40 protein-coding genes and 1 riboswitch are annotated in these 44,263 nt (G+C 72.9%); of the genes, 20 read left to right on the top strand and 20 right to left on the bottom strand.

All coding sequences use genetic code 11. From position 1 onward, the window contains the following. Positions 1-113: 113 nt before the first annotated feature. On the bottom strand, positions 114-1,562 hold the full coding sequence (locus NMK44_RS38760) for an FG-GAP-like repeat-containing protein (protein WP_254752355.1): 1,449 nt from the start codon (positions 1,560-1,562) through the stop codon (positions 114-116). Between the two features lie 61 nt (positions 1,563-1,623). Between NMK44_RS38760 and NMK44_RS38755 the strand changes: the two genes are divergently transcribed. Then, the gene (locus tag NMK44_RS38755; protein WP_254752353.1) at positions 1,624-2,070 is read left to right on the top strand and encodes a hypothetical protein; all 447 of its coding nucleotides are present in this window, start codon (positions 1,624-1,626) and stop codon (positions 2,068-2,070) included. A 93-nt stretch (positions 2,071-2,163) separates the two neighbouring features. Then, positions 2,164-2,835: a hypothetical protein gene (locus tag NMK44_RS38750; RefSeq protein WP_254752351.1), complete on the top strand. Its 672-nt coding sequence runs from the start codon at positions 2,164-2,166 to the stop codon at positions 2,833-2,835. Positions 2,836-2,877: 42 nt separating this feature from the next. Here the strand turns inward: NMK44_RS38750 and NMK44_RS38745 are convergent, their stop codons facing one another. Beyond that, entirely contained in the window at positions 2,878-3,336 is a 459-nt protein-coding gene (locus tag NMK44_RS38745; protein WP_254752349.1) for a VOC family protein, read from the bottom strand. Positions 3,337-3,413: 77 nt separating this feature from the next. Then, positions 3,414-4,994 (bottom strand): PepSY-associated TM helix domain-containing protein, encoded by a 1,581-nt coding sequence (locus NMK44_RS38740; RefSeq protein ID WP_254752347.1) that lies wholly within the window; start codon positions 4,992-4,994, stop codon positions 3,414-3,416. A 214-nt stretch (positions 4,995-5,208) separates the two neighbouring features. Here NMK44_RS38740 and NMK44_RS38735 point away from each other — a divergent pair, with 214 nt between their 5' ends. The 5 genes from NMK44_RS38735 (at position 5,209) to NMK44_RS38715 (ending at position 9,709) form a co-directional block, all read left to right on the top strand. Then, positions 5,209-5,862: a hypothetical protein gene (locus NMK44_RS38735; RefSeq protein WP_254752345.1), complete on the top strand. Its 654-nt coding sequence runs from the start codon at positions 5,209-5,211 to the stop codon at positions 5,860-5,862. A gap of 243 nt (positions 5,863-6,105) precedes the next feature. After that, the gene (locus tag NMK44_RS38730) at positions 6,106-6,708 is read left to right on the top strand and encodes a sigma-70 family RNA polymerase sigma factor (RefSeq protein WP_254752343.1); all 603 of its coding nucleotides are present in this window, start codon (positions 6,106-6,108) and stop codon (positions 6,706-6,708) included. Positions 6,709-6,787: 79 nt separating this feature from the next. Further along, positions 6,788-7,444: a response regulator gene (locus NMK44_RS38725; RefSeq protein WP_254752373.1), complete on the top strand. Its 657-nt coding sequence runs from the start codon at positions 6,788-6,790 to the stop codon at positions 7,442-7,444. 81 nt (positions 7,445-7,525) lie between these two features. Beyond that, entirely contained in the window at positions 7,526-9,118 is a 1,593-nt protein-coding gene (locus tag NMK44_RS38720) for a sensor histidine kinase (RefSeq protein WP_254752341.1), read from the top strand. Positions 9,119-9,241: 123 nt separating this feature from the next. Further along, a complete protein-coding gene (locus NMK44_RS38715) occupies positions 9,242-9,709 on the top strand; it encodes an NUDIX hydrolase (RefSeq protein ID WP_254752339.1) in 468 nt (155 codons plus the stop codon). 38 nt (positions 9,710-9,747) lie between these two features. Here the strand turns inward: NMK44_RS38715 and NMK44_RS38710 are convergent, their stop codons facing one another. Next, the gene (locus tag NMK44_RS38710; protein WP_254752337.1) at positions 9,748-10,647 is read right to left on the bottom strand and encodes a LysR family transcriptional regulator; all 900 of its coding nucleotides are present in this window, start codon (positions 10,645-10,647) and stop codon (positions 9,748-9,750) included. 84 nt (positions 10,648-10,731) lie between these two features. Here NMK44_RS38710 and NMK44_RS38705 point away from each other — a divergent pair, with 84 nt between their 5' ends. Further along, positions 10,732-11,628: a PhzF family phenazine biosynthesis isomerase gene (locus tag NMK44_RS38705; protein WP_374215404.1), complete on the top strand. Its 897-nt coding sequence runs from the start codon at positions 10,732-10,734 to the stop codon at positions 11,626-11,628. A gap of 107 nt (positions 11,629-11,735) precedes the next feature. Here the strand turns inward: NMK44_RS38705 and NMK44_RS38700 are convergent, their stop codons facing one another. Next, positions 11,736-12,299, bottom strand: a complete 564-nt coding sequence (locus NMK44_RS38700) for a hypothetical protein (protein WP_254752333.1) — start codon at positions 12,297-12,299, stop codon at positions 11,736-11,738. 220 nt (positions 12,300-12,519) lie between these two features. On the opposite strand from NMK44_RS38700, the gene asnB reads away from it, so the two are divergent. The 3 genes from asnB to NMK44_RS38685 all read left to right on the top strand — a co-directional run bounded on the left by asnB (position 12,520) and on the right by NMK44_RS38685 (position 16,905). Then, the gene (gene asnB, locus NMK44_RS38695; protein WP_254752331.1) at positions 12,520-14,370 is read left to right on the top strand and encodes an asparagine synthase (glutamine-hydrolyzing); all 1,851 of its coding nucleotides are present in this window, start codon (positions 12,520-12,522) and stop codon (positions 14,368-14,370) included. Between the two features lie 425 nt (positions 14,371-14,795). Continuing rightward, entirely contained in the window at positions 14,796-16,394 is a 1,599-nt protein-coding gene (locus NMK44_RS42535) for a cellulose binding domain-containing protein (protein WP_254752329.1), read from the top strand. Positions 16,395-16,503: 109 nt separating this feature from the next. Then, positions 16,504-16,905, top strand: coding sequence for a YbaY family lipoprotein (locus NMK44_RS38685; protein ID WP_254752328.1), 402 nt, complete (start codon positions 16,504-16,506; stop codon positions 16,903-16,905). Between the two features lie 89 nt (positions 16,906-16,994). Here the strand turns inward: NMK44_RS38685 and NMK44_RS38680 are convergent, their stop codons facing one another. From NMK44_RS38680 to NMK44_RS38660, 5 genes are read right to left on the bottom strand one after another with little or no spacing between them, the layout of a single operon-like run. Then, positions 16,995-17,234: a hypothetical protein gene (locus NMK44_RS38680; protein WP_254752326.1), complete on the bottom strand. Its 240-nt coding sequence runs from the start codon at positions 17,232-17,234 to the stop codon at positions 16,995-16,997. Then, positions 17,231-17,707, bottom strand: coding sequence for a hypothetical protein (locus NMK44_RS38675; RefSeq protein WP_254752324.1), 477 nt, complete (start codon positions 17,705-17,707; stop codon positions 17,231-17,233). Before NMK44_RS38675 ends, NMK44_RS38680 begins: the two co-directional genes overlap by 4 nt. Positions 17,708-17,751: 44 nt before the next feature. Next, positions 17,752-19,287: a sensor histidine kinase gene (locus tag NMK44_RS38670; RefSeq protein ID WP_254752322.1), complete on the bottom strand. Its 1,536-nt coding sequence runs from the start codon at positions 19,285-19,287 to the stop codon at positions 17,752-17,754. After that, positions 19,284-20,024 carry a response regulator transcription factor gene (locus tag NMK44_RS38665; RefSeq protein ID WP_254752320.1) on the bottom strand — a complete coding sequence of 247 codons (741 nt, stop codon included), beginning with the start codon at positions 20,022-20,024 and terminating at the stop codon, positions 19,284-19,286. The genes NMK44_RS38670 and NMK44_RS38665 overlap by 4 nt, the downstream gene beginning before the upstream one ends. Positions 20,025-20,075: 51 nt before the next feature. Further along, positions 20,076-21,173 (bottom strand): cation diffusion facilitator family transporter, encoded by a 1,098-nt coding sequence (locus NMK44_RS38660; protein ID WP_254752318.1) that lies wholly within the window; start codon positions 21,171-21,173, stop codon positions 20,076-20,078. 87 nt (positions 21,174-21,260) lie between these two features. Here NMK44_RS38660 and NMK44_RS38655 point away from each other — a divergent pair, with 87 nt between their 5' ends. The 4 genes from NMK44_RS38655 (at position 21,261) to NMK44_RS38640 (ending at position 23,620) form a co-directional block, all read left to right on the top strand. Continuing rightward, positions 21,261-21,620 (top strand): ArsR/SmtB family transcription factor, encoded by a 360-nt coding sequence (locus NMK44_RS38655; protein ID WP_254752316.1) that lies wholly within the window; start codon positions 21,261-21,263, stop codon positions 21,618-21,620. 94 nt (positions 21,621-21,714) lie between these two features. Beyond that, positions 21,715-22,164 carry a hypothetical protein gene (locus tag NMK44_RS38650; protein WP_254752314.1) on the top strand — a complete coding sequence of 150 codons (450 nt, stop codon included), beginning with the start codon at positions 21,715-21,717 and terminating at the stop codon, positions 22,162-22,164. 68 nt (positions 22,165-22,232) lie between these two features. After that, the gene (locus tag NMK44_RS38645; protein ID WP_254752312.1) at positions 22,233-22,901 is read left to right on the top strand and encodes a thioredoxin-like domain-containing protein; all 669 of its coding nucleotides are present in this window, start codon (positions 22,233-22,235) and stop codon (positions 22,899-22,901) included. After that, complete coding sequence (locus NMK44_RS38640; RefSeq protein ID WP_254752310.1) at positions 22,898-23,620, top strand: DUF305 domain-containing protein; 723 nt, start codon at positions 22,898-22,900, stop codon at positions 23,618-23,620. The genes NMK44_RS38645 and NMK44_RS38640 overlap by 4 nt, the downstream gene beginning before the upstream one ends. Positions 23,621-23,701: 81 nt before the next feature. On the opposite strand, the gene NMK44_RS38635 is transcribed toward NMK44_RS38640, so the two are convergent. The 6 genes from NMK44_RS38635 to NMK44_RS38610 all read right to left on the bottom strand — a co-directional run bounded on the left by NMK44_RS38635 (position 23,702) and on the right by NMK44_RS38610 (position 31,088). After that, positions 23,702-24,958, bottom strand: a complete 1,257-nt coding sequence (locus NMK44_RS38635) for a cytochrome P450 (protein ID WP_254752371.1) — start codon at positions 24,956-24,958, stop codon at positions 23,702-23,704. 56 nt (positions 24,959-25,014) lie between these two features. Continuing rightward, on the bottom strand, positions 25,015-25,629 hold the full coding sequence (locus NMK44_RS38630) for a GTP-binding protein (RefSeq protein ID WP_254752308.1): 615 nt from the start codon (positions 25,627-25,629) through the stop codon (positions 25,015-25,017). Beyond that, positions 25,610-25,969, bottom strand: a complete 360-nt coding sequence (locus NMK44_RS38625; RefSeq protein WP_254752306.1) for a DUF742 domain-containing protein — start codon at positions 25,967-25,969, stop codon at positions 25,610-25,612. The genes NMK44_RS38630 and NMK44_RS38625 overlap by 20 nt, the downstream gene beginning before the upstream one ends. Further along, a complete protein-coding gene (locus NMK44_RS38620; protein WP_254752304.1) occupies positions 25,966-26,391 on the bottom strand; it encodes a roadblock/LC7 domain-containing protein in 426 nt (141 codons plus the stop codon). Before NMK44_RS38620 ends, NMK44_RS38625 begins: the two co-directional genes overlap by 4 nt. Positions 26,392-26,405: 14 nt before the next feature. Further along, entirely contained in the window at positions 26,406-27,980 is a 1,575-nt protein-coding gene (locus NMK44_RS38615; RefSeq protein ID WP_254752302.1) for a sensor histidine kinase, read from the bottom strand. Positions 27,981-28,334: 354 nt separating this feature from the next. Next, positions 28,335-31,088 (bottom strand): SpoIIE family protein phosphatase, encoded by a 2,754-nt coding sequence (locus NMK44_RS38610; protein WP_374215403.1) that lies wholly within the window; start codon positions 31,086-31,088, stop codon positions 28,335-28,337. Positions 31,089-31,318: 230 nt separating this feature from the next. Here NMK44_RS38610 and NMK44_RS38605 point away from each other — a divergent pair, with 230 nt between their 5' ends. Then, a complete protein-coding gene (locus NMK44_RS38605; protein ID WP_254752298.1) occupies positions 31,319-31,747 on the top strand; it encodes a DUF7144 family membrane protein in 429 nt (142 codons plus the stop codon). Positions 31,748-31,775: 28 nt separating this feature from the next. Here the strand turns inward: NMK44_RS38605 and NMK44_RS38600 are convergent, their stop codons facing one another. Continuing rightward, positions 31,776-33,062 (bottom strand): PP2C family protein-serine/threonine phosphatase, encoded by a 1,287-nt coding sequence (locus NMK44_RS38600; protein ID WP_254752296.1) that lies wholly within the window; start codon positions 33,060-33,062, stop codon positions 31,776-31,778. Positions 33,063-33,147: 85 nt separating this feature from the next. Between NMK44_RS38600 and NMK44_RS38595 the strand changes: the two genes are divergently transcribed. Further along, positions 33,148-34,695 (top strand): ATP-dependent DNA ligase, encoded by a 1,548-nt coding sequence (locus NMK44_RS38595; RefSeq protein WP_254752294.1) that lies wholly within the window; start codon positions 33,148-33,150, stop codon positions 34,693-34,695. Between the two features lie 28 nt (positions 34,696-34,723). Here the strand turns inward: NMK44_RS38595 and NMK44_RS38590 are convergent, their stop codons facing one another. Next, positions 34,724-35,377, bottom strand: coding sequence for a 3,4-dihydroxy-2-butanone-4-phosphate synthase (locus NMK44_RS38590; protein WP_254752292.1), 654 nt, complete (start codon positions 35,375-35,377; stop codon positions 34,724-34,726). 120 nt (positions 35,378-35,497) lie between these two features. Next, positions 35,498-35,628, bottom strand: a riboswitch (FMN riboswitch). Positions 35,629-35,783: 155 nt separating this feature from the next. Here NMK44_RS38590 and NMK44_RS38585 point away from each other — a divergent pair. Then, positions 35,784-36,854 carry an endonuclease/exonuclease/phosphatase family protein gene (locus NMK44_RS38585; protein ID WP_254752290.1) on the top strand — a complete coding sequence of 357 codons (1,071 nt, stop codon included), beginning with the start codon at positions 35,784-35,786 and terminating at the stop codon, positions 36,852-36,854. Here the strand turns inward: NMK44_RS38585 and NMK44_RS38580 are convergent. Continuing rightward, a complete protein-coding gene (locus NMK44_RS38580) occupies positions 36,833-37,870 on the bottom strand; it encodes a LysR family transcriptional regulator (RefSeq protein ID WP_254752369.1) in 1,038 nt (345 codons plus the stop codon). The two genes, NMK44_RS38585 and NMK44_RS38580, sit on opposite strands and share 22 nt — an antisense overlap. Positions 37,871-38,163: 293 nt before the next feature. Then, positions 38,164-40,245, bottom strand: coding sequence for a PhoX family protein (locus tag NMK44_RS38575; RefSeq protein ID WP_254752288.1), 2,082 nt, complete (start codon positions 40,243-40,245; stop codon positions 38,164-38,166). Between the two features lie 258 nt (positions 40,246-40,503). Here NMK44_RS38575 and NMK44_RS38570 point away from each other — a divergent pair, with 258 nt between their 5' ends. Then, a complete protein-coding gene (locus tag NMK44_RS38570) occupies positions 40,504-42,309 on the top strand; it encodes a VWA domain-containing protein (protein ID WP_254752286.1) in 1,806 nt (601 codons plus the stop codon). A 138-nt stretch (positions 42,310-42,447) separates the two neighbouring features. After that, a complete protein-coding gene (gene metG, locus NMK44_RS38565) occupies positions 42,448-44,172 on the top strand; it encodes a methionine--tRNA ligase (protein WP_254752284.1) in 1,725 nt (574 codons plus the stop codon). Positions 44,173-44,263: the final 91 nt, after the last annotated feature.

Below are 44,263 nucleotides of genomic sequence, written 5' to 3'. Positions count from 1 at the left end.
CCCGCATTGGCGGGTGGTGGCGGATCCCCGGCCCCCGGTTGCGGGGGGGGGGGGGGGCGGGGGGGCCCCCCCCCCCCCCCCCGCCGCACGGCACCTCCGGCCGCGCGCTGTCGTCAGCCCGCCGGAGGGGTGGAGAGGGCCGCGCCGAAGCCCGCCTTCTCCGCCGCGTAACCGAAGGAGTCGGGGCCGAAGAGGATCGAGCCCTGGCCGGTGAGCCCGCCGGCGCTGCCGTAGGTCATGCTCACCGCACCCGTGCCCCGCCACTTGCCGCGCGCGCCGGTGGCCAGGTCGGCCTTGCCGTCGCCGTTGTAGTCGGCGGAGGCGAGCGTGGAGCCGAAGAAGTCGCCGGTCTCGGCGACACCGACCACGCCCTTGCTGTCCAGCGAGAGGGTCTGGGCACCCTCGGCGGTCAGCCAGTTCTTGCTGCCGCGCAGCACGGTGAGGGCACCCGCGTTCTGGAAGCCGTCACCGTCCACCGCCTCGGGATCGGCGACGAACAGGTCCTCGTAGCCGTCGCCGTCGACATCGGCGAGCTGTGCCGCGGTACCGCCCTGCTTCTCACCGGACCAGGCCACGGCTCCGGCCGCGTCCAGTCCGCTCACGCTGCCGGGGAAGGTGCGCAGCTTGTAGCCGTCGGGCCCGTCCTCGAAGCCGGTGTCGATGACCACGTCGTCCTTGCCGTCGCCGTTCACATCACCGGCCACGACGCGGTAACCGGCGAACGGCAGACCGACGTTCCGGCCCAGCGGGGTGGCCGAGAGACCGGAGCGGGAGCCCGGCAGCACACCGAGGGTGCCCTCGTCGGCCGGGTCGTCGAAGTACGCCACGGTGGCCAGGTCGGCGTAGCCGTCACCGTTGACGTCACCGCCGGCGATGCCCTGGGTGCCCGCGCCGCCTCCGGGCGGGGTGATCAGCCGGACCGCCGGTGCGGGTGTGGAGCGCAGGTTCTTCGCACCCTTCACCACGGCCACCTTGGTGCCGTCGACGGTGGCCACGTCCTGGAGGCCGTCGTGGTCGAAGTCCCCCATGGCCAGCCGTCCGCCGAAGCCGCGGCCCGCGGTGACGGTCGGCGCGTGGTAGGCGATGGCCTTGTCGGACAGCCCGGTCGGGGAACCGAAGACGATCGTCACCGAACCGGCGCCCTTCACGTCCCCGATGGCCTCGCCGCTGGCTCCGACGACCAGATCGGCGTGACCGTCGCCGTCCATGTCACCCATCGCCAGCGCCGAGCCGAACCTGTCCCCGGCCTCGGGCGTCCCCGGCACACCGGTGTGGGACTGGGTGAGCCCTTGGTGGCGCGCGACGGAGATACCGGAGGCGGAGCCGAAGGTCAGCGCCACGTATCCGGCCTTCGCATGGCCCTTGACAGCCCCGCCGGGGGCACCGGAGGCGAGGTCGTCGAAACCGTCGCCGTCCATGTCGGCGGGGGTGGCCTTCCCGGCGGCCGGTGCGGCGGGAGCCTTGGCGGGGGCGCCGGGCGCGGCGTACGAGGGGGTGGTGGCGAGAGCGACTCCCGTCACCACGGCCACGACGCCACCGATCGGCAGGATGTGTCTCGGCATATGTGTCCTTTCCGCGCTGTGTCGCACGGTGGGACACACCAGGAACGCGAAGGGTTGTGGCATGAACAGGGACGACGGGCTGGTGGGCCACTGGCACAGCACGCCCTTCGACATCGGCGTGATGGAGACCAGCGAACTGGCCTTCCTGCCGGACGGCCGGGGCTGGAGTGTCTGGGCCGGGATGAGCAACGGTCTGTGCGTGACCCGGTTCCGGTGGCACTGCCCGGCCCCGGGGCGGCTCGTGCTGAGGGAGGAGTGGCAGACCAGTGGCACGTGGGCGGAGGGCGGGGACTGGAGCTTCGCCTCGGTGGACTCCAGCGGCCCCGTGGACGCCACGACGGTCACGGGGTACACCCTGGGGCCCGAGGTGCCGCCCGGGGGCCGGGAGGAGCCGCTGTGGGCCGTACGGTTCGACGAGGCCGTGGAGTTCAGCCATTTCTTCGCGCGCGAAGAGGGTCCGGTGCGTGCGGACCAGGACCCGTCCCGTCACCACTTCCCGCAGCCGTGAACCCGCTCTGACCTGGGCCGCGAAACGGCCGAACACGGAACGGCGGGGGAACGGCCTGTCGCCCGCATAGGTTCATCGGGAATACTGCCCGCCGTGGAGCAGAGCACAGGACCGATCATCCCGCCCATGCACACCGCCGCCGGGACGGACCCGGGGTACATCCCCGGGCTCACGTCGCCGCGCCCTGTCGACGGGGAGGAGGAGACCCCGAAGGACACGGCGGAGCGGCCACCCGCGGACACCGCCCCGGAGGACACCGGGCCGGACACCGGGGACGAGGACACCGCCGCCGGGGCCGACGACGAGGCTGACGACGACGCGGCCGACGACGAGGCCACGGCGGAGGACGAGACGGCCGACGACACCGACGAGTCCGACGAGGAGGACGCGGAGGACGAGCCGGACGGTGACGGGCCCGTCTTCGAGGTGTCCGACCACCGCGCCGGTATCGTCGCGCGCCGCGCCGGGATCACCCTGCGCATGGACGGCGAGGAGGCCCAGTTCGGCTGGGACGAGATCGGGGCGGTCGAGGTCGACACCCCCCGGTTCAAGAAGCGGTTCTCCGTCACCGTCTACGCGACCAACCGCCGCTGGTACGAGGCCGAGGTCCAGCCGTCCTCCCGCGGACTGCTGAAGACGTGGACCGACGAGCTCGACGCGGTCCTCGACGCCTACTTCGACGACGCCGGGCCGAAGGACACCGGGCCGGAGGACGCCGGGCCGGAGAAGGAGAAGCAGACGGCAGCGGACGACGACGACGCGTGACGGGCGGGGCCGCACCGGCCCCGCCCGCTCCGCCCGCCCGGCTCAGTGCAGGCAGAACTCATTGCCCTCGGGGTCGGCCATGACGACGTGGCTGCTGCCGGGCTCCTCCACGGCCCGCAGGACGGTGGCGCCGAGCCCCTGCAGCCGCGCCATCTCCGTCTCCCGGCTGGCGGTTTCCGGGTGCACATCGATGTGCACCCGGTTCTTGCCCCGCTTCCCCTCCGCGGCCTCCGGGACGGCCTGGAACAGCAGCCGTCTGCCGAGGCCCGTACCGGTCTCGGTCTGCACCGGGTCGTCGGGGTGGCGGACGGCGGCCGCGTGCCGCCACACCTTGCGGCCGTCGGCCACCGCGTAGTGGTCCTCACCGATCACACCCTGGGCGAGCAGCCGCTCGATGAGGGCGCTGTGGTCCTCCTTGATGTAATCGAGCGTCTGCGCCCAGAAGTCGGCGAGCCGCTGCGGGTCGGCGCAGTCGATGACGAGTTTCCAGTGCACGGCCATGGGTTCTTCGGTCCTCCGCGTCCAGGGGGCTGGGGAACGCGGTCAGTCCATCACCCCGGCGGGCCCGGCGCACCCGTTCAGCCGCCCGCTGACGCGCTCCCCGCGCGGCGCCGGCCGGCGATCCGGCCCAGGACGGCGTCGAGCACCAGGAACGCGGCCAGCGGGATCCCCAGCAGCGGCAGGTAGTAGCCGAGCACCGCGACCGCGGCGGCCAGCGGGAGCAGGACGTACGGTGACACCTCGCGCCACGCCCCGCGCGGGACGGGACGGCCGAAGGCGGAGCCGCGGCCGCGCTGCCACCACATCCGGTAGCCCCACACGATCAGCAGGACCAGCGCCAGCGCGAGCACGGCCAGGGCGATCTGGTTGGCCAGGCCGAAGAGGTTCCCGGTGTGCAGGTCGATGCCCCAGCGGGTGAGTTTGGCGAGCACCGGGTAGTCGGCGAACCGCTGGACATCGGTCACCTCGCCGGTCGCCGGGTCGACGGCCGCCGCGTCCTGCTTCTCCGGCCAGCTTCGCTGGATCTGGCTGACCACGTACGCCTGGTCCGGTCCGGAGGGCGGCGAGATCTCCACCGGGTTGCCGAGCCCTTCGGCGCGGGCGGCCTTCAGCACGGTATCGAGACCCACATCACCGCTGTGTCGCGCACCGCCGGAACCTCCGTGGTCCATCCCCGGCATGGAGTCCGATCCGGCGCCGTGGCCCGCGTGTTCACCGCCACCGGCGGAGCGGTCGCCGTCCAGCGTGGCCGAGACGGCGGGGGTGGTCTGGCCGAGCGCCGAACGGAGGTCGGCGACACCGGCACCGGCGTAGGTGGACCAGGTGAGCCCGGTCGCGGACAGGAAGAACAGCCCGAGCGCCACCCACACCCCGACGGAGCCGTGGAGGGACAGGGTGCGCCGGCGTCCGGTGGCCGAGCGGTCGGGGAGGACGGCGGAACGCATCGCGCGGCGCGTGGCGCCACCGCGGAAGCGGCGCGCCAGCCACAGCACCAGACCCGCGCCACTGATCACCCACAGCCAGCTTGCGGCGAGTTCGCTGTAGAGCCGTCCGGTCTCGCCGAGGTGCAGATCGCGGTGGAGCTCGTCGATCCAGGTGCGCAGCGGGAGGGCACCGGAGGAGCCGTAACTCTCCAGCGCGCCGCGTACCTCCCCGGTGTACGGGTTCACGAACACGGCCAGGGTGTGGCCGGCGTCGACGCCCTTGACGCCGGACAGCAGCACCCGGGTGGTGGCGCCGTCCTCGGGCGACGGCCGTACGGCGCTGATCTCGCCCTCGGGGTGGGCCTTGCGGGCGGCGGCCACCTGGCGGGAGAGGGGCAGCTCGATGTCTCCGGTGGGGACGCGCAGTTCATGGTCGTAGACGATCTTCTCGGCCTGGAAGGACCCCGCGTAGAGGAGTCCGCTGACCGCGGCGACCAGCAGGAACGGCGCGATCAGCACCCCGGCGTAGAAGTGCAGCCGCAGGACGAGGGGGCGCAGCGCCGCCCAGGAGGAGCGGCGGGTGGTTCCGGGAGCCTCCGGTCTCGCGGCGTCCGCGTCCGCGTCTGCGTTTGCGTCTGCCTCTGCGTCTGCGTCGGTGTCCGGGGTGTCGGGGGTGTCCGGTGGTGTGGTGTCCGGGGCATCGTCCGCGGCGGCGGAGAGGGGTTCAGCGGTCATGGACGGCTCCCGGATCGAGGGGGATGTCGGTCGTGCCGCACGGGGGCGGTCCGCACGACGGCACAGGAGTGCCGGTTGAGTGGTCGGCCAAGCGGACGCGCAAGTTCCGGAGTCCCGGGTGTGAGCTGGCACACATCGGTGCCCGTTTGTCATGCGGGGACGAAGATTCGCCGGGCCGCCGTCCCCGGCGACGCGCGCTGGCACGATGACGGCCATGGCCACCGGGTCGATCTTCCGCCTCGCGCGAGCCGCCGTGTTCGCGGCGGTGTGCGTCGTGGTCACGGCCCTCGGACACGCGCTCATCTCCGGCGGCACCCTGCCGCCGTGGTCGGTGGGCTGCGCCTTCGCCGGAACGACGGCGATTGCGTGGTGGCCCGCCGGACGGGAGCGCGGAGCGCTGGCCGTGACCGGTGCGACGGTGGTCGCCCAGTGCGGGCTGCATGTGCTCTTCATGCTCGCGGAGTCGGTGGGTCCGGCCCCCGCGCACACAGGCATGCACCACCCCATGCCGATGCCCATGTCCCCACATAACGGCGGGCACGGTATGTCCGGCACCGGCTCGTCACCGGACCCGATGGACTGGCCCTGGCACGGCGGCGCCGCCATGGCCCTCGCGCACCTGCTCGCCACGCTCCTCAGCGGAGTGTGGCTGTGGCACGGTGAGACCGCCGCCTTCCGGCTCGTCCGGGCGCTCGCCGCGGCCGTGTTCGTCCCGCTGCGCATCGCCCTGCGCATGCTGGGCGCGGTGGCGGCCGAACCGCCCGCACCGGCCGCCCCGTCCACCACCGCACGCCGGTTGCGCAGCGCGGAGCTGTGGCATGTGATCCGTCGCAGAGGGCCGCCGGGGCGTCCGCTGCCCTGTCACTGACCGCCCTTCCTCCGCACGTCCTTCCCGCGGCGCGCACCGGTGAGGGCGGAGTACCGGCGCCCGTTCCCGGCGCCGGACCGATGCCCCGGTTCCGCGGGCCCGTCCCGTACCGCTCCCGGCCGTCGTCCGCGCACACCCGCACGCCCGCGTCCCCGCGCGGAGCGCCGTGCGCCGTTGAGCCGTGCGCCGTCGCGCCGACGCGTACCCGCGGACCGTCCACCGCCTCCGGAAGGACGTTTGACGATGCCCGTCGCCCTGAACGACGCCGCCCTCAACGACGATGCCCCGCACGACGCCGTCGGGGACGACGCCCAGCGGATCACCGCCTGGGCCCTGGCCGCCCGCGACGGTGACCCCGACGCCGTGGAGCGGTTCATCCGCGCCACCCGCCGCGATGTCCGCCGCTTCGTCCTGCGTCTGAGCTCCGATCCGCACGCCGTCGACGACCTCGTCCAGGAGACCTATCTGCGGGCGCTGACCGGGCTGCCCTCGTTCGCCGGGCGCTCCTCCGCCCGTACCTGGCTGTTGTCGATCGCCCGCCGTGTGGTCATCGACCGCTACCGCCGGGCCGCCGCCCGCCCCCGGCTGCTCGACACCGACGACTGGCAGGAGGTGGCCGAACGGGCCCAGCCGGTCGGGCTGCCCGGGTTCGACGAGGGGGTGGCCCTGCTCGACCTGCTGGCGGAACTCGACCCGGCGCGGCGCGAGATGTTCCTGCTGACCCAGTTGCTCGGGCTGCCCTACGCGGACGCCGCCGAGGCGACCGGCTGTCCCATCGGGACCGTGCGCTCCCGGGTGGCCCGTGCCCGGGAGGAGATGACCGCGCTGCTGGCGTCGGCGGCCTGAGCCCGCGGGAGCCGGGGCCGGGGCCGGCGGACCGGGCCCCGGTAGCGTGGCCCCCATGACCGGGGGAAGAGCCGAACCGATGATCCGTGTGCTGCTCGCGGACGACGAACCGATGATCCGCGCCGGGGTGGCGGCCATCCTCGGCGCGGCCGGGGACATCGACGTCGTCGCCGAGGCCGCCGACGGCCACCAGGCCGTCGAACTCGCCCTGAAGCACCGCCCGGACCTGTGTCTGCTCGATGTCCGGATGCCCCGGCTCGACGGGCTCCGGGCGGCGGCCGAACTCGGCCGGGCGCTGCCCGGCACGGCCGTCATGATGCTCACGACCTTCTCGGAGGACGAGTACGTCGCGAGCGCCCTCGGCTCCGGCGCGGCCGGTTTCGTGCTGAAGTCCGGCGATCCGCGCGAGCTGATCTCCGGGGTGCGGGCGGTGGCCGGGGGCGGTGCGTATCTCTCCCCTTCGGTGGCCCGGCGGGTCATCGAACAGCTCGACAGCGGGCAGTTGGGCCGGCGGGCCGAGGCCCGCGCGCGGACCGGGGAGCTGACCGGACGCGAGCGCGAGGTGCTCGGTCTGGTGGGCGCCGGGCTGTCCAACGCGGAGATCGCCCGGCGGCTGCATCTGGTCGAGGGCACGGTGAAGGCGTACGTCAGCCAGGTGCTCGCCCGGCTCGGCGTCAGGAACCGGGTGCAGGCGGCGGTCCTGGCCCATGAGGCGGGTCTCGTCCCCGAGGAGTGACCGGGCCGCGTGGAGTCCTCGCTCCCGACTCCTTACTTTCGGCGGGGGCGCCCCGCGGGACCGATCGACGATGCTGGCCCCATGCTGCGCAGTGGGTTCCGACGGTTCGTACCGGCGCGGGGGCGGGGGTGGGTCTCCCGGCTCCTGGACGCCGCGCTGTGGCTGGCGCTGTGGCTGCCGCCCGCCTCCGAGGCGGCCCTCTCCTCGTACGGCCGGGCCAAGGTGGTGGCGTTCACGGCGGCGCCGCTGCTCGGGGCGGCGGTGGCGGTGGGCCGCCGGTGGCCGCTGGCCGCGCTCGGGGTCCCGGTGGCGCTCGGTCTGGCCCTGAGCGCCAAGCTGTTCACCCCGCTGTACTGGCCCGCGCTGGCGGTGTTCGGCTTCCTCGCCGGATGCCGGACGGCCGCGGCCCGCCCCGTGCTGTGGTTCCTCGGCTCGGTGGCGGTGGCGGGACTGCCGCTGTGCGTGGTGGCCGAACGGGACCTGTGGGCGTGGCCGGGGCTGCTGCTGACCCTGCTGGGTGCCGCCGGACTGCCGTGGCTGCTGGGCCGCTACCGCCGTCAGCACGCCGAACTGGCGCGGCTGGGCTGGCGGCTGGCCGACCGGATGGAACGCGAACAGCAGGTGGTGGCGGAGCGCACCCGCTATCGCGAACGGGCCCGTATCGCGGGCGATATGCATGACTCCCTCGGCCATGAGCTGACGCTGATCGCGGTGCGGGCCGCCGCCCTGGAGGTCGACGCCACGCTCACCGCGGACCAGCAGCGGGCCGCCGGGGAGCTGCGCGCGGCCGCGGGCACGGCGACCGCACGGCTGCGCGAGATCATCGGGGTGCTGCGCACGGACGACGAGCCGGCGGACGACCCCGTCGCCGCCCCGCCCGGGGAGAACGCCGAGACCCTGGTGGAACGCGCCCGCGCCTCCGGGCTCGACATCACCCTGGAACGCCGGGGCGAGACGGCCGGACTCCCGCCGATGGCCGCCCTCGCCGTACACCGGGTGCTCCAGGAGGGGCTGACGAACGCCGCCAAACACGCGCCGGGCGCGGCCGTCCGGGTCCGTCTGGTCCGCACCGGAAAACCCCCGGCGGTCACCCTCACCGTCGTCAACCCCCCTCCCGCCGCGGCCCCGCTGCCGGGGGTGGTCTCCGGTGGCTCGGGTCTGGTCGGACTCGACGAGCGGGTGCGGCTGGCGGGCGGTGTGCTCCGCGCGGGACCGGCCCCGGACGGGGGTTTCGAGCTGACCGCCGAACTTCCCGCCACGGCCGCTCCCCCGCCACGGGCCGCGGGGGACCTCTCCCGGCTCACCGCCTCCGGGCGGGAGTTGACCCGCGCCCGCCGCCGGGTGCGGCGTCAGCTCACCCAGGCCGTGGTGGCGCCGGTGGCGGCGCTGGCCGGGATCCTGCTGCTGATGCTCCCCGTCAGCCTGGCGAGTTCGTACTTCTCGGTGCTGGACCGGGACACCTACGACCGGCTGCCGGTGGGCACCCCGCGCGAGGAGGTGACGCCGCGGCTGCCGCTGTTCACCCGGGACGGAGCGCCCGACGGCGCCCCGGCCCCGCCCCGCGGCCAGGACTGCGTCCACTACAGCACCTCACTGATGTCCGCGGACGCCTACCGGCTGTGCTTCGTACGGGACCGGCTGGTGTCCAAGTCGGTGGTGAAGCACGGGCCGTGACGTGTGCGGGCCGCGCGCCGTGACATGTACGGTCCGGGCCTTGCTCATCCCCGGACAACGACGCCCCGGCGCGCGGGGCCCGTTGCTACGGTGGGGCCCCGCCAGCCGAGGGGGCCGAGGACCGTGACCGCTGACCGTCCGCACGCCGTGCGCGTCGCCGGAGTGGTCGTCGACGCGCGGGGCCGGGCGCTGCTGGTGAAGCGGCGGGACGGCGGCGGCTGGGAGCCGCCGGGCGGAACGCTCGACGCGGCCGCCACCATCCCCGAGGCGCTGCGCCGCGAGGTCCTCGCGGAGACGGGGGTCACCATCGCGCTCCCGGCGACGCTCACCGGTGTCTACAAGGACATGACGGGTCCGGCGCTCTCCCTGGTCTTCCGCTGCACGGCGCGCGACGGCGCCCCCGTCACCGGACCCCGGACCCGCGCCTGGCGCTGGGCCACCCGTACGGAGGTGGCGGACCTGGCCGACGGGGCGAGTGCGGCCCGGGTCCTGGACGCCCTGGATGCCGTGGGGGGCCTGAGCGGCCTGAACGGCCTGGACTCCGGTGCCACCGTCGTGGTCGGCGCCCAGGCAGGGGCCGTCCCGCGCTGACCGCGCCACACCCCGAGGGCAGCTCCGCCGGGCCGGGCCTACGCGGCCATCAGCCGGGTGAGCTCATCGGCCACCGCCCGTGCCGCCGGGCTGGTCCAGCGGCGGCGGTGCCGGGTGAGCTGGACGGGCACCGGCGGTACGACGGGTGCGTGGACCTCGGCCAACGCCCCTTCCGCGAGCTGCCGTTCGACCGTCGTGCGGGGGAGGAGGGTCAGCCCCAGACCGGCCGCCACGCACGAGCGCGCCGCCTCGACACTGCCGAAACGGGTGAGCCGGGGCGCCGGGCCGGGCAGCGCGAGCAGGGTGCGGACCAGCTCGTCGCTGTAGGAACACCCCTGCTCATGGACGAAGAAGCGCTCCCCCGTCAGCTCCTCCCAGCCCACCTCCCGCCCGGCCAGCGGATGGTCCGGGCCGGACAGGCACACCAGCGGTTCGCGGGTGATCGCGCGGGCGGTGAGCTCGGGGTCGGCCACCTCCGGCTCCAGCAGCAGGACGAGGTCCAGCCGTCCCGAGCGCAGCCCCGCCACGGCGGCCTCGGTGCCCACCGCGTGGAGTTCGAGGTCGATCCCGGGGTGGCTGCGGCGCAGCGAGGCGATGAGGCCGGGCAGCCGGGACGCGCACAGCGACTCGCCCGCGCCCAGGACGACCTGTCCCTCCACCGTGCCGTCCGCGGTGTCCGCGCTCCCGGCCGCCGCGGCCGCCCGCAGCCGGGCCTCGGCGTCCAGGACGCCCTCGGCCTCCTTCAGCAGCCGGCGCCCGGTGCTGGTCGGGAGGGTCCCGGAGGGCAGCCGGTCGAAGAGCCGGGTGCCCAGCTCCCGCTCCAGCGTGCGGATCTGGACCGTCACGGTGGACTGCGCGAGATGGAGTTCGGCGGCGGTGGCGGTGAAGCTCCCGGTCCTCATCAGGGCCGCGAACGTCCGCAGGAGTCGAGTGTCCACACCGACAGGCTATCGGCATTTCCGATGGGAGTCAGCGGAAGGAATCGTTGGACACGATGACCGCCGGGGGCGACCATGGTTCCCATGACGACCGCACCGCTGAACGACACCGAGCTGAACGACACCGACGTACTGCGCTACTCGGCCTTCACCACCGACCCCTCGGGCGGCAACCCCGCCGGGGTGGTCCTCGACGCCGGGGCCCTCGCGCTCGACGACGCGGCGATGACCGCCATCGCCGCCCGGCTCGGCTACTCCGAGACCGCGTTCCTCACCGAGCGGGACGAGACCGCGCGCCGCTACCGGCTGCGGTTCTTCAGCCCGCGCGCGGAGGTGGCGTTCTGCGGCCACGCCACCGTGGCCACGTCCGTCGCCCTCGCCGAGCGCGACGGCCCCGGTGAGCTGGTCTTCGACACGGCGTCGGGGGAGATCAAGGTGCACACCTCGACGGACGGCGACGGACCGCCCCGCGCGACCCTCACCAGCGTGCCCACCCGGTCCCGCCCCGCCACGGACTCCGAGCTGGACGCGGCGCTGACGGCCCTCGGCTGGTCCCGGGACGACCTCGACCCCGCCCTGCCCCCGCACGTCTCCTTCGCGGGCAACGACCACCTCGTCCTGGCCGCCGTCACCCGGGAGCGGCTGGCCGCGCTGGACTACGACTTCAACGCGCTGGAGGAGCTGATGACCCGGCACGGCTGGACCACCGTGCACCTGGTGTGGCGCGAGGACCCGGACCGCTTCGACTTCCACGCCCGTGACCCGTTCCCGGTCGGCGGTGTGGTCGAGGACCCGGCCACCGGCGCCGCGGCCGCCGCCTTCGGCGGCTATCTGCGGACGCTGGGCCTGGTCCATGAGGCGACGCGGGTGCGGATCCGCCAGGGCGAGGACATGGGCCGCCCCAGCGACCTCCTCGTCGAGGTCACCCCCGACGACCCGCGGGTCCGCGTCAGCGGCCAGGCGGTCCCGATCCCGTCCTGATCACACCGTCGGCGGGGTCGAAGCACCCGGCGCCACGCGGTACCGGCAGAGCCGCCGCCGGGGCCGGAACACCCGGCGCGCGCCGCCGGTCCGGTGGCCGGACCTCGTCACAGCCGGTCGTATGCCCCGCCCTCCTCGTTGAGGAGGGCGTACGACGGGCTGAGGGCCGTTGCCTCGCGGGTCATCGCCAGCAGTCGGGCGGCGGACGGCAGCGGGGCGAGCCCCAGCCGTGCGGCGAGCTCGGCGCGGTCACCGGCGAGGTCCTCCAGACCGCAGTCCTCGCTGTACTCGGCGTCGAGCGAGGCGAGCAGGGCTTCGGTCTCCCGGTCGTCGAAATCCCGCCCCGCACGCTCGATCTCGCGCAGCGCATCGCTCCGGCAGGGCGCCCCGATGAGCAGGCACAGCGCCGCGGGGAGGCTCGTACCGACGATCCCGGCCGAGCCCTCGGAGTCGGCGTAGAGCACCGGCCGTTCATCGCCGCCCTCCCCGCACAGGAAGAACGAGCCCCCGCCCGCGTCCTTCCCGACCCCCTCCAGCGCGGCGCCGGACGCCAGCCGTACCGGTTCGACATGCTCGTAGAAGTCAGGGTTGAAGTCGAACGGGTGGGAGGCCAGTTCGGCGGCGCGGCGGTCGGTGCGCAGCAGGTCGGTCAGGGAGCGGTGTCGGTCCATGCGTGCGGACCCTACCGAGGGGCGCGGACGCCCTCCGCGATGCCCGCGCCTTGGCTGGATTGTTTTCATTGCCTTAGGCGACTGGTGGTAGATGCAATCACTTCGGCGTACGGTGAGGCCCCAGGGCCTTCCGCCGTCGGACCGGCGGAAATGTCACCCGCGAGGAAGAGCCATGCCCCGATGTGACGGGGCGAGCCGACCGGAGGGAGCGATTCCGCGGATGTGCGGTATCACCGGATGGATCTCGTACGACAGGGACCTGACCGCCGAGCGTGAGGTGCTCGAGGCGATGAACCGGACGATGAGTTGCCGGGGGCCGGATGCGGAAGGGGTGTGGGTGGACCGCCATGCGGCGCTGGGGCACCGGCGGTTGGCGGTGATCGACCTTGAGGGCGGCCGGCAGCCGATGGCGGTCGAGCGCGACGGGCGCACGGTGCTGGTGACCACGTACAGCGGGGAGATCTACAACTACCGGGAACTGCGGAGCGAGTTGACCGCGCGCGGGCATGCGTTCCGGACCAGCAGCGACACCGAAGTGGCCCTGCACGCCTATCTGGAGTGGGGCGAGGACTTCGTCCGGCGGCTGAACGGGATGTACGCGTTCGCGCTGTGGGATCCGCGTGAGCAGGAGTTGCTGCTGGTGCGGGACCGGATGGGGATCAAGCCGCTCTACTACTGGCCGACGGCCGACGGGGTGCTGTTCGGCTCCGAGCCCAAGGCGCTGCTGGCGCATCCGGGGGTGCGGCCGGTGGTGGACGGTGAGGGGCTGGCGGAGCTGCTGGGGTTCGTGAAGACGCCGGGGCACGCGGTGTACCGGGGGATGCACGAGGTGCGGCCCGGCCATGTCGTACGGGTGCGCCGCGGCGGGCTGACCGAGCGGCGCTACTGGGCGCTGGAGGCGCGGGAGCACACCGACGACCAGGAGACCACCGTCCGGCGGGTGCGGGAGCTGCTGGACGACATCGTGGAACGGCAGTTGATCGCCGACGTACCGCTGTGCACCCTGCTCTCCGGCGGACTGGACTCCTCGGCGATCACCGCGCTGGCCGCCCGGCGGCTGGCCGGGGCGGGGAACGGACCGGTGCGGTCGTTCTCGGTGGACTTCGCGGGGCAGACCGAGAACTTCACGGCGGACGCGCTGCGCCCCACCCCCGACGGCCCGTACGCCCACGCACTGGCCGAGCACGCCCGCTCCGACCACCAGGACATCGTGCTGGACACCGCAACCCTGATGGATCCGGCCCATCGCGCCGCGGTGCTGACCTCGCGCGATCTGCCGTTCGGGCTGGGCGAGGGCGACACCTCGCTGTATCTGCTCTTCCAGGAGATACGGAAGCGCTCCACGGTCGCGCTGTCCGGTGAGTCGGCGGACGAGGTGTTCGGCGGCTATCGCTGGTTCCACGACGAGGGCGCCGTCCGGGCGGACACCTTCCCCTGGCTGCACTCCTTCCGCAACACCGGTTTCACCGGAACCGACACCGGCGGTCTGGAAGGGCTGATGAGCCGGGACCTGCTCGCCAAGATCGACCTGGAGGGCTACCGGGACGCCCGCTACCGCCAGGCGCTGGCCGAGGTCCCGCATCTGGAGGGTGAGTCGGCGACCGAGCGGCGGATGCGGGAGATCTGCCATATGCACCTCACCCGGTTCGTCCAGGTCCTGCTGGACCGCAAGGACCGGATCAGCATGGCGGTCGGCCTGGAGGTGCGGGTCCCGTTCTGCGACCACCGGCTGGTGGAGTACGTCTTCAACACCCCTTGGTCGCTAAAGACGTTTGACGGCCGGGAGAAGTCGCTGCTGCGCGCCGCCACCCGGGACGTGCTGCCGGACGTCGTCGCCGACCGCGTCAAGAGCCCCTACCCCAGCACCCAGGACACCCGGTACGCCGACGCGCTGCGCGGCCAGGTCCGGGACCTGCTCGCCGACCCGGACGCCCCGGCCCGGCCGCTGGTCGACGAGGAGGCCGCCGGACGGGCCGTGCGGAGCACGGGCCATGAGTCCCGGCAGGCCATGGAGATGGCCCTCGGTGTCGATTCCTGGCTGCGGGCTTACGGAGTCGAACTGGCCCTCTGAGCAACCGGATCCACCCGGACCATCCGGTCCGGCGGATCCACCCCGCAGGACGCGGCGCATGCGAACCCCCGTCGCCTCGCCGCCGTTCCCCTCCGCGGCGACCCGGGAGCTCCCCATCCCGGGTCGCCGCACAGGGGTTTCGGTCCCGCAGTACCGGGGTTAACCTCGATCCGACCACTCGAACAGCCCGTTCAGGTGGGGCCACCCCGCCCCACCGGGACTCCTCGATCTTCTTGTCAGCCTGCTCACGCCGTGAAAGGCTCGTCGCGCCCCACAAGGGGAATCCCGAACTCCGAGGCAGTCCCGTGCTGTTGGCTGCCCACCCCCGCGGCCTGATGTGAGAGGGTTGGCCCCCGGCGGGGGCGCCGCTGTTCATGAGTGAGGAATCTGCCCCCATGCCCCACCACTCATCTCTCCGTGACGGCGTGAACGTGCCGCTCGGCCACACCGCCCAGCCCACCCAGGGACCCGACGGCGAGATCTCGCCGACCGCCCTGCTCAACGCCTACTGGGACGCCGTCGCCGACTACGCCGAACTGTGCACCACCAGCCCCGACAGCGGGATGCGGCTGGCCACCGAGGCGTTCCGGCGCGGTATCCGGCAGACCCGCAATCTGCGCACCCGCGGCTGGCAGCGGCTGCCCTGGCTGCCGCTGCTGCTGGCCGCCGTGCGGAAGACCGCGGCCGACTGGCACGCCAACCGCCACGGCGACCGGCTCAACTCCGATCTGCGGAGCTGGCTCGACTCCGACCAGGCCGCCCGCTACGCCGTACCGCGCCGGGAGCAGCCGCTCGCGCTGCGCGGGCTGCGGGACCTGCCGGAGCAGGACGGCGATCTGTTGTGGTCGGTCGAGGTGGAGTGCCTGGACGTGGAGGCGGTCGCCCGCGAACTGGGCTGTGACACCGTGACCGCGGCCGAGGAGGTCGACCGGGTCCGCCACGCTTTCCGCGAGCGCTGCCGCCGCAACCACGTGGAGTCGCTGACCGGCGCGGAGTGCGCCAGCTACGCCAAACTGCTGGACGCGGCGACGCGTTCACCCGACGCCCCGTCGCCCGCCGACCTCTGGGACCACCTGGCCGCATGCCATCGGTGCCGGGAGGCGTCCGCCTGTCTCTATCTGCACGGTGGCGGACTGCCCGGCGCGCTCGCGGGCGGGGTCCTCGGCTGGGGCGGCCATCCGTATCTCGAACGGCGCCGTATGGTCGCCGCGCGGACCCCCGGCGCCGGCCGGCCGACCCGTTCGGCGGTGACCCCGGACGCGGTCCGGCCGCGCTTATGGGAACGGCTGCTGGACCGGTTCGACGCGCCGTGGCTCAGACGGTTCCGCCGCAGAGGCGGCGCCCATGGAGCGCACGGCGGCCGGGCCGTCCGCAGGCATGCCCGCGGCACCCGGACCACGGTGCTGCTGTCGGTGACCGCGGTGGTGCTGCTCGCCGGACTGGTCACGCTGACCAGCACCGGCACCTCCCACGACCAGGACCGGGCGGCACCGCGCGATCCGGCCACCTCGCTGCCGGACGGGGTCCCGCCGGGCACCGCGCCCGATGACCGCGACCGGTCCACCAGCCCCGAATCGCCCGGGGACGACAAGGACGGCAAGGACGACGACCACACCAAGCCGCCGCGCTCCCAGCACCCCTCCAAGCCCGGGAAGGACAGCGGGTCCACCGCGGGCCACCGGCGCGAGGATCCCCCCGCGCCGTCCTCACGGCCGGTCTGCACGGCGGACTACAACATCATCGACTCCTGGCCCGACGGCTTCGAGGCCGAGGTCACCGTCACCTCCCGCAAGGCGCTGGACACCTGGCGGGTGAGCTGGACGCTGCCCGGCTCCCAGAAGATCAGCCATCTGTGGGACGGGCAGTACACCCGGGACGGCGATGAGGTGACCGTGACCCCGGAGAGCTACAACGCCCAGGTGACGGCGGGCGGCGAGATCACCTTCGGGTTCACGGCCGACGCGGCGGACGGCCCCGAGGCACCCCGGGCCATCGCCCTGGGCGGTAGCCCCTGCTCGACCTGAGCTACCGCTCCGACCTGCGGAAACGTCCGTAGGAGCGAGGCTTTCCGGGGGTGGCGAACCACCCGGATGGCCGAACCAGACCTCCGGCCGCGGTCGAAGCTGTGGCGGAATGCGGGAGAAGCCCTCCTTCCCCCACGGTGAGGTGAGCGATGAGCGGCGGCCCGGCATGAGCAGCGTCCTGAGCGGCATCGTGTCCCTGCCCGCCGACGCCCCGGCGGGGCAGGCGGCCCGGGTGGTGGTGGAGGTCCGCAATGTGTCCCGCGCGGACATGCCCTCGTCGGTGGTGGGCGCGCAGGTGCTCACCGACGTCCCGCTGAGCCCGGGCGGCCACGTCCCGTTCAGCGTCAAGGTGCCCGGTGAACTGGTGCCGGGGGACGCCTACGGACTGCGGGTCCACATCGACGTCAGCGGCACCGGCTTCCTGGAGCGCGGCGACCTGGTGAGCGCGCACGCCAATCCGGTCCCGGCGGGGTCGGTGGCCGGACTGATCGCCCCGGTCAGCAAGGTGTGACCGGGGCGCGGACGGGGACGGGGACGGGGCGGGACGCGGGCGGACCCGCGGACACACACCGCTGGTCCGCCCGCCGCCGCCCGCCGCCGTCAGCCGTTCTTCTGCGCGTCGGAGTCCGCCACGTCCGCCGCCGATTCGGCGTCGTCCACCAGCCGGTTCAGATCCGCGAGTTCGGAGGCGGAGGGTGCCGGGGTGGTGGCCGAGGAGGTGGCGTCCGAGGACGTCCCGGACGACGCCCCGGCGTCGTCCGATCCGCCGCCGCAGCCGGTGACCAGCGCGGCGCAGAGCAGCGCCGCGGCGAGTCCGGCCCCCGCCGTACGGCGGGTCACGAGGAGGTCCCGTTCTGCTGCGCGATGCAGAACTTCTGGACCTTGGCCAGGTCTTTCTGGCGCTTCTCCAGCGTGGGGACCAGCGCCTTGCGGAACTTCAGCCGGTCGTTGAGGAAGGTGGCGACCTCGGTGTGGCCCGCCTTCTTCGCGTTCTCGATCCGCTTCTTGACGCGGTCGATCGAACCGCGCCGGGTCTCCGGTCCGCGCAGCCGCTTCAGGGCGCGCTCCAGCCGCTTGTCGATCTTCGGGGCCCGTTTGCACAGCCCCTTGGCGCCGTCCCCGGTCACCTTGCCGCCCTTGCCGCGCTTGCCCTTGCCCCCGTCCCGCTTGCCGTCGCCGCCCTTGGCGTCCGCGCTGGGGGTGGCCGTCGGGCTCGACGCCGGGGCGCCGCCGTCCGCCTGGGCGAGACCCGCCGTGCCGACCAGGGCGGCAGTGGCCGCGAGGGCCACGGCCGCGCTCTTTCCGCGGTGCATGGTGTCGTCCTTCCGTAGGCCGTAGCTGCCTGTCGGACCGGACGCTAGGGACGCTCTTTGTGGAAATCCTGTGGACCGCTCCCCGGATGCGGCGCGGGCCCGGAGTACCAGTCCCGGCGCAGCGGCGGCAGCGTGGCCCCACCCGCGCCGACGGCCGTCCCCGGCCCGTCCGCGAGCACCGGCAGCCGGATGGCGATCCGCACCCCCGGCAGCCCGTCGGGCCGGTCCGTCACCTCCACCGAGCCCCGGTGCAGCGCGATCTGCTGGGCGATCAGGGTGAGTCCGAGCCCGGAGCCGGGGCTGTCGGGGCGGCGGTGGAAGCGCTGGAAGACCTCCTCGCGGCGCTCGGGCGGTATCCCGGGCCCCCGGTCGTCGACCGTCAGCACCGCGGCCGGACCGTCCGGTGTCCGCACCGGGCCGAGCGCCACGTCGATCCGCGTGGGCCGGCCCTCCGATGTGCCGTGTGTGACCGCATTGGTGAGCAGGTTGTCCACCACCGAACGCAGCCCCTGTTCCCAGCCGAGCGCCCACAGTCCCGGAACGGCCTCGACCCGCACCTCGGCCCCGGAGTGGCGGCGCAGCCCTTCGGCCGCGGCCTCCACCACCTCGGCGAGGTCGACGGGTTCGAAGGCGTCCGCCTCCACCAGATCGCCGAGGGCCAGTGTCCGCAGCATCACCAGCAGCCGCAGCAGCCGCTCGTGCTCATCGCCGAGGTCGGCCAGCACCTCGGCGCGGTCGGCGGCGGGGAGCGTGGGGTACTCGGCGAGGATGTCGAGATTGGTGCGCATGCTCATCAGCGGGGTGCGCAGTTCGTGCGAGGCGGCCGCGGCGAAGGAGCGGGCGGTCTCCAGCGCCTGCGCGGTGCGTACGGCCTGCTGGTCGTAGCGGTCCAGGACGGTCCGCAGGGTGGCGGCCAGATCGTCGACCTCGGTGATCCCGGTCCGCCGGTGGTCCAGCCGGGCCGGGCTGGTCCGCGGATCGAGTCCGCTGGTACGGCGCTGGAGGCGGCGCAGCGGCCGGACGGTGCCGGAGGCGGCGGCCCAGGCCAGCGCCCCGGCGACGGGGGCGGCGAGCAGCGCCACGGTCACCACCCGGCGCCGGACCAGGGCGAGTTCGGCCTCGCTGGTGGCGTCGGGGGAGAACAGCCACAGGGTGCCGCGCGCCGCGGGCCGGTCCTTGCGCGCCGGGATCTGCACGGTGAGGGACAGCGCCCGCCAGCTCGCGTCGTCCGCGCGCACCGTGACCGGCCGTCCGGTCGCCTCCGGCAGGGCCACGGAGGCGTCGGGCTGGGGGCCCGCGGAGACGGTGCCCTGGGGGCCGCCCAGCCGGATGCCCATGTCCAGCGCCGAGCCCAGCAGCCGCCGTTCGCGGTTCTGCCGGGCCTCGGGGCGGCCGGAGGCGGTGGCGCGCAGCAGCGCCCGTGCTTCGGGGGTCACCGAATGGGCCGCGCGCCGCAGCCGGGCGTCCTGTTCGTGGTGGAGATCGGTGGCGACGAGCCGGAGCAGCACCCAGCCGGAGGCGAGGACGAGGACGGGGACGGTGGCGCCCACGGCGAGCGCGATCCGGGTGGCCAGCCTCATACCGCACCCCCACCGGGGGCGTTGGGGCCGCCGGGACCGCCGGCGTCCTCGGGGGCACGCAGCACGAAGCCCACGCCGCGCACGGTGTGCAGCATCCGGGGCCGGCCACCGGTCTCCAGCTTGCGCCGCAGATAGCTGACGAAGGTGTCCACGGCATCGGTGCGCACCTCGAAGTCATAGCCCCAGACACGGTCCAGCAACTGGTCACGGGTGAGCACGATCCCGGTGTTGCGGGCCAGTACCTCCAGGAGTTCGAACTCACGCCGGGTGAGCCGCAGCGGTGTCCCGTCCAGCCGCGCCTCGCGCGCCTCGGGGGCGATCTCCAGCGGGCCGACCCGCACCCGGTCGGCGGGCGCGGGCGGACGGCGGCGCAGCAGGGCGTGCAGCCGCAGCACCAGCTCCTGGAGGGCGAACGGTTTGACGAGGTAGTCATCGCCCCCGGCCTGGAGTCCGGCGACCCGGTCGGACACCTCGTCGAGGGCGGAGAGCATCAGCACGGGAACGTCGTTGCCGTCCCCGCGCAGCGTCCGGCACACCTCGATACCGCTCAGGTCCGGCATCGAGATGTCCAGGACCACCACGTCGGGGGCGTGGTCGCGTACCGCGGCGAGGGCGGCGCGGCCACCGTCGGCGAGCGCCACTGAGAAGCCGTTGAGCCGCAGTCCGCGCTCCAGGGAGCGCCGGATGGCCGCGTCGTCGTCGGTCACCAGGACCCGTCCGCCACCTGTGGTCTCCATGGGGCACCACCTCCGGCCCGCGATGGTACGGGGGCCGTGCGGCGGCGACGCTTACGGGACGGCGTGGTGGGCGAGCGGTGCGTGGGGGTCGGGGGCGCCGGGCACGGGCGCCGGATCGGCGTGGATCAGGGCGGCGGTCAGCCGGGGCACCGCGTGCAGCAGGGCGTGTTCGGCCTCGACGGCGACCCGGTGGGCCTCCCGTACGCTCAGCCCGCCGTCCACCACGACCGCGACCTCCGCCCGCAGCCGGTGGCCGATCCAGCGCAGCCGCAGCTCGCCCACGCCGCGTACGCCGGGTACGGCGGTGACCGCGCGCTCGGCCGCGTCGACCAGCTCCGGGTCCACGGCGTCCATCACCCGCCGGAACACCTCGCGGGCGGCGTCGCGCAGCACCAGCAGGATGGCGACGGTGATGGCCAGCCCCACCAGCGGGTCGGCCGGCTGCCAGCCGAGCGCCGCGCCGCCCGCGCCCAGCAGGACGGCGAGCGAGGTGAAACCGTCGGTGCGGGCGTGCAGGCCGTCGGCGACCAGCGCGGCCGAGCCGATCTCCCGGCCGACGCGGATGCGGTAGCGGGCGACCCATTCGTTGCCGACGAAGCCGATGACGGCGGCGGCGGCCACCGCGGGCAGATGGCTGATCTCGCGCGGGTCCAGCAGCCGGTCGACGGCGGCCCAGGCGGCGAACGCGGCGGAGGCCGCGATGGTGAGCACGATGGCGATCCCGGCCAGGTCCTCGGCCCGGCCGTAACCGTAGGTGAAGCGGCGGGTGGAGGCGCGGCGGCCGAGGACGAAGGCGACGGCGAGCGGTACGGCGGTCAGGGCGTCCGCCGCGTTGTGCACGGTGTCGCCGAGCAGCGCGACCGAGCCGGAGAGCGCCACGACCACGGCCTGTGCCAGGGCGGTGCCGCCGAGCACCACGAGGGAGACCCACAGGGCGCGCATCCCGCGCGCGGAGGACTCCAGGGCGTGGTCGGTGCGGTCGGCGGAGTCATGGGAGTGGGGGCGGAGCAGATGTCCGGCCCGGTGGCGCAGCCGGGCCCACCGGCCGCCGCCCCCGCCGTGCCGGTGGCCGTGGTCACCATGCCGGCCGTGGTGCCCGTGATGTCCGTGGTCCCCGTGGTGTGCATGGTGTCCGTGCCGGTCGTCCACGACGCTCCCCTTCCGTTCACTGGCTGGCTGGGTGGCTCACTGCCCCCGCGCTGGACACGGCCTCCCCCATGAGGCCATTATGTGCGTATGAGCGCACGCATGCACCTATCAGATGCGCATCGTGCGCATCAGCGAGCCCCGAGCGCCGAGCAGTTCGACCGTGCGGCGCAGGTCCTCGGGCTGCTCGCCGACCGCACCCGGCTGGCGCTGCTGCACACCCTCACCACGGGCGAGGCCGATGTGACCGCCCTGACGGCCGCCTGCGGCGCCGCCCGCCCGGCCGTCAGCCAGCACCTCGCCAAGCTGCGGCTGGCCGGTCTGGTCAGCTCCCGCAAGGACGGCCGCCGGATGGTCTACGCGCTCCAGGACGGACATCTGGCCCGGCTGGTCGCCGAGGCCCTCAGCCACGCCGATCACGAGCTGTCCGGTCTGCCCCGGCACGACTGACCCGCCCGGACGGCAACGGAACCGAGCCGGTCCGGCGGAATCCTGCTGTGTGACCATTCAGTCGCAGTGGCCCCACTGGTTACGATCTGGCGCGATGGGAAAACGGCGGGAGGCAGACGGGGGCATAGCCAGGGGCACGGTGCGCGGCACCGCACTCCTCGGGCTGTGGCGCGCCGCCCTGCTGGTGGCCGCGGTGTTCTGGGTGATGCCGTCGTGCGTCCACCCCGCCGCGCACCACAGCCCGCCGTCCGCGGGGTGCGCCCACCACGCCGAAGCGCTGGCCGCCACCCTGCTCGAGCTCGGTCCGCTGCCGGTCCATATCGAACCGGACCGTCCGTCCGGTCCCGCACCGGACGACAGCGACAACTGTGTCGCGGGCGCCCGCGGCACCGGCCAGGCGCTGGTGCCCTCGCCCGTCGTGCCGCCCCCGCGCGCCGGGGCATCACCGCCGGTCCCGCCGCGGACCGCGGACTCCGTACGCGCCCCGCCCGACCGTTCCGTCCACGCTCCCGGCCTCCACGAGCTCCAGGTCCTGCGGACCTAGACCGGCGTCCGGACACACGCGATCACTTCACCCATCCAGTGCGCGACATTGCGAGGACTGACGAAGCCATGGGTTCCAAGGGCTCGAACACGAAGGGCACGGCGGCCGACCGCCGCGCGAAGATAGAGGAGCTGCGCCGCGCGGAGAAGGCCCGCGAGCGCCGCTACCGGATCCTGACCATCACCTCCTGCACGGTGATCGTCGCCGGTCTGGCCGTCGGCGGCTACTTCCTGATGGACACCGGGGACAAGAAGGAGAAGAAGCAGACCAAGGTCACCTCCCAGACCGTGCGCACCGGCACGTTCCACGGCATGACCACCTGGAAGGGGCTGACCCAGACCCACGTCCGGGGCAAGGTCGACTACGCCATGTCACCGCCGGTGGGCGGGGACCACAACCAGGTCTGGCAGAACTGCTCCGGTGATGTCTACCCCAAGCCGCTGGAGAACGAGTACGCGGTGCACGCGCTGGAGCACGGCGCGGTGTGGGTGACCTACACCGACAAGGCGGACGCGAAGGACCTGACGGCGCTCAAGACACGGGTGCGGAACACCCCGTACTCGCTGATGAGCCCGTACCCGGACCAGAAGTCCCCGATCATCCTGAACGCCTGGGGACATCAGCTCCCCGTCGAGAAGGCGTCGGACCCGCAGGTGGCCGCCTTCTTCAAGAAGTTCGTGCAGGGCGACCAGACCCCTGAGCCGGGCGCCGCCTGCACCGGGGGGAAGCCTTCATGACCGGTGTCCGCGCCGGGTTCGGCCGTGCGTCGCGCCAGCCCCTGGTGGCGGGTGTCGCGGCCGCGCTCGCGGTGGTGACCCTGGTCGTGGTGGGGCTGCTGTGGCTCATGACGGACCGTTCGGAGGGCAGCACCGGCTCCGGTACGCCGTCGGACACCTCCGCCGAGGCGGGGTTCGCCCGGGACATGGCCGTCCACCACCAGCAGGCGGTGGAGATGTCGTTCATCGTGCGCGACCGCACCGACGACGAGGAGGTGCGGCGGCTCGCGTACGACATCATCAACACCCAGGCCAACCAGCGCGGGATGATGCTCGGCTGGCTGGATCTGTGGGGGCTCGACACGACCTCCGAGGACCCCCCGATGACCTGGCTGGAGCGCGGCTCGCGGGGCCATGACCCGATGGACCACGAGGGCATGGAGGGCATGGGCGACGGCGGCCGCTACACCCCGCACGACGGTTCGCTGATGCCCGGTATGGCCACCAATGCCGAGCTGGAGAAACTGCGTTCGGCCAAGGGCAAGAAGGCCGAGGTGCTCTATCTGCGGCTGATGACCGCCCACCACAAGGGCGGGGTGGCGATGGCCCGGGGCGCGGTGGAACTGGCCGCCGACCCCACCGTGACCCGGCTGGCCAGGACGATGGTCACCGGACAGCGGTCGGAGATCGCGCTGATGGCCGACCTGCTCAGGGCGCGCGGCGCCCGCGCCCCCTCCTAGGGCACAGCCGTACACCCGCCCCGACGACGCCCCGGCCCGAAACAGCCGGGGCGTCCGCGTTCCGGCGGCGGGTCCGAAACCTCAGCCCAGCGGCGCCGGGGTGAAGGTGACCGGGATGGCGGCCACCCCGCGCATCAGGGCGGAGGAGCGCCACTCGAGCTGCTCCGGCGCCACCGTCAGCGTCACGTCCGGGAGCCGGTCGATCAGCACCTCGATCGCCGCCATCGCGATGACCTCGGCCAGGTCGCGCGCGGGCTCGGGGCAGCCGTGCTCACCGTGGCTGAAGGCCATATGGGCCTGATTCCCCGACGCCCCGGCGCGGAAGTCCGGGCGGACGTTGGGATCGGCGTTGGCCGCGGCGAACCCGAGGACCAGACAGTCGCCCTTGCGGATGTGCCGGCCGCCCAGGGTGGTGTCCTCGGCGGCCCAGCGGCCGATGAAGTTGGGGACCGGGGTGTCCTCCCACAGCACCTCGTTGAGCGCCTGGCCCACACTGCGACGGCCGCCCGCCATCGTGACCGCGAAGCGTTCGTCGGTGAGCATCAGCCGCAGCGCGTTGCCGATCCAGTCCGCGGTGGGCTGGTGGCTGGCGTACACGGTGCCGATCAGATCGTTGACGATCTCCTCGTCGGTGAGGGCAGCGGGGTGCGCGGCCAGCCGCTCGGGGATGCCGGGCGACGGGTTGACCCGCACCTTGGCCACCAGCGCCGCCATCCGGTCGTACATCCGCTGGTACGCGGCGGCCTGGTCCGCACTGCCGTTGGCGAGGTCGAGCATGTCGCGCTGGAGGGCGGCCGATTCGGAGGCGTCAAGACCGAACAGCCGGGTCACCACGCGCAGCGGGAGCTGACCGGCGTACTCGGCCATCAGATCGGCGCGTCCGCTGCCCGCGAAGGTGTCGATCAGCTCGTCGGCGAGCCGTTCACAGCCCGACCGCAGCTCGAACTGGTCCACCGAGGAGAGTGCGTCGAACATCGCGTCGGAGCGGCGCTGGTGCTCGGCGCCCTCGGTGAACAGCATCGTCGGGCGGTAGCCGACGAAGGTCATCAGCGGCCAGTCGGCCGGGATCCGGTCCCAGGCGTGCCAGCGGCGCGAGTCACGGGCGAAGACCTTGGGATCGGAGGTGACGCGGTGCAGCTCCCGGTAGCCGAGGACCAGCCAGGCGGGGACGTCGCCGTCGAGCAGGACGGGCGCGACGGGGCCGTGGTCCCGGCGGAGCTGCCGGTACAGCTCGTCGGGGTCGTCCTGGAAGCGCGCGGTGTGCGTGCGCACCGCGTCCGGGTGGACGGGGCAGCCGGGGGCGGGGGCCGACGGCGGGGGCGGTGCCGCGGCGGGCACCGCCGCGGCGACGGGCGGACCGCCCGCCGCGGCCGGAAGGGCGGGTTCGGGGGTCGTCACACGGTGCTCCCCACGGCGGAGGTGGCGGACAGGGAGTAGAGGTAGCGGGCCAGGGTGACCAGCACGTTCTTACTGGAGTCGCGGGTACGGGCATCGCAGTCGATCACCGGCACCTCCGGCGGCAGGTCGAGCGCCTCCCGCACCTCCTCCAACGTGTGCTGCGGTTCGGTGAAGTTGTTGCGCGCCACGATGAACGGGGTGCCGTGGTGCTCCAGCCGGTCCAGCGCGTACCAGGAGTCGGCCAGCCGGTTGGTGTCCACCAGCACGACCGCGCCGAGGGTCCCGGAGAACAGCCGGTCCCACAGGAACCAGAACCGCTCCTGGCCCGGGGCGCCGAACAGGTAGAGCACCATCTGCTCGTCGAGGCTGATCCGGCCGAAGTCGAAGGCGACCGTGGTGGTGGTCTTGTGCTGGACGAAGGAGGCGTCGTCGATCCCGATGCCCGCCTGCGTCATCGTCTCCTCGGTGCTCAGCGGACGGATCTCGCTCACCGACTGGACCATCGTGGTCTTGCCGACGCCGAACCCGCCGACGATCACGATCTTGAGGCCGTCGCTCGCGCTCTCCCGCAGCGGGGCGTCGACGGCGCTGTCAGAGGTTCTGGAGTGCAACGAGCACCTTCTTCAGGGTTTCGGGCTCCGGCAGCCGTCCGCCGGTACGGGCGGCGTGCGGATGGCGCGCGGTGATCCGGCCGGTGTCCAGCAGGTCGCACAGCAGGATCTTCACGACGCTGACGGGCAGATCCAGATACGAGGAGATCTCCACGACCGACAGCGGACCGCGGCACATCCGGAGGATCCTGGCGTGCTCGGACTGCATACCGGGCACCGGCTCGCATTCGCTGACGATCAGCGTGACCATGTCGAAGACGCTCTCGTCGGCGCGGCTTCGTCCCCCGGTGACGGTGTACAGCCGGTCCGGGTCCTCGTTGTCGAGCGCGCCTCGGATCATGCGCCGGTCCCGGCGCCGCCGCCCGCGGCCACCCGCGGAGCGGCCCGCAGGTAGTCGCCGATCTGCTCGACCAGTTCGTTCATGTTGTGGCCGATGACGCCGACGTCGGCCTCGTCATGGGCCACGACGGCCAGATGGGCGCCCTCACCGGCCTCGACGATGAACAGAATTCCCCCGTGGAACTCCGTCATCGACTGCCGGACGCCACCGCTGCCGTCACCGAACTCGATGGACGCGCCGTGGGCGAGGCTCTGGATGCCCGAGGCGATGGCCGCCAACTGGTCGGCCTGGTCCACGGAAAGACCGGAGGTGAGACACAACTTGAGGCCGTCCCGGGACAGCACCAGGGCGTGCCGTGAACCCGGGGTCTTCTCCAGGAGGTTCTCCAGCAGCCAGTCCAGGCTGCGGTCAGTGGTGTTCATCGGCGTTCCTTCTGTCACGGCTGGTCGTTCTCAGCAGGCTCGGCGGACTCGGCGGGCTCGGTGTCCTCTGCGGACGCCGGCGACTCGGCGTTACGCGCGGCACCGGCGGCCGAGCCCTTGCGGGTTGCCTGGCGGAAGGCGCCGAAACGTGCTCCGGCTTCCTCGGGGCACGGACGGCTGGTCTTCGCCTTGCCCGAATCCGGCGCGGGGGCGGGCGCCGACCGGGTGGCCGCCGCCAGCGTCTCGCCGCGGCGCCGTTTGGGCAGCCCGTTGACCGGGCGCGGGGGCTGTGCGGCGGACGGGGCGCCGGGGGCCGGTGCCGGGGACGACGTCTCCGGGGCCGGGGCCGCCTCGGGCGCGGGGGCCTCGGCCGGGGCGCTCCCGCCCCGTTCGGCCACCGGCGCGGACGCGGTGGCGGCCGTCTGCCGGGACGCCTCCACGGCGCGGGCGCGGGCGGGCGGTTCGAGTACGGCGTCCTGGTTGACGTGGGTGATGAGCTGCTGCGGGATCAGGACCACGACACCGGTGCCGCCCCGCGCGGACGGCCGGAAGGAGACGGTGAGGTCGTGCTTGCGGGCCAGACAGCCGACGACCGCGAGCCCGAGCCGGGTACCGGAGAGCGTGGTCAGGTCCAGGGTCTCGGAGGACACCGCCTTCTGGGCCCGGGCGAGCGCGGCGGGGCCCATGACCAGCCCGCCGTCCTCGACGGTGACCACCACACCGGTGTGCGTCTCCTCGACGTACACATGCACCTCCTCGGTGGGAGGCGAGAAGCTGGCGGCGTTGTCCATCAGCTCGGCGAGCGCGTGCATCACGCCCTCCGCCGCGTATCCGGCCACCGCGGCGTTGCTGGCCGCGTGGACCCGCACCCGCTGGAAGGCGCTGATCCGGCCGACCGCGCCGCGCAGCACGGACTCCATCACGATGGGCTTGGTCCAGCGGCGGCCGGAGCGGGCGCCGGTCAGCACGGCGATGGAGTCCGCGATCCGGCCCGCCTGGGCGGTGGTGTGATCCAGCTTCAGCAGATCGCCGAGGACGTTCTCGTCGTGCCGGTTCTCCATCTCGCGCAGATCGGCGAGCATCGTGGTGGCCAGCGCCTGGACCCGTCCCGCGGCGTTGGCGCACGCCGCCATCGCCGAGGCGCGCATCCGCTCACCGGTGCCGATCTCCTGCACCAGCACCCGCAGCAGCCGCTGGTGGGCGGCGCTGACCGGGCGGGTGACCTGGGTCAGCACGGTGTCCGCGGAACCCCCGTCGCGCAGCCGCCGCACCGCGGCCGGAATCGTTTCGTCAGCGAGCCGGGCGGCCTCCAGCTCCTTCGCCGCGGCCTCCCGCTCCAGCGTGGTGACCCGCTCCTGGAGACGGCTGATGGACCGCGACCGGAAGGCGGCGACCGCCAGCGCGACCGCCAGCAGCACGGCGGCCACCCCGCAGAAGACGGCGACCGCGGTACGGTCCGCGGCGGGCACCTCGGCCGTCACCCACAGTCCCGCGCCACCGGCGACGACGACGGCCAGCAGCGGGACGGCCAGGGCCTGCCGCGTCAGCGAGGGTCCTTTGTAGGGGTGGCTGGATATATGTGCTGACATCTATCAGGTCCTCATGGGCGCGTACGTGGGGTGGGGACTGGACCACGCGGACATCAAGCCGTGGGCGGCACATGCTAGTACTGCTCACGCGGTTTTGACCGGTACCGATCAGTACGCGGACCGTGACGGCACATCAGCGTCCAGGGGTCCCTTCACGCCGCTCACCGGGACAAAGCTGAACAGTTCTGAGGTGATGTCATGTATCGCTCCGCCGAAAGGCCGGAAATCGGCCCCGTGATCGGAGAGATGGCGTCCAGGAGCGGGCGAACCCTCACATGACCTCCACGGAACGCTGTCAACGTGAACGTCTCCGTCATCGTCCGGGCCCGCGCCGCCATTCGGCCCCCGCAACCTCTAGGGCAGGGCCAGTTCGGCCCAGATGACCTTGCCCGAGGAGGTGTAGCGGGTACCCCAGCGCTCGGCGAACTGCGCCACCAGGAAGAGCCCCCGGCCGCCCTCGTCGGTCGTCGTCGCATAGCGCAGATGCGGTGAGGTGCTGCTGGTGTCGGACACCTCGCAGATCAGCGAGCGGTCACGGAGCACCTGCACCCGGATCGGGCCGGTGGCGTGGCGGATGGCGTTGGTGATCAGCTCGCTCAGCACCAGCTCGGCGGTGAACGCGCACTCCTCCAGGTCCCATTCCTCAAGCTGCCGCAGCACCCCGGCGCGCACCTCGGCCACCACCGCCGGATCGGAGGCCACCTCCCAGGCCACCACCCGGTCCGCGCCCAGCACCCGGGTCCGGGCGGCGATCAGCGCGATGTCATCGCTGGGGGTGGTGGGCAGCATCTCGTCCAGGACATGGGTGCAGATCTGCTCGGGGCTCCGGCCGGGGTGGGAGAGGGCGTCGCGCAGCAGCTCCAGACCGGTGTCGATCTCCCGGCGGCGGTCCTCGATCAGACCGTCGGTGTAGAGCACCACATTGCTGTTCTCGGCCAGTTCGAACTCGGCGGTCTCGAACGGCAGCCCGCCCAGGCCCAGCGGCGGTCCCGCGGGCAGATCGGGGAACTCCACCGAACCGTCCGGGCTCACCACCGCGGGCGGCGGATGGCCGGCCCGCGCCATCGTGCAACTCCGCGTCACCGGGTCGTAGATCGCGTACAGACAGGTGGCGCCGATGATCGATTCGCCCGCGGCCTCCAGGCCCCCGACCCTCTCGAGGGAGCGGGGGCTCTCGTCCTGGTCGATACGGGCGATCAGATCGTCCAGATGCGACAGGATCTCGTCCGGCGGCAGATCCAGCGTCGAGAAGTTGTGCACCGCCGTCCGCAACCGGCCCATCGTCGCCGCCGCATGCAGACCATGACCCACCACATCCCCCACCACCAGCGCCACCCGGGCGCCCGGCAACGGGATGACGTCGAACCAGTCACCTCCCACCCCCGACTCCGCCGGGAGGTAGCGGAAGGCGACGTCCAGGGCGTTCTGGGCGGGCAGGGCGCGCGGCAGCAGACTGTGCTGGAGGGTGACGGCCATGGTGTGCTCGCGGGTGTAGCGCCGGGCGTTGTCGATGCACACCGCCGCATGCGAGGCCAACTCCTCGGCGAGGGAGACCTCTTCGTCCTCGAAGGGTTCGCGCTCCTTCATCCGCCAGAAGTTGACCATCCCCAGCAGCACACCGCGGGCCCGCAGCGGCACGGTGACCAGGGACCGCACCCCGTGCTCGATGATGTTGGCGGTCCGCTCGCGGTCCTGGGCCTGCCATCCGGGGGCCGCGGCGAGATCGGTCTCCACCACCGGCCGCCCGCTGCCGTAGCCCCACGCCTGGGGGGTGGAGGCGACGAACGTGAAGTGCTCGCCGACCGGATAGAACGGGTGGTCGCGGCGGACGCCGTAGACCGCGGCCCGCACCATCTCCACCCCGCTCACCGGCAGCGGCTCCTCGCCCCGGAGCACCGGCTCCGCCAGGTCGACGGTGACGTAGTCGGCGAACCGGTCCACCGCCACCTGCGCCAGCTCCTCCGCGGTCCGGCCCACATCGAGCGTGGTGCCGATCTGCACACTGGCGTCGAACAGCAGCTTCAGCCGCTTCTGCGCCACATCGGCGCGGCCGGAGAGGGCGCGCAGCTCGGTGGAGTCGCGCAGGGTGGCGACACTGCCGGGCGGCCCGCCGACACGGTCGGTGAGGCGGTTGTTCACCGCGAGCAGCCGGTCACCGGCCACCACCACCTCATCGGTGACCACCCGCCGGGTGATCAGCAGATCGGCCATCTGGGGCTCAAGACCGAGGTCGTCCACCGGGCGCCCCTCGGGCCGGGGCGGCAGGTCCAGCAGCCGGGACGCCTCGTCGTTGGCGAGCACCAGACGGCCGTCGCCGCCGACGATCAGCACCCCCTCGCGGACGGAGTGCAGCACCGCGTCATGGTGCTCGTACATCTGGGTCATCTCGACCGGGTCCAGCCCCCGGGTCTGGCGTTTGAGGCGTCTGCTGACCAGCCCGGTACCGCCGGTGGCGAGGGCGAACGAGGCGAGCACGGCGCCGATGAGCAGCGGGAGCTGACGGTCGGCGAGCCCGCTCACCTTCTTGACCAGGATCCCGGCGCTCACCAGCCCCAGGACGTGGTGGTGGTTGTCGTAGACCGGGACGGTCGCCTGGCTCACCTCGCCGAGGGTGCCCTGCACGGTCTCGATCACCGGTCGGCCGGCCAGCGCGGGCTTGATGGTGCCGATGAAGTGCTGGCCGATGCGCTCGGGGTTGGGGTGGGTGATCCGGATGCCCTGGTTGTCGGTGACCACGACGAAGTCGAGGTTGGACTTCTTGCGGACGGCCTCGGCCTTCGGCTGGAGCCGTTCGGTCGGATCGGGGCTCTGCAGCGCCGAGATGATCCCGGGGGACGCGGCGAACGTCTCGGCCACCGCCAGCGAACGCCCCTGCGCCTCCTCGGCGGCGTCATGGCGCACCTGGAGCACCAGTGCCACGGTGGCCGCGGCGCCGAGCAGCAGCACGATCACCAGTTGCAGGACGAAGACCTGACCGGCGACGCTGCGGACGCTCAGCCGCGACCGCGCGCGCCGCCCCGCCACCTCCGGGCGCTCACGCCGCTGACTCCGTGGGCGCCGACCGGGGATCATACGGCCAGCCCACGATCGACCCATATACCGGGCCATACCCCTACATCTACACCGCGCACCCCGGGAAGGCGAGTTCCCGCCCGGCCGCCACCCGCCTCGAACACATTCCGTAATGGGTTGGTGACCCTCCATCACCCCGGCGGGCGCTCACCACGCGGGGTGCCGACCCGGGTGGTCTGTGTAAACCTGAATACGGGACATTTCACCTGAATTGCCCCTCATCGGGACCATGTGGTCTTCGATAGCGCCTGATGAAGGAGCCCGAAATGGCCAGTCACGCCGGTGGAGTTCACACAGGAGCCGCCACCCCGCGCACGCACGGCGACGTGAGCGGACGGTTCGTCTTCGCCGCGGTCATGATGATCTTCGGCGGTCTGATGACCCTGTTCCAGGGCATCGCGGCCGTCTCCAATGACCAGGTATTCGTCTCCACCCAGAACTACATCTTCCAGTTCGATCTGAGCGGATGGGGCTGGGTGCACATGATCCTCGGCATCGTCCTCGTCGTGGCCGGCCTGGCCGTGTTCACCGGGGCGATGTGGGCGCGGGTCACCGGTGTGGTGCTCGCCGGACTCGCCCTGATCGCCAATTTCCTCTGGCTGCCGTACTACCCGGTGTGGGCCATGGTCCTGCTCGTCGTGGACGGCTTCGTCATCTGGGCGCTGTGCACCGGCGAGAGCCGCAGCACGGCCTGAGCGCGCTCACGGCACCCCCGCGGGACCCCTACAGCCCGATGACGACCAGCGCGGTGTCATCGGCGGCCGGGCCGCCGGTGACACCGAGGTCTTCCAGCACGGCGTCGGCCAGTGCCTCGGGCCCCAGTCCGCTGTGCCGGGCGAGGCTGGTGGTGAGCCGCTCCAGTCCGGCGTCGATGTCCTCGTCCCGGCGCTCGACCAGCCCGTCGGTGTACAGGACCAGGGTGGACCCGGGGTCGTAGTGGACATCGGCCTGCGGCCGGGCCACCTGTTCGGTCCGGGCGCCCAGCGGTGGATCGGTCGCCGCGTCCAGCAGCTCCACCCGGCCGTCGGCGCGCAGCAGCGCGGGCGGCGGATGGCCGGCGCAGCTGTAGACCACGCTGTGCGCCCGGGAGTCGATCACCACTTGGACGGCGGTGGCGGCGAGCGCTCCCTCGACGAAGTGCGCGTACAGCCCCAGCACCTCCAGGGCCTGGGCGGGCCCGGCCGCCACCCGGGTCGCGGCGGACAGCGCGCTGCGGAGCTGCCCCATCACACAGGCCGCCTCCAGCCCCTGCCCCACCACATCCCCCACCGCGACGGCGATCCGGTCCGCGGACAGCTCGGTCAGCTCGTACCAGTCGCCGCACACATTGAGCGAGCCCACGGCGGGGCGGTAGCGCACCGCGGCGTAGGGATGCTCCTCCGATGAGCTCCTGGGCAGCATGGCCCGCTGGAGCGCGAGCGCGGTCTCCCGCTCCCGGGCGTGCGCCTCCCGCAGCGCCTCGTTCAGCTCCTGGAGCTCACGGGCCCGGCTGTAGACGTCGGCGCCCATGGTCTCGGCCCGCAGGCTCAGCGGCGTCCCCTCCACGGCCCCCCGCTCGCGGACGCGGACGAACTCCGTGACGTCCTCGACCCGGTGCACGATCAGCTCCACCCGGCCCTCGCGGTCCAGTACGGGGGTGTTGATCGTGCTCCAGTACCGCTCCTCGAACCGCCCCGGCTCCCCCATGACCGGGATGTCGTACTTCATCAGCCCCATGATGTCCCGCTCCCCGGTGCGCAGCACCCGGCGCAGCGAGTTCTCCAGACTGCGGGTGGCGCTGTGATCGGGGTCGCCGGGGTTGTCGGGGAAGGCGTCGAAGACGTACATCCCGATCAGTTCCTCGCGGGTGCGCTGGGTGTCCCGCAGATAGGCGTCGTCCACCGCGACGATGACCAGGTCGCGTCCCAGGATCAGCACCGGGGTCGGGATGGCCTCGAAGAGAGCCTCATAGTCGATCTGCGGTCCCGTGGCGCGCTCCCTGGGTCTGCCGCCCGGCCCCCTCCCTGCCAATGTATGCCGCTTCCGCCACCCTGGCCCCTCGGCGGGCGCCTCCGGCCCGGGTGCGGCCGGGCCTCGGGCGGGGCACGCTGAATCCATGCTGCTGGCAGATGTCGCGCGGACCTCCCGGCAGGTCGCGGCCACCTCCTCGCGTTCGGCGAAGACCGCCGCCCTGGCCGGGCTGTTCCGCCGCACCGAGCCGGCCGAGGCCCCGGTGGTGATCACCTACCTCTCCGGCAGACTGCCGCAGCGCCGCACCGGGGTGGGCTGGTCCACCCTGCGGGAGCGGTACGAGCCCGCCGCCGAGCCACGGCTCACGGTGCCGCAGGTGCACCAGGCGCTGGACCGGATCGCGGCGGTCTCCGGCACCGGAGCGGCCGCGACCCGCAAACGCATGGTGGGCGAGCTGATGGCCGCCGCCACCGAGGACGAGCAGCGCTTCCTGCTGGCGCTGCTGGGCGGCGAGCTGCGGCAGGGCGCACTGGAGGCACTGGCGGTGGAGGGGCTCGCGGCGGCGGCCGGGGCCCCGCCCGCGGAGGTGCGCCGGGCGGTGATGCTGGGCGGGTCGCTGGGCGCGGTGGCCGAGGCCCTGCTGGGGCGCGGCCCAGAGGCGCTGGCCGGATTCCGGCTGGAGGTGGGGCGGCCGGTGCTGCCGATGCTGGCGCAGAGCGCCAAGGACCTCGACGAGGCCATGGACCGGCTGGGGCCGTGCGCGGTCGAGGAGAAGCTCGACGGCATCCGGGTCCAGGTGCACCGGGACGGCGACGACGTCCACGTCTACACCCGCACCCTGGACGAGATCACCGGACGGCTGCCGGAGGTGGTCCGGGCGGCGCGGGAGCTGGCGGTGGACCGGGCGGTCCTGGACGGCGAGGTGATCTCACTGGATGCCGAAGGACGGCCGCGGCCGTTCCAGGAGACCTCCGCGCGGGTGGGCTCCCGGCTGGACGTGGCCGGGGCCTCGGCCGCGCTGCCGCTGTCCCCGGTCTTCTTCGACCTGCTCGCCGTGGACGACCGTGATCTGCTGGCGCTCCCGGCCCGCGAGCGCCACGGCGAACTGGTCCGGGTGGCGCCCGAGCCGCGGCGGGTGCGGCGGCTGGTGGCCGAGGACCCGGACGACCCCGGAACCCGACGCGCGGCCCGGGAGTTCGCCGCCGACGTACTGGCCAGGGGCCATGAAGGGGTGCTGGTCAAGGGGCTGGAGTCGACGTACGGCGCGGGGCGGCGCGGGGCGGCCTGGCTGAAGGTCAAACCCGTGCACACCCTGGACCTGGTCGTGCTGGCGGCGGAGTGGGGGCACGGCCGGCGCACCGGCAAGCTGTCCAATCTGCATCTGGGCGCGCGGCGGCCGGACGGCACGTTCGCGATGCTCGGCAAGACCTTCAAGGGGCTCACCGACGCGCTGCTGTCCTGGCAGACCGAGGCGCTGCTCGCCATCGCCGTCAGCGACGACGGCTGGGTGGTCCGGGTGCGGCCGGAATTGGTGGTGGAGGTGGCCTTCGACGGGCTGCAACGCTCCTCGCGCTATCCGGCGGGCGTCACCCTGCGGTTCGCCCGGGTGCTGCGCTACCGCGAGGACAAACCGGCGGACCAGGCGGACACCGTCGACACGGTGCTGGCGCTGCGGCGCGACGGCGGGGGATGAGGACGCCGGGAGGTGGGCGGACGCGGGCTCAGCGGCCCAGCGCCCGCGCGGCCAGCCGGTAGGCCGCCAGATCGGTGACCGAGATCATCGGCATCAGACGGCTCGCGGCCAGTCTGCTGAGGTCTCCGTGGCCCGCGGTGTTCCAGTCGGCGCGGACGACCTCGCACATCGTGGTGACGCCGGAGAGTCCGGCCAGCAGGGACAGATCGACGGCCGCCTCGGGGTGTCCGGCCCGCTCCAGCACTCCGCCGGGCACCGCGCGCACCGGGAAGACATGGCCGGGGCGGCCGAGTTGGCCGGGTGTGGTGCGCGGATCGGCGAGCGCCTGGATGGTGTGCGAGCGGTCGAGGGCGGAGCCGCCGGTGGTGGTGGGCCCGAGCAGATCGACGGAGACGGTGAAGGCGGTCGACCGGAGACCGGTGTTCTCCTCCACCATCTGCGGCAGTGCCAGCCGGGCGGCGCGGTCGTGCGGCAGGGCCACACACACCACGCCGGAGGTATGGTCCAGCATCTGGCGCAGGGCGCCCTCATGGGTGTGTTCCGCGGCGAGCACGAGATGGCCCTCGCGCCCCCGCGAGGTGTCGTCGACGACGACCACGAAGCCGCCTTCGGCGAACGCCTCACTCGCCTGTTCCACGGCCAGCAGACGTTCCGTCCCGACCGGTTGCTCCATCACTGCCATGGGGTGTGGCCCTCCTGCGCGGTTCCCTGCGGATCGATTCCGGGGACGCGGGCGGAGGCGGCGCGGCGCACGGACCGGGCCCCGCCGTCCGGCGGGCGCCACCGTGCGGCACGGATGCCGCCGCGTACTTCCTCCCATCCGGACTGTCACCGTCGGTCCCGGAATTCCACCGGATCGGCCGGCCGATGGATTCGGCCGGGTCGCGGACTGTCACCGCCGGTTCGGATTTTCACCGACCCCGGAGCACGCGAATAAACGCTGGAGAACATCTTGGCACAGACCAAACCACTGACGCAGTGTCAATCCTCACACGCCGTGTGCCGTTGACTACACAAGATCATGTCCATACCGGGCCGCCCGGTCCGGGGGAGAATGCGGGCGCACGCTCCGATCGAGAGGACCCGGCGTGGAGACGACTGTCGCGGAGGACCGCACCACCGCACCCGTCCGGAGCGCCGCCCGCCGTCTGACGCGGCTGCCCGAGGGGCGCGGACGGCGGGCGGCGGCCTGGTGCGCCGCGCTCCCGCTCACCGGGACCGGCGTGGTGGTGGGCTGCCGGGCCGCCTGCACCGACGGCATCACCCCGGTCCCCCAACTGCTGGCGTTCCTGCCCTGGCTGCTGGTCCCGGTCGCGCCCGGACTGCTGCTCAGCGTGGTCGCGCGCTGGCCGCTGGGATACGGCTGGGCGCTGGCCACCGCCGCGGCCACCACCTGGTTCATCCAGCCCTACGACAGCGGGGCGCCGGTGCCGGACGGCCCGGTCGTCGCCCGGCTGCGGGTGCTGACCGCCAACCTGGAGTTCGGCGGGGCCACCGACGGACTGCTGCGCACCCTGCGCCGGGAACGGCCGGACGTGGTCGCCGTCCAGGAATGCGATGTGCGCTGCGCTGTCGCGCTCGGCTCGGCGGCCGTCCGCGAGGCGTATCCGCACCGGAACGTCATCACCGGCAGCCCCGCCGAGGGCTCGGCGATCCTCAGCAGGTTCCCGCTGGAGGACGGGGCCGGGCTGCGCGGTGAGCTGGCCATGCCCCGGTCGGTCGCGCGGATCGCAAGTGAACGGCTGCACATCCAGGTCGCCCACCCCATGCCGCCGATGCCGGGGCAGTTGGACACCTGGCGCACCGAACTCGGGCGGCTGCGCGGGTACGCGGCGCACCGGAGCCCCGAACCCACCCTGATCGCCGGGGACTTCAACGCCTCCCAGGACCACGCCGCCTTCCGGGCCGTCCTGGACACCGGGATGCGGGACGCCGCGGCGACCGCCGGCCGGTCCCGCACCCCCACCTGGCCGACCGCCACAACACCGCTGCTGGGCACGCAGATCGACCACGTCCTGGTCAGCGGGGCCCTGCGGCCGCGTACGGCGCGTTTCCTCGATCTGCCGGACACCGACCACCGGGCCCTGCTGGTCACCCTGGATCTGCACCGGGTCCCGGAGTCGGGTGACGGAAGCGCTCAGCTCTCGCTCGGGTCATAGGAGTTGGCCAGTTCGAACGGATCGGGCTCCAGCCCCTCCGTGGGCCAGCGCTGCTCACGCCGCCACCGCGCGTCCTCCAGCGCCAGCGCGCCCCACAGCCGGTTGAGCGGATGGGAGGGATCGAGCTCGGCGCGCTCACCGCGCCGGGTGAAGGCGCCGAGCAGCACCTCCAGCCGCGGCCCGGTGTCATTGACCAGCTCCACGGCGCGCAGCCCCCGCCCCTGGCCGACCCGGGGATCGCCCGCGGCGTCCGCGACCCCCTTGGTGACCAGCATGCAGCCCCGCAGCAACCCCGAACGCAGCAGCTCGAACCCGTAGTTGACGGTGTCGATCTCGGCGGCGACGCGCAGCCGGGTGCGGTAGTCGGCACCGAACCAGGTGTGCAGCACCCCGTTCATCAGCCCGCTCGCCGAGATCACCAGCGGCAGCTCGCGCAGCGCCCCCGCCTCGACCGTCGGGCCGGGCAGCTCCTCCTCCGGCAGATTGGTCAGCAGCGAGACACCGTTGCGGCGCCACTCCATCACATCGAAGTCGTCCAGTTCGGGGTCGCCACCGGGTCTGGTCACCACACTGCCGCAGACCAGATCCACCTCCTTGGCCCGCAGTCTGGCCAGCACATCGCGGGTGCGGACATGGCCGACCTTGAGCTCGATACCGCGCTCCCGGAACTCCACGGCGACCCGTTCCCCGGCGTCCGCCAGATAGCCGAGGGTGAAACGGGTGGTGCCCACCACCAGCGTTCTGCCCAGCCGCCGCCGTGACTCGTGGATCCCCTCCAGCCAGTCGCCGAGCGTGCCGCGCGCCAGGGCGACGAGCGTTTCGCCGGTGCCGGTGAACAGCACGTCCTTGCCGCGTCCCTGTTTGCGGACCAGCGGTTCGCCGCACAGCTCACGGAAGTTGCGGTTCATGGTGTCGAGCTGCTTCTGCACACTCGACTGCTCACGTCCCAGAACGCGCGCCGCTCCCAGCGCCGTTCCCGCCTCATGGACCACGATCAGCGTGCGGAGCTGGTCCATCGTGGTGTCCATCAACGCCAGCGGACTCTGCAGAAGCCTGTTCTGGCCGCCGGTGGCCGGAGGTCCGAGCGCACCCGATTCCGACATGATTCCCCCGCTTTCACTCACCATCCGATTTTCAGGACTGACGAGTTTAGTCACGGATCCCCATGGTTACCCGGAATTGATAACTGCGCGGAAAGGGAACGCCGGGATGCGGAATCGGCGGAAAGCCGCTGATACAGAGAAATGCCGAACCGGACGGACGGCCCCTGGTCCCGGGCGGGGACCAGGGGCCGTCCGGCTCCGCGCCGCTAGACGCCGATGGCGCCGCCGTCGCGCCGCCACACGCTGATCACCGACGGACGGACCAGCTTCCCCGGTCCGTCCGGCCAGCTCGACTTGGGGTTCTCCACACTCGCCCCGTCCAGCTCCCCCGGGTGCTGCACGGCCACCAGCACCCGCCGGTCCTGGACGATCGGACCGCAGGTCTCGGCACCGTTCGGCACGGTCAGGAACTGCTTCACCTCACCCCGACGGCGGCCCGCGGTGGCCACGCCGAACAGCCCGTCGTGGTTGCCCAGGGCATTGCCGTCCGTCGAGATCCACAGATTGCCGTAGGAGTCGAAGGTCAGGTTGTCCGGGCAGGAGATCGGGCTGACCTGGTCCTTCGGGAAGCCGCCGAAATAGGTGGCCGGGTCCTCCGGATCACCGCAGACCAGGAACAGCCGCCAGCGGAAGCGGCGCGAGGCCGGGTCGTCGCGGTGCTCGGTCAGCTCCAGGATCTGGCCGTGCTTGTTGCTCTTGCGCGGGTTGGCCTCGTCGACAGGGGCCTTGCCGTCCTTGCCGCGGTCGGAGTTGTTGGTCAGCGCGATGTACACCCGGCCGGTGCGCGGGCTCGGCTCGACGTCCTCGGGACGGTCCATCTTCGTCGCACCCGCCTTGTCGGCGGCGATCCGCGTGAAGACGTACACCTCCTCGGCGGTCATACCGTCCACGAACGAGGTGTCGCCGCTGGCCAGCGGTATCCAGCGGCCGCCGCCGTCGAACTCCCCGTCCTCCGGCAGCTTTCCGCTGCCGTCGATCTCGGAGGCCGGGCTGTCACCGGTGAACTTGGCGACGTAGAGCGTGCCCTCGTCCAGCAGCGTGCGGTTGTGTTCGCGCGCGGCCCGGCTGGAGCCCTTCATCATGCGCTTGGACGACACGAACTTGTAGAAGTAGTCGAACTTCTCGTCGTCGCCCATGTAGAGGACCGGGCGGCCGTCCTCGGTCAGCCGCGGCTCGGCGGCCTCGTGCTTGAAGCGTCCCAGCGCGGTCAGCTTGCGCGGGGTGGAGTCCGGGTCGAACGGGTCGATCTCGATGACCCAGCCGAAGCGGTTGGACTCGTTGGGCTCCCGCGCCACGTCGAAGCGCTTGTCGAAACGCTCCCACTTGCGCTCGGAGGCGGCGCCGGTGATGCCGTAGCGCTTGAGGCGCGCGGCCGTCGTCGGGTCGGTGACCGAACCGCCGTTCGCGAAGTACTGGTTGAAGTTCTCCTCGCCCGAGAGCACCGTGCCCCACGGGGTGATGCCGCCACCGCAGTTGTTCAGCGTGCCCAGGATGCGCCGGCCGGCCGGGTCGGCCGAGGTGCGCAGCAGCTCACTGCCCGCCGCCGGGCCGGTGACCTCGAACGGTGTGGTGCCGGTGATCCGCCGGTTGAGGCGGTGACGGTTCACCGCGGTCAGCTTGCCCAGGCGGCGGTCCTCCTGCGCCACCACCACGGACAGCCCGTGCGCGGCCCAGCCGATCTCGGCCTGTTCCCGGGTGGGGTGGTCCGCGTCGTATCCCGCGAACATCAGCACCTCGTCGGTGTACTCGTGGTTGACCACGAGGAGCTGCCGGTCCCGCTCATGCGGAACGTCGAGGACGGCCATGTAGTCGTTGTTGTAACCGAACTGCCCCGCCTGGGCCTCGGCCGACTGGTGGTCCGCGTCGAAGGCGGGCGCGCCCCGGAGGATCGGGTCGCCCCAGCGGATGACGATGTTCTGGTCGTGGCCCTCGGTGACGACCACGGTGTCCTCGGTGTTCGGCGCGACCGGGGTGAACCGCAGCCCCCGAGCGGCCCGGCCCCCGGCCGCCGCGCGAGCGGCCGTCGGTGCGGCGGCGGGCGCGGCGGCCGCCGCCCGCGGGGCCCCGCCGCCGAGCGCCGTGGCCCCGGTCGCGGCGGCCACGGTCACCACGGCACTCGCCCGCAGCAGCGAACGGCGCGACGCGGAGCGCGCGATGACATCGCCCACGTACTCGTTTCCGCTGGTGTTCGGCACCTCGTGGAAACAGGCGTCACCACAGCGGTACCGGCAGGTCAGCGCGGAACGACCGCCCGGATGCGCGCTGATGAGCGGCAGTAGCTTGCGCACGTCTTCCCCTCCGTAAGGGTGTCACGTAAGGCTTCTGGGGGACCCGCTCGCGCGGCCCGAACCGACATCGCGTCGGAATCCTCTTCCGGCGCGAAGTTATGGGCGCCGAACCTCGGTGCGGCGTCCGGCTCGTGAACCACGAGTGAACGACCGGCGACCGGAATCGGCGGAGGAGGGCGGCCGGGCGGCCCGCTAGCCTTTCGGCACCACGGTCATGCACCGCCATGCACCGCACACGACACGTGAGAGGCATCTCCCATGGGCATACGGGACCTACTGCGCAAAGTTTTCGGACGCTCCCGGGACACGACGGCGGAGGACACCGCCACGCCGGAGGCCGCAGTTGTCCCGGACCCCCAGCCCGGGGAAACGGAGGCCTCCGCGGACGCCGCCGCGGACGCCGCCTCGGAGGCCGCCGAGCAGGCGGCCGGGACGGCGGACACCGCTGTGACGACCGAGGAGCCCGCGCCGCCCAAGCCCCCGGCACAGCGTGCAGCCGACGACACCCCGGCCGACCCGGCCCTGTCGGAACCCCTGAAGACCCTGGACGAGATCCTCGGCTCCCCCGACCGGGACGCGGACGCTTCGGCAGAAGAGGCCCCTGCCGAAGCGGAGGCCGCGGTCGACGCCGCGCCCGCGGCCGAGCCCGCTGAGACCACCGCCGCCACCCCGGCAACCGAGCCCGCCCAGGCGAAGCCCGCAGCCGACGAAGCCGCGCCGACCGCCCCGAAGCCGGAAGCCGCACCGGCGGAGGCCGAGGCGGCGGCCGCCGACGAGGCCATATCGGCCAAGCCGAAGCCGGAGCCCGCCACGGCCGCCACCGGCGAAGGGGCGTCGGACCAGCCGAAAGCCGAAGCTGCCCCGGCGGAAGCCAAGGTGGAGCCCACCGGGACGGCGACCGCCGACGAGGACGCATCGGCCAAGCCGAAGCCGGAAGCCACCACGCCGAAGGCGGACAGCGAGGCGGCGAAGCCCGCTGCCGCCCCGGCAGCCAAGGCGGCCAAGGCCGCCACCGACGACGACACATCGGCCGAGCCCAAGGCGGAAGCCACCACCGCGAAGACCGCGCCCGCGAAGGCCGCCGCTAAGGCTGAGCCCATCGGGACGGCGACCACCGACGAGGACGCATCGGCCAAGCCGAAGCCGGAAGCCACCGCGGCGAAGGCGGACGACAAGGCGGCGAAGCCCGCTGCCGCCCCGGCGGAGGCCAAGGCCAAGGCCGCCAAGACCGCCGCGGCACCTGCGGCCAGGACCAAGGCTTCGGCGGCGAAGACCGCCACCGCCACGGCGGTCGGGGGCGCGAAGAAGACCGCCGCCGCGGCCAAGCCCAAGGCCGCCAAGAAGACGGCCGCCGCCAAGGCGAAGGCCCCGGCGCTCGACGGGTTGCGGACCGCCGCCGCCGAGGCCATCTCGCAGCAGGGCCTCACCGGCACCCGCGCCGTCGTCTACCTCGTGCTCGACCGGTCCGGGTCGATGCGCGGCTACTTCAAGGACGGCACCGTCCAGCACCTCGCCGACCAGGCCGTGGCCCTCGCCACCCAGCTCGGCAGTGACACCGGCACCGTCCCCGTCGTCTTCTTCTCCACCGACATCGACGGCACCGCCGAGATCGACGCCGCCAACCACTCCGGCCGGATCGAGGAGTTGCACGGGGCGCTCGGCCACATGGGGCGGACGAACTACCACACGGCGGTCGACGCGGTCATCGACCACCACAAGAAGTCCGGTACCACCGACCCCGCGTTGGTGATCTTCCAGACGGACGGCGCCCCCACCGGGAAGCCCGCAGCGGAGAAGGCGCTGTGCGCGGCGGCCGGGCTGCCGCTGTTCTGGCAGTTCATCGCGTTCGGCGACCCGGAGGCGAAGGGCTTCGACTTCCTCCGCAAGCTGGACAGCTCGGCCGCGCTCGCCGTGCCGGAGAAGCGCGCCGTGGACAACACGGGCTTCTTCCACGCGGGGCCGGACCCGCGCGCGGTGCCCGACGCGGAGGTGTTCACGGAGCTGGTGCGGAAGTTCCCGGGCTGGCTGGAGGCGGCCCGTACGGCGGGCGCCGTCAAGGGCTGACGCAGGTCAGGCAACCGGCACCGGGGGCCGTCCGCAGCGGGGAAATACCCGCGCGGGCGGCCCCCCGTGCTCCGATACGATATGGGCAGCTCGTAACGGAAAAAGTCACCCACAGTATCGACCCGGGAGCAGCCTGCAATGGCTCGACACCTCATCACCAGCGCCCTTCCCTACATCAACGGGATCAAGCACCTGGGCAACATGGTGGGGTCCATGCTCCCGGCCGACGTCTACTCCCGCTATATGCGCCGGCGCGGCCACGAGGTGCTCTACATCTGTGCCACCGATGAGCACGGCACCCCGGCCGAGCTCGCCGCCAAGGAGGCGGGGCTGCCGGTGGACACGTTCTGCGCCCAGCAGCACGACGCGCAGAAGGCGATCTACGACGGCTTCGGGCTCTCCTTCGACTACTTCGGCCGCAGCTCCTCCGAGCAGAACGTGCAGATCACCCAGACGATCGCCCGTGAGCTGAAGGCGAACGGGTTCATCGAGGAGCGTTCGATCCGTCAGGTGTACTCCAACGCCGACGGCCGTTTCCTGCCCGACCGCTACATCGAGGGCACCTGTCCGCACTGCGGTTACGACAAGGCCCGCGGCGACCAGTGCGAGAACTGCACCCGGGTGCTGGACCCGACCGACCTGATCGACGCGCGCTCGGCGATCAGCGGCAGCAGCGACCTCGAGGTGCGCGAGACCAAGCACCTGTTCCTGCTCCAGTCCAAGCTGGCGGAGGAGGTCGGCGCCTGGGTCGACGAGCACGGCAAGGACTGGCCGACGCTGGCCTCGTCGATCGCCCGCAAGTGGCTGACCGAGGGGCTCCAGGACCGGGCGATCACCCGTGACCTGGACTGGGGCGTCCCGGTCCCGGCCGACACCTGGCCGGATCTGGCGGCCGAGGGCAAGGTCTTCTACGTCTGGTTCGACGCCCCGATCGAGTACATCGGTGCCACGAAGGAGTGGGCGGACCAGGACCCGGCGAACCGCGACTGGAAGTCGTGGTGGTACGACGTGGACGAGAGCGTCCGCTACACCGAGTTCATGGCGAAGGACAACGTCCCGTTCCACACGGTCATGTTCCCGGCGACGCTCCTGGGCACCCGGGACGCCTGGAAGAAGGTCGACTACGTCAAGGCGTTCAACTGGCTGACGTACTACGGCGGTAAGTTCTCCACCTCGCAGAAGCGCGGTGTGTTCACCGATGCGGCGCTGGAGCTGCTGCCCGCCGACTACTGGCGCTACTTCCTGATGGCCAACGCCCCGGAGTCCGACGACACCTCGTTCACCTGGGAGCACTTCTCCGCCACGGTCAACAAGGACCTGGCCGACACCCTCGGCAACTTCGTCAACCGGGTGCTGTCCTTCTCCCGCAAGCGGTTCGGCGACGAGGTTCCGGCGGGCACGGCGGCCGGTGCGGCCGAGGAGCGGCTCGGGGAGGAGATCGGACGGCTGCTCGCGGAGTACGAGGAGCACATGGACGCGCTCCAGTTCCGCAAGGCGGCGGCCGCGCTGCGCGCCCTGTGGAGCGCGGGCAACTCCTACCTGGAGGAGAAGGCCCCCTGGCTGGAGATCAAGACCGACCAGGAGGCCGCGGCGCTCACCCTGCGCACCGCGATGAACCTGATCCACCTCTACTCGATCGTCTCGGAGCCGTTCATCCCGGCGTCCGCGCGGGCCATGCGGTCGGCGTTCGCGCTGGCCGACGACACCGCACCGTGGGTGAGCCAGGAGGAGGCCAGGGCGCTGGCGTCGGTTCCGGCGGGCACCGCGTTCACCGTGCCGCCGGTGCTGTTCGCGAAGATCACCGAAGAGGACCTGGAGTCCTACCGGGAGCGGTTCGGCGGCGCGGAGCAGCCGACCGCGTGAGCTCCCGGCGCGCGCCCGCGGGGGCGGGCGCGCGGGCCCGGTGCGCGCCCGGCCCCCGGGCGGTTAGTCCCGCCGAGGCCCCAGTGAGTCC

The organism is Streptomyces cucumeris (genome assembly GCF_024295805.1).
Classification (GTDB): domain Bacteria; phylum Actinomycetota; class Actinomycetes; order Streptomycetales; family Streptomycetaceae; genus Streptomyces; species Streptomyces cucumeris.
Note: the sequence above shows the minus strand (reverse complement) of the source record. Positions and strands in the feature narration are given on the sequence as shown.

Coding starts and splice junctions, on each gene's coding strand:
- NMK44_RS38760 (WP_254752355.1), bottom strand. CDS start 1,562: ATGCCGAGACACATCCTGCCGATCGGTGGCGTCGTGGCCGTGGTGACG.
- NMK44_RS38755 (WP_254752353.1), top strand. CDS start 1,624: ATGAACAGGGACGACGGGCTGGTGGGCCACTGGCACAGCACGCCCTTC.
- NMK44_RS38745 (WP_254752349.1), bottom strand. CDS start 3,336: ATGGCCGTGCACTGGAAACTCGTCATCGACTGCGCCGACCCGCAGCGG.
- NMK44_RS38740 (WP_254752347.1), bottom strand. CDS start 4,994: ATGACCGCTGAACCCCTCTCCGCCGCCGCGGACGATGCCCCGGACACC.
- NMK44_RS38735 (WP_254752345.1), top strand. CDS start 5,209: ATGGCCACCGGGTCGATCTTCCGCCTCGCGCGAGCCGCCGTGTTCGCG.
- NMK44_RS38730 (WP_254752343.1), top strand. CDS start 6,106: ATGCCCGTCGCCCTGAACGACGCCGCCCTCAACGACGATGCCCCGCAC.
- NMK44_RS38725 (WP_254752373.1), top strand. CDS start 6,788: ATGATCCGTGTGCTGCTCGCGGACGACGAACCGATGATCCGCGCCGGG.
- NMK44_RS38720 (WP_254752341.1), top strand. CDS start 7,526: ATGCTGCGCAGTGGGTTCCGACGGTTCGTACCGGCGCGGGGGCGGGGG.
- NMK44_RS38705 (WP_374215404.1), top strand. CDS start 10,732: ATGACGACCGCACCGCTGAACGACACCGAGCTGAACGACACCGACGTA.
- NMK44_RS38700 (WP_254752333.1), bottom strand. CDS start 12,299: ATGGACCGACACCGCTCCCTGACCGACCTGCTGCGCACCGACCGCCGC.
- asnB (WP_254752331.1), top strand. CDS start 12,520: ATGTGCGGTATCACCGGATGGATCTCGTACGACAGGGACCTGACCGCC.
- NMK44_RS38685 (WP_254752328.1), top strand. CDS start 16,504: ATGCGGGAGAAGCCCTCCTTCCCCCACGGTGAGGTGAGCGATGAGCGG.
- NMK44_RS38675 (WP_254752324.1), bottom strand. CDS start 17,707: ATGCACCGCGGAAAGAGCGCGGCCGTGGCCCTCGCGGCCACTGCCGCC.
- NMK44_RS38670 (WP_254752322.1), bottom strand. CDS start 19,287: ATGAGGCTGGCCACCCGGATCGCGCTCGCCGTGGGCGCCACCGTCCCC.
- NMK44_RS38665 (WP_254752320.1), bottom strand. CDS start 20,024: ATGGAGACCACAGGTGGCGGACGGGTCCTGGTGACCGACGACGACGCG.
- NMK44_RS38655 (WP_254752316.1), top strand. CDS start 21,261: ATGAGCGCACGCATGCACCTATCAGATGCGCATCGTGCGCATCAGCGA.
- NMK44_RS38650 (WP_254752314.1), top strand. CDS start 21,715: ATGGGAAAACGGCGGGAGGCAGACGGGGGCATAGCCAGGGGCACGGTG.
- NMK44_RS38645 (WP_254752312.1), top strand. CDS start 22,233: ATGGGTTCCAAGGGCTCGAACACGAAGGGCACGGCGGCCGACCGCCGC.
- NMK44_RS38640 (WP_254752310.1), top strand. CDS start 22,898: ATGACCGGTGTCCGCGCCGGGTTCGGCCGTGCGTCGCGCCAGCCCCTG.
- NMK44_RS38625 (WP_254752306.1), bottom strand. CDS start 25,969: ATGATCCGAGGCGCGCTCGACAACGAGGACCCGGACCGGCTGTACACC.
- NMK44_RS38620 (WP_254752304.1), bottom strand. CDS start 26,391: ATGAACACCACTGACCGCAGCCTGGACTGGCTGCTGGAGAACCTCCTG.
- NMK44_RS38615 (WP_254752302.1), bottom strand. CDS start 27,980: ATGTCAGCACATATATCCAGCCACCCCTACAAAGGACCCTCGCTGACG.
- NMK44_RS38610 (WP_374215403.1), bottom strand. CDS start 31,088: ATGGCCCGGTATATGGGTCGATCGTGGGCTGGCCGTATGATCCCCGGT.
- NMK44_RS38605 (WP_254752298.1), top strand. CDS start 31,319: ATGGCCAGTCACGCCGGTGGAGTTCACACAGGAGCCGCCACCCCGCGC.
- NMK44_RS38595 (WP_254752294.1), top strand. CDS start 33,148: ATGCTGCTGGCAGATGTCGCGCGGACCTCCCGGCAGGTCGCGGCCACC.
- NMK44_RS38590 (WP_254752292.1), bottom strand. CDS start 35,377: ATGGCAGTGATGGAGCAACCGGTCGGGACGGAACGTCTGCTGGCCGTG.
- NMK44_RS38580 (WP_254752369.1), bottom strand. CDS start 37,870: ATGGACCAGCTCCGCACGCTGATCGTGGTCCATGAGGCGGGAACGGCG.
- NMK44_RS38570 (WP_254752286.1), top strand. CDS start 40,504: ATGGGCATACGGGACCTACTGCGCAAAGTTTTCGGACGCTCCCGGGAC.
- metG (WP_254752284.1), top strand. CDS start 42,448: ATGGCTCGACACCTCATCACCAGCGCCCTTCCCTACATCAACGGGATC.